The organism is Vibrio sp. HI00D65, assembly GCF_001635455.1.
Lineage (GTDB): Bacteria > Pseudomonadota > Gammaproteobacteria > Enterobacterales > Vibrionaceae > Vibrio.
On sequence record NZ_LWEH01000085.1, the window covers coordinates 1 to 57,671 of the forward strand.

General features: G+C 44.7%; 43 protein-coding genes, 4 tRNA genes, 5 pseudogenes and 1 other annotated feature (1 of these 53 running past the window's edge). Of the genes and pseudogenes, 21 read left to right on the forward strand and 31 right to left on the reverse strand.

Translation table 11 applies throughout. The annotated features are described in order from the left end of the window. Positions 1 to 268 precede the first annotated feature (268 nt). Positions 269 to 1,690: a hypothetical protein gene (locus tag A3712_RS07995; protein ID WP_063522997.1), complete on the forward strand. Its 1,422-nt coding sequence runs from the start codon at positions 269 to 271 to the stop codon at positions 1,688 to 1,690. Positions 1,691 to 1,774: 84 nt separating this feature from the next. Here the strand turns inward: A3712_RS07995 and A3712_RS08000 are convergent, their stop codons facing one another. From A3712_RS08000 to A3712_RS08015, 4 genes and pseudogenes are all read right to left on the reverse strand, one after another. After that, positions 1,775 to 3,658 carry a methyl-accepting chemotaxis protein gene (locus A3712_RS08000; RefSeq protein ID WP_063522998.1) on the reverse strand — a complete coding sequence of 628 codons (1,884 nt, stop codon included), beginning with the start codon at positions 3,656 to 3,658 and terminating at the stop codon, positions 1,775 to 1,777. Positions 3,659 to 3,969: 311 nt separating this feature from the next. Beyond that, positions 3,970 to 5,541, reverse strand: a complete 1,572-nt coding sequence (locus tag A3712_RS08005) for a BCCT family transporter (RefSeq protein WP_063522999.1) — start codon at positions 5,539 to 5,541, stop codon at positions 3,970 to 3,972. A 432-nt stretch (positions 5,542 to 5,973) separates the two neighbouring features. After that, a pseudogene (locus A3712_RS08010) lies at positions 5,974 to 6,834 on the reverse strand (TRAP transporter substrate-binding protein); the annotation flags it as partial. A gap of 503 nt (positions 6,835 to 7,337) precedes the next feature. Beyond that, the gene (locus tag A3712_RS08015) at positions 7,338 to 7,730 is read right to left on the reverse strand and encodes a hypothetical protein (RefSeq protein ID WP_004740184.1); all 393 of its coding nucleotides are present in this window, start codon (positions 7,728 to 7,730) and stop codon (positions 7,338 to 7,340) included. A 220-nt stretch (positions 7,731 to 7,950) separates the two neighbouring features. Here A3712_RS08015 and A3712_RS08020 point away from each other — a divergent pair, with 220 nt between their 5' ends. Beyond that, positions 7,951 to 8,751: a DUF2982 domain-containing protein gene (locus tag A3712_RS08020; RefSeq protein WP_063523000.1), complete on the forward strand. Its 801-nt coding sequence runs from the start codon at positions 7,951 to 7,953 to the stop codon at positions 8,749 to 8,751. A gap of 120 nt (positions 8,752 to 8,871) precedes the next feature. Here the strand turns inward: A3712_RS08020 and A3712_RS08025 are convergent, their stop codons facing one another. From A3712_RS08025 to A3712_RS27710, 9 genes are all read right to left on the reverse strand, one after another. Beyond that, entirely contained in the window at positions 8,872 to 9,525 is a 654-nt protein-coding gene (locus A3712_RS08025; protein WP_061032775.1) for an MBL fold metallo-hydrolase, read from the reverse strand. 100 nt (positions 9,526 to 9,625) lie between these two features. After that, positions 9,626 to 10,174, reverse strand: coding sequence for a YcbK family protein (locus tag A3712_RS08030; RefSeq protein WP_063523001.1), 549 nt, complete (start codon positions 10,172 to 10,174; stop codon positions 9,626 to 9,628). Positions 10,175 to 10,373: 199 nt separating this feature from the next. Continuing rightward, on the reverse strand, positions 10,374 to 11,912 hold the full coding sequence (locus A3712_RS08035) for a L,D-transpeptidase family protein (RefSeq protein WP_063523002.1): 1,539 nt from the start codon (positions 11,910 to 11,912) through the stop codon (positions 10,374 to 10,376). Between the two features lie 79 nt (positions 11,913 to 11,991). Further along, positions 11,992 to 13,077, reverse strand: a complete 1,086-nt coding sequence (locus A3712_RS08040; RefSeq protein WP_063523003.1) for a DUF1513 domain-containing protein — start codon at positions 13,075 to 13,077, stop codon at positions 11,992 to 11,994. Further along, positions 13,067 to 14,128 carry an imelysin family protein gene (locus A3712_RS08045; protein WP_063523004.1) on the reverse strand — a complete coding sequence of 354 codons (1,062 nt, stop codon included), beginning with the start codon at positions 14,126 to 14,128 and terminating at the stop codon, positions 13,067 to 13,069. Before A3712_RS08045 ends, A3712_RS08040 begins: the two co-directional genes overlap by 11 nt. 160 nt (positions 14,129 to 14,288) lie before the next feature. Beyond that, entirely contained in the window at positions 14,289 to 15,677 is a 1,389-nt protein-coding gene (locus A3712_RS08050) for a di-heme oxidoreductase family protein (protein ID WP_063523005.1), read from the reverse strand. Between the two features lie 112 nt (positions 15,678 to 15,789). Next, entirely contained in the window at positions 15,790 to 17,049 is a 1,260-nt protein-coding gene (locus A3712_RS08055) for an imelysin family protein (RefSeq protein WP_063523006.1), read from the reverse strand. 174 nt (positions 17,050 to 17,223) lie between these two features. Next, the gene (locus A3712_RS08060; RefSeq protein ID WP_008222023.1) at positions 17,224 to 17,820 is read right to left on the reverse strand and encodes a GTP cyclohydrolase II; all 597 of its coding nucleotides are present in this window, start codon (positions 17,818 to 17,820) and stop codon (positions 17,224 to 17,226) included. A gap of 249 nt (positions 17,821 to 18,069) precedes the next feature. Beyond that, a complete protein-coding gene (locus A3712_RS27710; protein WP_004740200.1) occupies positions 18,070 to 18,246 on the reverse strand; it encodes a hypothetical protein in 177 nt (58 codons plus the stop codon). A 294-nt stretch (positions 18,247 to 18,540) separates the two neighbouring features. Between A3712_RS27710 and A3712_RS08065 the strand changes: the two are divergent. Continuing rightward, positions 18,541 to 18,886, forward strand: a pseudogene (locus tag A3712_RS08065) (rhodanese-like domain-containing protein). A gap of 26 nt (positions 18,887 to 18,912) precedes the next feature. On the opposite strand, the pseudogene A3712_RS08070 reads toward A3712_RS08065, so the two are convergent. Together A3712_RS08070 and gyrA are read right to left on the reverse strand one after the other, a co-directional pair. Continuing rightward, a pseudogene (locus A3712_RS08070) lies at positions 18,913 to 19,508 on the reverse strand (tetratricopeptide repeat protein). Positions 19,509 to 19,707: 199 nt separating this feature from the next. After that, positions 19,708 to 22,350: a DNA topoisomerase (ATP-hydrolyzing) subunit A gene (gene gyrA, locus A3712_RS08075; RefSeq protein ID WP_063523007.1), complete on the reverse strand. Its 2,643-nt coding sequence runs from the start codon at positions 22,348 to 22,350 to the stop codon at positions 19,708 to 19,710. A 258-nt stretch (positions 22,351 to 22,608) separates the two neighbouring features. On the opposite strand from gyrA, the gene ubiG reads away from it, so the two are divergent. The 4 genes from ubiG to yfaE all read left to right on the forward strand — a co-directional run bounded on the left by ubiG (position 22,609) and on the right by yfaE (position 27,659). Continuing rightward, the gene (gene ubiG, locus A3712_RS08080; protein ID WP_063523008.1) at positions 22,609 to 23,352 is read left to right on the forward strand and encodes a bifunctional 2-polyprenyl-6-hydroxyphenol methylase/3-demethylubiquinol 3-O-methyltransferase UbiG; all 744 of its coding nucleotides are present in this window, start codon (positions 22,609 to 22,611) and stop codon (positions 23,350 to 23,352) included. Positions 23,353 to 23,861: 509 nt separating this feature from the next. Then, complete coding sequence (nrdA, locus tag A3712_RS08085; protein WP_063523009.1) at positions 23,862 to 26,144, forward strand: class 1a ribonucleoside-diphosphate reductase subunit alpha; 2,283 nt, start codon at positions 23,862 to 23,864, stop codon at positions 26,142 to 26,144. Positions 26,145 to 26,247: 103 nt separating this feature from the next. Next, positions 26,248 to 27,381 carry a class Ia ribonucleoside-diphosphate reductase subunit beta gene (nrdB, locus tag A3712_RS08090; protein WP_063523010.1) on the forward strand — a complete coding sequence of 378 codons (1,134 nt, stop codon included), beginning with the start codon at positions 26,248 to 26,250 and terminating at the stop codon, positions 27,379 to 27,381. Next, a complete protein-coding gene (gene yfaE, locus A3712_RS08095; protein ID WP_004740229.1) occupies positions 27,381 to 27,659 on the forward strand; it encodes a class I ribonucleotide reductase maintenance protein YfaE in 279 nt (92 codons plus the stop codon). The genes nrdB and yfaE overlap by 1 nt, the downstream gene beginning before the upstream one ends. Before the next feature lie 199 nt (positions 27,660 to 27,858). On the opposite strand, the pseudogene A3712_RS26635 reads toward yfaE, so the two are convergent. Beyond that, positions 27,859 to 28,230, reverse strand: a pseudogene (locus A3712_RS26635) (ferredoxin-type protein NapF); the annotation flags it as partial. A gap of 4 nt (positions 28,231 to 28,234) precedes the next feature. On the opposite strand from A3712_RS26635, the pseudogene A3712_RS08100 reads away from it, so the two are divergent. Next, positions 28,235 to 28,749: pseudogene (locus A3712_RS08100) on the forward strand (DmsC/YnfH family molybdoenzyme membrane anchor subunit); the annotation flags it as partial. Between the two features lie 147 nt (positions 28,750 to 28,896). Here the strand turns inward: A3712_RS08100 and A3712_RS08105 are convergent. Next, complete coding sequence (locus A3712_RS08105) at positions 28,897 to 30,135, reverse strand: CinA family nicotinamide mononucleotide deamidase-related protein (protein ID WP_063523011.1); 1,239 nt, start codon at positions 30,133 to 30,135, stop codon at positions 28,897 to 28,899. Between the two features lie 210 nt (positions 30,136 to 30,345). Between A3712_RS08105 and A3712_RS08110 the strand changes: the two genes are divergently transcribed. Both A3712_RS08110 and A3712_RS08115 read left to right on the forward strand, forming a co-directional pair. Then, complete coding sequence (locus A3712_RS08110) at positions 30,346 to 31,254, forward strand: DUF3943 domain-containing protein (RefSeq protein WP_063523012.1); 909 nt, start codon at positions 30,346 to 30,348, stop codon at positions 31,252 to 31,254. Positions 31,255 to 31,488: 234 nt separating this feature from the next. Continuing rightward, a complete protein-coding gene (locus A3712_RS08115; RefSeq protein WP_063523013.1) occupies positions 31,489 to 32,001 on the forward strand; it encodes a glycine cleavage system protein R in 513 nt (170 codons plus the stop codon). Positions 32,002 to 32,097: 96 nt separating this feature from the next. Here the strand turns inward: A3712_RS08115 and nspC are convergent, their stop codons facing one another. The 10 genes from nspC to uvrY all read right to left on the reverse strand — a co-directional run bounded on the left by nspC (position 32,098) and on the right by uvrY (position 42,444). Beyond that, on the reverse strand, positions 32,098 to 33,231 hold the full coding sequence (gene nspC, locus A3712_RS08120; RefSeq protein ID WP_063523014.1) for a carboxynorspermidine decarboxylase: 1,134 nt from the start codon (positions 33,229 to 33,231) through the stop codon (positions 32,098 to 32,100). A gap of 200 nt (positions 33,232 to 33,431) precedes the next feature. Continuing rightward, positions 33,432 to 34,682 (reverse strand): carboxynorspermidine synthase, encoded by a 1,251-nt coding sequence (locus tag A3712_RS08125; RefSeq protein ID WP_063523015.1) that lies wholly within the window; start codon positions 34,680 to 34,682, stop codon positions 33,432 to 33,434. Between the two features lie 8 nt (positions 34,683 to 34,690). Beyond that, positions 34,691 to 37,630: a pyridoxal phosphate-dependent class III aminotransferase gene (locus A3712_RS08130; protein WP_197465803.1), complete on the reverse strand. Its 2,940-nt coding sequence runs from the start codon at positions 37,628 to 37,630 to the stop codon at positions 34,691 to 34,693. Positions 37,631 to 38,626: 996 nt separating this feature from the next. Continuing rightward, positions 38,627 to 38,702: transfer RNA gene (locus A3712_RS28835), tRNA-Gly, on the reverse strand. A 30-nt stretch (positions 38,703 to 38,732) separates the two neighbouring features. Continuing rightward, positions 38,733 to 38,819: transfer RNA gene (locus A3712_RS08140), tRNA-Leu, on the reverse strand. A gap of 78 nt (positions 38,820 to 38,897) precedes the next feature. After that, positions 38,898 to 38,973 (reverse strand) — tRNA-Gly (locus A3712_RS28840). Positions 38,974 to 39,007: 34 nt separating this feature from the next. Then, positions 39,008 to 39,081: transfer RNA gene (locus tag A3712_RS08150), tRNA-Cys, on the reverse strand. A 266-nt stretch (positions 39,082 to 39,347) separates the two neighbouring features. Then, the gene (gene pgsA, locus A3712_RS08155) at positions 39,348 to 39,905 is read right to left on the reverse strand and encodes a CDP-diacylglycerol--glycerol-3-phosphate 3-phosphatidyltransferase (protein ID WP_004741263.1); all 558 of its coding nucleotides are present in this window, start codon (positions 39,903 to 39,905) and stop codon (positions 39,348 to 39,350) included. 46 nt (positions 39,906 to 39,951) lie between these two features. Then, positions 39,952 to 41,784, reverse strand: coding sequence for an excinuclease ABC subunit UvrC (uvrC, locus tag A3712_RS08160; protein ID WP_157618728.1), 1,833 nt, complete (start codon positions 41,782 to 41,784; stop codon positions 39,952 to 39,954). A 15-nt stretch (positions 41,785 to 41,799) separates the two neighbouring features. After that, complete coding sequence (uvrY, locus tag A3712_RS08165; RefSeq protein ID WP_004729778.1) at positions 41,800 to 42,444, reverse strand: UvrY/SirA/GacA family response regulator transcription factor; 645 nt, start codon at positions 42,442 to 42,444, stop codon at positions 41,800 to 41,802. A gap of 426 nt (positions 42,445 to 42,870) precedes the next feature. Here uvrY and A3712_RS08170 point away from each other — a divergent pair, with 426 nt between their 5' ends. Further along, positions 42,871 to 45,234 carry a DNA polymerase II gene (locus A3712_RS08170; protein WP_063523018.1) on the forward strand — a complete coding sequence of 788 codons (2,364 nt, stop codon included), beginning with the start codon at positions 42,871 to 42,873 and terminating at the stop codon, positions 45,232 to 45,234. 87 nt (positions 45,235 to 45,321) lie between these two features. Here A3712_RS08170 and A3712_RS08175 read toward each other — a convergent pair whose 3' ends face one another. After that, positions 45,322 to 46,089: a hypothetical protein gene (locus A3712_RS08175; protein ID WP_063523019.1), complete on the reverse strand. Its 768-nt coding sequence runs from the start codon at positions 46,087 to 46,089 to the stop codon at positions 45,322 to 45,324. Between the two features lie 137 nt (positions 46,090 to 46,226). Here A3712_RS08175 and efpL point away from each other — a divergent pair, with 137 nt between their 5' ends. The 3 genes from efpL to A3712_RS08190 all read left to right on the forward strand — a co-directional run bounded on the left by efpL (position 46,227) and on the right by A3712_RS08190 (position 47,766). Next, positions 46,227 to 46,796, forward strand: coding sequence for an elongation factor P-like protein EfpL (gene efpL / locus A3712_RS08180; protein WP_004741259.1), 570 nt, complete (start codon positions 46,227 to 46,229; stop codon positions 46,794 to 46,796). Between the two features lie 10 nt (positions 46,797 to 46,806). Next, positions 46,807 to 47,136 (forward strand): HI1450 family dsDNA-mimic protein, encoded by a 330-nt coding sequence (locus A3712_RS08185; RefSeq protein ID WP_004741258.1) that lies wholly within the window; start codon positions 46,807 to 46,809, stop codon positions 47,134 to 47,136. Between the two features lie 147 nt (positions 47,137 to 47,283). Further along, positions 47,284 to 47,766, forward strand: a complete 483-nt coding sequence (locus A3712_RS08190; protein WP_004741257.1) for an RNA methyltransferase — start codon at positions 47,284 to 47,286, stop codon at positions 47,764 to 47,766. Between the two features lie 217 nt (positions 47,767 to 47,983). Here A3712_RS08190 and rluB read toward each other — a convergent pair whose 3' ends face one another. From rluB to rnm, 3 genes are all read right to left on the reverse strand, one after another. Beyond that, positions 47,984 to 49,015, reverse strand: a complete 1,032-nt coding sequence (gene rluB / locus A3712_RS08195; RefSeq protein WP_063523020.1) for a 23S rRNA pseudouridine(2605) synthase RluB — start codon at positions 49,013 to 49,015, stop codon at positions 47,984 to 47,986. A gap of 160 nt (positions 49,016 to 49,175) precedes the next feature. Continuing rightward, positions 49,176 to 49,796, reverse strand: coding sequence for an L-threonylcarbamoyladenylate synthase (locus tag A3712_RS08200; RefSeq protein ID WP_063523021.1), 621 nt, complete (start codon positions 49,794 to 49,796; stop codon positions 49,176 to 49,178). A 55-nt stretch (positions 49,797 to 49,851) separates the two neighbouring features. Continuing rightward, positions 49,852 to 50,721, reverse strand: a complete 870-nt coding sequence (rnm, locus tag A3712_RS08205; RefSeq protein ID WP_063523022.1) for an RNase RNM — start codon at positions 50,719 to 50,721, stop codon at positions 49,852 to 49,854. Positions 50,722 to 50,841: 120 nt separating this feature from the next. Here rnm and A3712_RS08210 point away from each other — a divergent pair, with 120 nt between their 5' ends. The 7 genes from A3712_RS08210 to trpA all read left to right on the forward strand — a co-directional run. Then, positions 50,842 to 50,967 carry a Trp operon leader peptide gene (locus A3712_RS08210; RefSeq protein ID WP_063523023.1) on the forward strand — a complete coding sequence of 42 codons (126 nt, stop codon included), beginning with the start codon at positions 50,842 to 50,844 and terminating at the stop codon, positions 50,965 to 50,967. Further along, positions 50,914 to 51,028, forward strand: a sequence feature (Trp leader region). (Overlaps the previous gene by 54 nt.) 125 nt (positions 51,029 to 51,153) lie before the next feature. Continuing rightward, a complete protein-coding gene (locus A3712_RS08215) occupies positions 51,154 to 52,743 on the forward strand; it encodes an anthranilate synthase component 1 (protein WP_063523024.1) in 1,590 nt (529 codons plus the stop codon). A 2-nt stretch (positions 52,744 to 52,745) separates the two neighbouring features. Next, positions 52,746 to 53,372, forward strand: coding sequence for an aminodeoxychorismate/anthranilate synthase component II (locus tag A3712_RS08220; protein WP_063523025.1), 627 nt, complete (start codon positions 52,746 to 52,748; stop codon positions 53,370 to 53,372). Positions 53,373 to 53,381: 9 nt separating this feature from the next. Then, a complete protein-coding gene (gene trpD / locus A3712_RS08225; RefSeq protein WP_063523026.1) occupies positions 53,382 to 54,377 on the forward strand; it encodes an anthranilate phosphoribosyltransferase in 996 nt (331 codons plus the stop codon). Between the two features lie 25 nt (positions 54,378 to 54,402). Beyond that, positions 54,403 to 55,854 carry a bifunctional indole-3-glycerol-phosphate synthase TrpC/phosphoribosylanthranilate isomerase TrpF gene (gene trpCF / locus A3712_RS08230; RefSeq protein WP_063523027.1) on the forward strand — a complete coding sequence of 484 codons (1,452 nt, stop codon included), beginning with the start codon at positions 54,403 to 54,405 and terminating at the stop codon, positions 55,852 to 55,854. Positions 55,855 to 55,996: 142 nt separating this feature from the next. Continuing rightward, a complete protein-coding gene (gene trpB / locus A3712_RS08235; RefSeq protein ID WP_063523028.1) occupies positions 55,997 to 57,187 on the forward strand; it encodes a tryptophan synthase subunit beta in 1,191 nt (396 codons plus the stop codon). Continuing rightward, positions 57,187 to 57,671, forward strand: the 5' portion of a protein-coding gene (gene trpA, locus A3712_RS08240) for a tryptophan synthase subunit alpha (RefSeq protein ID WP_063523029.1). Its footprint extends 322 nt past the window's final position; only the first 485 of its 807 coding nucleotides appear in the window; it begins with the start codon at positions 57,187 to 57,189; the stop codon falls past the right edge of the window. Before trpB ends, trpA begins: the two co-directional genes overlap by 1 nt.

Sequence of the window (57,671 nt, forward strand, 5' to 3'; positions counted from 1 at the left end):
TTTGGACAAAGCTGTTGAAGTAGCGAAAAAATACTTCTAATCCAGACTTCAGTAGTGGGCCATTCTGTCGCCCACTACTCTCCCACCCGGTTTCCCCGCCCTAGCTTATCTCACCAAGCCAATCCATCGTCTAAACCAATCGCCCGAGCAAATCATTAATGCGTCATTTGTAATTAATATCAATACAGAACTTACAAAAGCTTACTCAGAGAAAATACCATTTCTTGTAACATGCGAGCTTTATTGCTTGCAGATAATTTGGTTCTCTATGATAAATAAACTCATTATTCCTACTCTTGTTGTTACAACAATGCTTACTGCGTGTGGTGGCGGAAGCGGTGGCGGTAACAACAGCAGTGCTTCAAAAAATGTCATTGACGCATCTAGCGCCAACTCAGTGGTTAGCTTGGGCAACAATTTCTCGCTGCAATTCAGCGTAAAGTCGATTAAAAATGGCGCAGACAAAAACGTGAACGTTGATATTACTCAGTACGGTAATAATCTAAAGTCAAGCGGCAGTTTTGCTCAAGTTCATGGTATCCCAGAGCGCAACTATAAGACTCAAAATGACGCAGACATTACGTTTAAAGTAACGGCAACAAACTCGTCTGGTAAAACGTATGATGTTGAAAATTTTAATATTTACTACGAGAACTTCAACTCAACTACAACACCAGAAAAACTTGCTGTTGCGAAAGTCGAAAACAACATCAAGAACATCGTTCTCTGGAAAAAAGCCGACACCGTAACCATCAACAAGCAATTCATCATCGATAGCACTGGCGACAAGTTTAATATCGACCAAATGAGACCGATGAACCTTTACGTACGCGTTGGTAACACCCTAAGTAACGCTATCCAATTTGTTCCAAGCTTCGCTAAAAACTCTTCAGAGACGTTCGCTCGTGTTCCAACAGGTGATTGTTCTGTTATTTCAGACACAACAGGCGACTTGCTTAACAATGGCATCAAGCAACGCAGTTGCGTGGAAGCTCATGGTTACAAGATCCCTTTACTGATTGAAGACAAAACACAGAATGACGGCACAGCTAAAGTTGCGCACGTTAAGAAGATCATGCAGTACTACCTTGATAACTTCCCAGCTGAAGTGACCAAGGCTATCTACGACAGCAAAGCTGCGATGGCGTTCTTTTACGATGAAGACTGGGCTGATGGACCGAATAGAGACGCAGGTGAATATTTAGATGAGAATTACCGCTTCCAAGATCTATTCGCGACTGAAACGACAGATACTACAGCAGGCGAAAACAAGCCGGACTTAGCAAATCAACGAGACGCTGCGTTTGAGGAGATCATTCACTTTGTACACGACTACGGTGTGATGAATTTGGCGGTACAATCACCTTCATCAAAGTGGGGAGTTATGCAAAAAGAACTCGATGAGCTGAATGAAAAAGCGATTCTTGCGGGCTCTTACTTTCCAAATGGAAAAGACTCTACAATCGTTGAAGCTGACCTAGACGCTGAGTCATACGATCAAGAATACCTAGCCTACTCTCTGTATGCTTACTACGACGTAAACTACAAAGGCTACAGCGCTCAAGAGCTAAATTCCGCGACATTCATAGAGCTTCAAAAGAACGACCCTGCGATGGTGAAGTTTATGGAGAAATACTTCCCTACTCGCGCCAACCTAAAAGCGAAGTTCTCTGGTTACCCGAACAACTAGTTCTCGGTGCATGAGCCTCCAACTAAGAGGCAAAAAAAGCCGAATGTGATCATCACATTCGGCTTTAAATTTACGCTTTAGTGCTTACAGCTTGAAGCGACTGATTTCGCTCTCTAGCTCGTGAGACAGTTCAGACAGCTGAGCTGCTTGCTCTGCCGCTTGGTGTGCTTCGTCTGCTAGCTCGTTAGATACGTCACGGATTCCCTCAGTGTTACGAGTTATCTCAGACGTTACAGAAGCTTGCTCTTCTGCCGCAGAAGCAATCTGTGTCGCCATGTCGCTAATACGTTCCACAGCAGCATGAATTTGCGTTAGGCTTGCAGCCGCTGAGTTTGCATCATCAACACTGGTTTCAGCCAAAGTACGGCTGTCATTCATGATGCTAACCGCTTTGCCTGTTGTACCTTGTAACAATTCGATAGTCTGTTGAATCTCTTGTGTTGAACCGTGTGTACGTTGGCTCAGAACACGAACTTCATCAGCAACAACCGCGAAGCCACGACCTTGCTCACCCGCACGTGCAGCTTCAATTGCAGCGTTTAGTGCAAGTAGATTCGTTTGTTCAGCGATACCTTGAATGTTCGACAAAATAGCGTTAATGCTGTTGCCGTGCTCTTCAAGTTCTAGGATCACGTTCGTTGCGATTTGAACTTCTTGAGCAAGGTTTTGAATGGAACTTTGAGTCTGTGTCACTTGATCAGTACCGTGCTCACACGCGCCAACAGCTTCAGATGAGTTCTGAGCTGTGTGGTCAGCATTACCCGCGATCTCTTGTGTTGCTGCAGCCATTTCGTTAACGGCTGTTGCGACCATATTGATTTCGTCTTGTTGCATCTGGATACGAGCGCTACGTTCTTCAGCCTGAGAAGCCGTTTGACGCGCTTGGTTAGCCAATGCAGCAGACACCTCACTTAGCTTGATCACCATTGTGTGCATGTTGCCCACAAAACGGTTGAAGTTTTGTGCAAGCTGTCCAATTTCATCGTCGCTCTTGGGTTCAAGACGCTGAGTAAGGTCACCTTCACCTGAAGCGATCTCTTCAAGTGCAGCAGAAACTCGGTTTAGGTCGCGGAATAGGAAGCTAACCAACCAAGAAACCAGTACGATCACAATAAGCGTAATCACTACAGCAGTCATAATAAGCTGAGTAAGCAGTGTTGAGTGGTTTGCTTCTTCAGTCGCTCGGTCCATCTGAACCGCGAAGATCCAGTTAGTGTTTGGTACTTTCGTGAAGTAAAGCAGCTTCTCAGCGCCACGTTCTTTAATGATCTCGATGCTACCAGTACGCACTGCGTTCTCGATGATAGGCATAGAAATGTCATTAGAAAGCTGGCTTACCGGCTTCAGGCTTAGTGATGAATCTGGGTGCGCTAGGAATGTGCCGTCAGACGCATCAATTAACATCGCGTGCGCATTGTCACCCACATCTAGGCTGATAACGTCATTAACCAATTGGTCGATAAGTACGTCCGCACCCACAACACCAACAAGCTGACCATTGTGACGAACGGGTTCTGCGATGGTTACGAGTAGTGCTTTAGTGATTGCATCTTGGTAAGCCGTAGTAATGATCTGCTTACCTGCTGCGTTTGCTTCTTGGTACCAAGGGCGTTGACGAGGATCGTAACCAACACGGTTACGTTCAGGGTGTGAACGGTACATGCCACCTTCTGGTGTACCTAAAAAGATATCGTCAAAACCACCCGCTACGCGAGCTTGCTTTAGGAAAGGAACAACATCGCTTTCTCGTGAAAAGTCATTAAATGCTGATGCGATATCCGTGCGAATACCAATCCAGTTTTTAATACCTTCAGATGCTGCTTCCGATACGCTTTCAGCTCGTAGGTATACGCCATTACGAGTCTGTTCAAATAGTTGGTTTGCTGATAGCCAGGTCAACGCTGTTGCCATAACTATAACAGCAGATAGGCTAGCACCTATTAACTTCTGTTTTAGTGTTAGTTTCATGTCAAAGTTTCACGAGTGGTGGGGAAATCCCGCGCATACTACCCAATATCAGTATTAAATTCGAGCGATTTCACAATTTAATATCGTAATATATTTTTATGTAAACCATAGTCTTATGGTTATGCCAATTAGTTGGCGTATCGCCAAGTTCAAGGCGCTATTAACGATATGGTTATTGCAATTTTTGTCGGCTTTAGCATGGTATAACAGGTATGAAAAATAGATGTAAAAAAGCAGGTGATTCTCTCACCTGCCTTTATTCAATGTTGACTTCAAACGCCTATTAGCGCGCCTGATTGTTGCAATAAGCGTTAGCGTTTTTCTGTACGCATACCCATTAGCAAGCTCACACACATCAGTAACAGAATGATGGTGAATGGCAGTGCCGTCGAGATAGCACCAGCTTGTAGAGCTTGTACGGCTTCAGTACCACCAACCCACAACAGCGCCACTGCAATCGCACCTTCAAGGAACGCCCAGAAAACACGCTGAGGAACCGGTGTATCCACTTTACCACCAGCGGTAATGCTGTCGATAACCAAAGAGCCTGAGTCAGACGATGTAATGAAGAATACTAGAACCAATACAACCGCAATGATTGATAGCAACGTACCAAACGGTAGCGCATCGAACATTTGGAACATCGCTAGAGATACGTCGGTTAAGCCTTCACTACCCAGAGTACCAATGTTATTTACGATTTGGTCAATCGCCATACCGCCAAATACTGACATCCAAATGATAGTTACAGTAGTTGGAACAATCAGAACCGCTGTGATGAACTCACGAACCGTACGACCTTTAGATACACGTGCGATGAACATACCTACGAATGGTGACCATGAAATCCACCATGCCCAGTAGAATACCGTCCAACCGTGCAACCATGCTTGGTCTTCACGACCGTGAGGGTTACTCAGTGGAATGATGTTCTCGATGTACGCCATTAAGGTTGTTGGGATAGAGCCCAGTGTCACTGCGTAACCGATTAGTGCGACCAAGATAAGCAGTAAAAAGGCTACCAGCATGTTGATATTACTGATAACTTTTACACCGCCATCGATACCACGAAGTACCGATACGACTGCGAGTAAAGTCACCACAGTAATCACGATAACTTGTAAGCCCAAACCAGCTTCAAGGCCAAATACGTGTTGAATACCACTTGCTGCTTGCTGTGCACCTAGACCTAGCGACGTCGCCAGACCAAATAGAGTCGCAAGTACCGCCAGAATATCAACAACGTGACCAGCCCAGCCCCATGCTCTATCACCTAGAATTGGGTAGAAAATAGAACGAATCGAAAGCGGTAGTCCCTTGTTGTAAGAGAAGAATGCTAACGAAAGAGCAACCACACCATAAATCGCCCAAGGGTGTAGACCCCAGTGATACATGGTTGCGCCTAGTGCTAATTTAGCTGCTTCTGGTGTGTTCGGTTCAACGCCAAGTGGTGTCTCAAACCAACCTGTGTAGTAAGCCGCTGGCTCTGCCACACTCCAGAACATCAAACCGATCCCCATACCCGCTGCAAATAGCATGGATAGCCAAGACATGAATGAGTAGTCTGCCGTTGCATCAACACCACCAAGGCGGATTTTACCAAACGGAGAAACGATCAAGCCTAAGCAGAAGATGACAAAAATATTGCCTGACCAGATGAAAAGCCAATCGAATGAATTGATAATTTGCCCTTTAACGCCATCCAGTGCAGCTTTCGCCGATGCGGTATCCGTAACCAGAACACCAATCAAAAACAGAGCAATCAAACCTGCACTAATGCCAAATACTGGGTTGTGTACGTCGAAACCCCATTTTTGGACGTTATCCTGACCAACAGTGTAATCGGTACTGTCAATACTGTATTTATCTATACCTTTAGTCATTATCCCTCTCTACGGAATACTACTAATATCCCTTACTTACCTGTGACCCAATCACAAACTCGACCCTACAATCCAAGTAGTACAAACTGTTGTCACATAAATTCAAATACTTGGATGTCTGAAGTTTAGCAGGTTAACTTGTTGTTTTCAGTAAACCTCAATCGGTTCGTTTGGTTTTCATCCAATATTCACGTAAATACTCAAACTACTGATGAAAAAAAAGCCGAACATGTCGGCCTTTTGTTTAATATTACTTTTAGCTCAAAGCATTTTTATGTTTAACCATTTGATTTTCTGTTCGTAAACCTAGCAATAAGCTTAGGCACATAAGCAATCATAATCACCTAGCCTGTGCAACATTTAGACTCATAGACTTGCTTTGAGTTGACTATTTACATTGAAGATAACCCAATGAAAACTCAATCCACAAGCCCAGTTCTTACCACTTTCGTGCGTTGCTTGTGTGTACATGTCGTAAGCCGCTGTGCGCATTGCAACACGAAAGATTTCTTGTAGATCTTCAGAAAGCTTGTTCACTAGAAATTGAAGCTCTGAACCGGGCTCGTGCCAACCTGTGTAGTAGTAAGGTGCAATTTTGTGGAAACCCATTCGTAGATCCAGTAAAGGACCTACCCACTCTAGTGCATCAATCGTGCGACGCTCTAGAGACGTGTATAGCTCACCAGGGGCAATGTTCGTTGGTTTAGCGCCTAGCTCTGCAAGGATTTCACCCGCAAAACCAGAGATTCGCATCTTCAGACCTTGTAGATCTTCAACACTGTTGATCTCTTTTTGAAACCAACCACCCATCTGAATATCCGTATTACCACCAGGGAACGACATCAAGTTATGCGGAGAATAAACCTGCTCCATCAACTCCATACCGCCACCGTGGTAGAACCATGCGTATTGCTCTGCTGGCGTCATACTGAAAGGCATCGAAGTGAAGTAAAGAGTGTTTGGAACTTTACCTTTCCAGTAGTAAGAGCCAGAGTGGCCCATGTTGTATTGACCAGACTTAACCATGTCAAAAACGCCCAGAGGACCATTGTGTTTGTTCGCTGAATCGATTCTGATTTACAGTCGACCATTCGACACTTTCTCAGCCATCGCCGCCATGCTCTTCTTAGCGTCACCGAAAACTGGGAAGTTTGGTCCCCACGTTTCAGCAAGTTTTAAACGTTAAACCTTATCCGCAGCTGTTGCACCAGTAGCGACCAAAGCTAAACAAGCTGCAGCAGTCACCGCTACGTTTTTAAAAACTCGTGTAAGGGAGTTAGAAATGAGACTCATATTCACGTCCTTTGTTGGGTTAACACTCTTTCTTTGAGTATTTTTATGATTCAACATAAGAGTGCACCGCGATGAGGCAACAAGATATCAGGGAGAGCACGCACGGATACCCCGCACAAAGATACGTATTAGACCAAAGAACTAAGTAGAACGACGTAGGAGATAAATGACTATCACCAGTTTTAAAGCACCAAGACTATTCACACGAAGAATGCAAATTGATAAATACTTAAGTATTTGCAATGAATCCGTATTAACACTTGTTTGCTATTTCGTGATGAAGCTCTATTCATCGCTTTAGTTTTGGGGGAAATTATAGGTATTTCTATTCGAGATTCGCCCTACTTTGGTGCTTACTGATAAGAGGCAAAGCCAGAGGTTAACCAAAATAAGCAAACAGGGAGTTTGGAGGGAACGTAGGAGTGAGCCTTATGCTACAGATACAAAAAAGCCTCGATAATCGAGGCTTAAAAACTTAACGAAGCGAATATCATCCCGTGGGATTAGATAGCTTTGTAGATAACCTTGTTACCTGCTAGCTGCTCTTTCGCTACTAGGTTTTCTTCAAGAAGTTTTTTCAATGCGCCTGTTGCCCATGAAGCTGCTTTCGCGTCTTCTTGACCAGCTGCTAGGCCGATACCTTTAGGGTTAATGCCTTCAGCATTGCTAACAACGATGTCTAGAACTTGTTGTTGCTTAGGAGTCAGTGCTACTGCAACTTCTTTAGTTGCTGCTACTGTTTTCTCTACCGCTGGTTTTGCTGCTACAGTTTTTTCTGCTACAACTTTCTCTGCGACAGGCTTCGCTTTTTTCGGCGTTGCCACTGCTTTAACTACAGCCGCTTTAGTGCGTTTCTGCAGTTTAGCCTGCACCTTACGCTTATGAGCAAGTCTCATTGAATATTTCTCCAGTTCACTGCTCTTTTCGCAGTGGTGAAAATTTGAAGCGCGATTTATACCAAAAAACAGGAGCTATTTGTAGAGTGAAGCGCCGAAAGTCGACGAAAAATACCGATATTGTCTACTAGCGTCTATTATTTAAACATCGACTTATCAATTCAGGGTCATATACACTGGTTATCCATCCAGACAAAAATATGAAAACTTGGTGTTGCCTATGGACACTCGTCATCTCACTAACTTCTCTTTGCCCTCGTTCAATCGAGCATACCGTATTCTAGCTGTTATTTTGAGCTTTATTTGCTTCATCATTGCACTCTATAGCGATAATCCAAAGTTACTGATCGTAGGTGCTTTTTGCATTATTACATTGCTTGGAACAGGCTATTATTTGATGCTACGCAGCCGAGTGATGTTCACTCTCACTCCGACACATTTTCAGCAGCACTTTTTTAAAGGCGGATGGGTTTTAAAATGGAGTAATATACAAAAAATCGGCTTGTGTACTTATGAACAAGATGGCTGGCATCAACCTCTTCCTTGGATCGGTATTAAAGTCAAAGATTACTCACCCTACTTAGATTCCATCTGCCCTAAAATCACCTGCGAATTACTGCTCAGCCAGCGCGCACTGTTATACTTAGGAGCCAAACAAGCGGGTAAGGAGTCGAACTTTGAAGACATGGTTCTCGACTCTTCGCATTACCACGCTCGCTGCACTGAAGCTGGCTGTGTAGAGCTGAGTAAATTTAAAGAATCAGAAAACACTGAAGAGCGCTATTTTAATGACAGCCAAACACAAGCTGCATCTGCCCCCTCTAAAACATCAAGTGACGAGAAAGCCGTCATCAAAGATTATTCAGGACTACAGGCGATGCTCGCCAACAGAATGAAATATCAAAGAGGTTTTCACGGCTACGATATTTTTATATCAACCAATGACTTAAATATTAGCGGGGAAGAGTTTGTAGGTTTAGCTCGGCGCTACCTAGCCGCTGCCGAGCGTATTTCTGATTAGCACCCAATAGGCTTAGAAAGTAAATCAGCACGCTAATCAACGATGAACCATAAAAAAAGCTTAGCTTTCAGAAGAAAAGCTAAGCTTCATTTTCAATCGTTCTGATGTTCTATGACAGACCTAGTACAAAGGCATCTCATCGGCTACGAATGGGTTTGATGCGCGCTCACGACCAAATGTTGATTCAGGGCCATGACCAGGAACGAAGGTTACATCGCTGCCTAATGGCCAAAGCTTGGTCTTGATCGATGTGATAAGCGTGTTGAAATCACCTTGTGGGAAGTCAGTACGACCAATGGCACCATTAAACAGCACATCACCAACAAACGCCAAACGAGCTTGCTCGCTAAACAGTACCACGTGGCCTGGTGTGTGGCCCGGAGTGTGAATCACATCGATAACTTGGTTACCAAACGTTACTTTGTCACCCTCTTCTAACCACGTGTTTGGTTCAAACGCTTTACACAGAGGGAAACCGAACATTTGGCTTTGATTCTCAAGGCCTTGTAGCCAGAAGTTGTCTGCCTTATGTGGGCCAACAATCTCAACATTCAACATCTCTGAAAGTGGCACCGTACCACCCACATGATCTAAGTGACCATGAGTCAGCACCAAGTTCACTACCTTAACACCCAGCTCTTCGATGATTGCAGCCAGCTGTTGAATGTCACCACCTGGATCAACAACAATGCCTTCCATAGTTTCATCACACCACACAATCGAGCAGTTTTGAGCGAAAGAGGTAACAGGTACAACTTGATACTTAAGAGACATATACAAACCTTAGAGGGCAAACTGAAATTTGGGCAAACTATGACATTGGATGTCTACTTTGACAAGTACCTACCGCTTTGCTCACCCACTGAGTCTTGCTCTACCAAGTTCGTACAGGGCCAGTATCAATGTGAATGAAGTTGCTGCGAGCATAGTAACCCACACCACCCGCTTGTAGGCTTCTCGCTACGTCTCTCAACTCTTTCAAGTCAACACCATCAATACGGAAATCGATCGCTTTACCAAGCATGTGGTAGCTCTTTTTAGCAACGCCGCTCGACTTAGAGCGTAACGCTTCGTTGGTTGCTGGAGAGCGGTAGCCAGATATGATCTGAACTTCTTTTTGAATGCCTAAGATATTTTGAATCTGAGTAATTTGATCAAAAAGGTTCTTATCCATTGGGTGTATTTCGTTACGGCGGAAGTCACGACATAGTTTGCTAAGGCGCGCCATCTCATCACCAATATAGTTGGTGCCATCGAAATAGCAGGACTCTAACCTTTCACCAGTATGGAGGTTGTTCATGCTAATCGTTCTTGGTTGATCAGGGTATGAAGCAAAAGCAATAGAAGGAGTAAGTGAGGCAACAACAGCAGTGCCACCAGCGTAAGTCAGGAACTGACGGCGTGAAAATAAACTTTGAGACATACAGCAAGAAAACCCAATTATATCGAACAAAAAACGCACGATACATAATGGGAATTGCTGCGTCAACGCACAAAAAACGTGCGAAACGTTAGTATTTGTAACCTTTGTACGGTTAGTTATTGATACTCATTATAATTTTATCAATAAAGAGTGGGTTGTCATTTTTTGGTCAAGATCACCATTTTATACATATCCGTCATTAGCCACCCTGTTTATCGTATTGATAAATGTCGCCACGGTACTGTATGCCCTCCTCTTCAAACAGCACGGTTTGGTAAATAATGTGTACCGGAATTCGTTTCTTGAGTCGGACCTTTGTATTGGGAGCAAGTTCATCATCCTGATTAGGTACTTTCTTTACCTTAGTCGCAAATAACAACTCCGCGAGTTCTTTGGCATGCTCAACACGAATGCAACCTGAGCTGTAGGCGCGGAAGTCATCGTTAAACAAGCTTTTACTCGGGGTGTCATGGAGATAGATGGCTCGCTTGTTGGGTGTATTGAACTTATACAAACCTAATGCGTTGCTAGAGCCTGCTTGTTGGCGCATTCGATAAGGAAACGAGTTGAAGTTGATCGTCTGCCAATCTATCTCGGTAGTATCGACGGTTTCCATCGAACGCCAACCATCGATCACTTGAAAATTGTGTGTTTCAAGGTAGCTCTCGTCGGCTTTTACTTTAGGCAAGATATCTTTAACCATGATTTTCCATGGCACGTTCCAAGTCGGATTTAAGATAACCGAATCAAGTTTTATCTCTAAGAGTGGTGTTTTTCTCGATTTTCTCCCAACCACAACTTTAGATTCAAAAACCTCTTCCCCATCTTCCCAATACTTCATATCAAAACTAGGTACATTCACCACAATCAGTGAGTCTCTATTTCTAGGCCATAAGCGGGCACGCTCGGCGTTCAATGCTAGGGAAGTAAGTCGATCATCAAAACCCATGTTGATCCACTTGATCGTGTCTGGTCCGATAATCCCATCCGCGGTAATCCCATGCATGCGCTGAAAAACTTTGGTCGCGATTTGCAAGTCTCGATCAAACCGAGGAGAGTCGACAGCGATCATAGAAGTATCAACACCCACCAATGCAATGCGCTCAACCAGCGTCGCTTTGTCTGAAAGCTTATCTCCCAAGCGTTTTAGGCCTTTCTGGCGGTAGCGTTTAATACCAAGTTCTGATGCCGTGTTTAAAACAGAATAGGTTGCTTTGAATTGGTCAAAATCGCCAACCGGCGGCGCGTAAGACAACACCATCTCTAATAAGTAATCATTGGCGACGCTGCTTTTAAGTCGCGTAACAATATGAGGTGAAGGCGCGGGCAATTTAGAGTGCAGCTGCCCAGAGAAATACCACTCCTTACCTATGATTGGCGCATTCTCAACGTAGCTCAGATAGTAGATGAAAGTGTCGGTGAGCAGTATGTCTAACTCTTGCCACTGCTGGCGAGATTGGTATTGGCGAATCTGTTTGAGCTGTCGTTCGAAAAGCGGTGCCATCTTTGCCTGTTCAATCAGCGATAACTGGAATTCAAACGCTTTAACAAGCTCCGGAGAGTCCCACAAGAATGGAAATGAGGTGTCTTGATAAATACTCTGGGTGAGTTCGGGGTAGATAATCATGAAAGAAAGCTCTGAATCTGCCGGAATAAACCGACTCTCCTCAGAACTCGTATAGCTCCATGTGTTCATGGAAACTAGCAGCAATAATCCACAGAAGTATTTAGCTAACATGCTCACTCCAACTTTTTCCATCCCATAAGTATGGCAAAGAAATTGGAGCCAGCATGTTATTTTTAGATGACGTTATGAATCAAATAGAACTCCAGTGGTTGTCCCACTGAATGGAGGATTGCTGTGTTGATTTCTCATAAGGTTTGCGTTGGCTAACCACACTCCCCGCCCCAGAACTTAATCTAAATTCGCCATCAAGAAGTACTGCACCGGAAGCATCAGACAATGCCGATAGCTCCACTAACTCTTTGGTTTGCTTAGACCAAATGCCGTAGCAATTGCCTCGTGGTGAGGTAGCGATAATCCAATCATCGGATGCTGCGATACTTGCAATGTAGTGATTAAATCGCGCCCATTGCTCTGGCTCTGCGTTCAAAGATTCGAACTCACCGCCTTTCGTATGCATTGCTAAAAGTGAAGGATATTCATCAGGTTCGCCACGATATTGCTGGCCACAAAGTACTGTCTCTGCCCCATCATGCGCTAAGTGTCGAATGCTTAACTTCTTATCCAGCAATTCAACCTGCTCAAGAAGCTCACCTTGCGATGAAACATAGCTCAAACTAGGCTGCATGGAATCCAAGTTTTTCGGTGTTCGACCATCAGTGTGTACACCGCCAACTCCGATAGCAAGATTACCATCGGGCATAATAATCACCTCGTGAGGGCCAATGCCAAAACCGGTGAATTCTTCGATCTTGCGGTATCCTTGCGCAACATCATAGACGCCAATTACGCCCTGGCTTGTGTCCGTTTTCCCTTCAGTCGCATACAGTAGAGTACCGTCTAACGAGTAAACGCCGTGACCGTAGAAGTGACGGTTGTTACCCTTCACTACCATTTTTATCTGCTCACCACTTTTGTAGTCAAACACCATAAAGTAGTCACCAGGGCGACGGGCAAACACCACAGCATGTGATGACGTTGGGCAAATGGCAACACCATGTCCACGCTCGGGGATCGGTAGCTGAGTCAGTGGCATGCCATATTCATCAGCGACAACTGCGGAATACTGGTCTCGACCATTAAGCGCGCAACCAATCAACTGAGGTTTTTTCGATGCGTTTTCACCTGAACGGCTTGCACATCCGAACGGAAGCACTGGGACAGCAGCACACCCAAGTGCTGCTTTCAATAAGTTTCTTCGTGTAGTATCAGTCACCATCGGTAGCATTAAATCCTATTACCACGCCCAGCTCTATCGCTACTTCTTCATGAATCAGGTACTTCAAACGTTCTAGCTTGTTGTACTGGGTAAGAACTTCTCGGTAACCTTCTTTGCTCTGCAGTAAACTGAACAAGCTCGAACCCGTTGGCCAAGTCTCTAAGGTCAGTGTGAACTGATCAGCAACACGATCAGCCAAATCATTAAGCCCTTTCTCTCTCAGCAAGCCATCAAGGCCGTTACCATCAGCTAGATACAATTTCTCTAGAGCTGCAACGTTCGCTTTTAGTTGAATCATAGAGGTTTGCGCTCGCCAGGATTCTGAAAAGTATGGGCGCGGATGACCAATTTTTGCCATCGGACGGCTTAACTTCTTCATGCTGTAATCAAGCTGATTCGTCAAAAGAGCAATGTATTCCGACTCCCAGCGCATCTCATCCAAAGCAAGCCATGGGTTTACTTGCCAAGCTGCAGAAATTGAAGCTGATTTCATTGCCAAGTTTTGTGCGATCGCTTGTGAAGACAAACAGCCCGATGCCTTATCTTTAAGCAATGGTGATTGCTGGTCATATAGCGCCCACTCCAAAGCACCCAAACCTTGAACTGTCACGCTTTGCTGTGCGATTTCGTCTTGCGTCCAAGCTTTATTCTGTTGCGTCAACTGACGCATTTTAAGGCCTGTGGTGTTCTTTTTGTCTGGCCAGAATTGAACATTCCAGCTCTCTTCTAACGCGGCTGTTGGACCACGCTCTTGCCCTTGTAGTGCCATCCAACTATTCATGGTCAGCTGCCACTGATTTTTAACGGTATCTAACTCAACGTTATTTGTTTCACAGTAACCTTGCATCAAGGCTTCTAATTCGCTCGATTGCTTAGCGAATAGTACTGCTGAATCAAACTCCTGTTGATACACACTACGACTAATATGACTTGTCGTGTCGGCTTGATAAGACACACCGTTAACCTCTGACGAAGCCACTTGCTCCCCTGATGATTGACAGCCTGCCATGGCTAAAACCGACAAAGGCATTAACAATAATTTTTGAGCCATGCTGTTACCTTACTTCCTAATTTTTCTTTTAATTATATGAGTTCATCAAATATGAAAACGACCGCTACGCTCGTATTTCTACAAGATCAGCGGCAGTCAGTCATTTATTCGCTACTTGCTTTACTCATCAAGCCTCTAGCTCAAATGAGTTCAAGTTAGCTTATAGTGAATCTAAGAACGCCAGCAGTGCTTCACGTTCGCTACGACTGAGTGACAACACTTTCTGTTTCGCCATCTCAGCTTCACCACCGTGCCAAAGCACCGCTTCCATCACGTTTCTTGCTCGACCATCATGCAGCAAGAAGCTGTGGCCATTCACTTCTTTGGTATAGCCTAAACCCCACAGGGGTGTGGTTCGCCACTCACGTCCATTCGCTAGATACTCTGGACGATTATCCGCTAGGCCTTCGCCCATATCATGCAGCAGCATATCGGTATAAGGGCTGATTAACTGGTCAGATAGTGCTGGCAAACCTTCGCGCTTGGCTGTACGAATTTCAGCTTGGTGGCAGCTTTGGCAACCAACCTCATTGAACAATTGTTTGCCTTGAATGACTGCCGGATCATCAACATTACGACGGATTGGAACCGCCAAATGTTGAGAATAGAACTCTACGAAGTCGAGAATGTTGTCACTTACTTCAGGCTCACCACCATTTGGGAAGTCATCACAAGTTGATTGGGCTGAGGTGCAGTTTTCGTTCGGAAATAAGCTGCTTGTTAAGCCTAAATCACCGTTAAATGCTGCCGCATTTTGCTGCATGAGATTTGGCTGACCAGCTTTCCAACCGAAACGTCCCAGTGCCATTTCGTTTGTGCGAACATCAAGAACGTAATTGGCTTTACCCGATACGCCTTGGTTATCCGCTGCTTGTTGCTTCGCGAAACCAAGAACCGTCTCTTGAGGAATACTCTCGAGTAGGCCCAAACCGATCATCGGTGGCGCAACACGAGCTGAGAATTCTGTTTTAGGGTGCATTTCACCGAAAGCAAGTTCAGTGATCTTTAAAGAAGGTTTACGCAGAGTAACAACCGTGCCGTCTTTAAAAGTAACAGGCACATTTGTGTAACTGATGTTCACCTTGCCCTCTGGTTTTACCCCTTGAAGTGCAAAATCTTGCAACTGACCGCCGTATGTAGGCTCTGGAATGCCACCATCGCGAATAAAGGCTTGTCGCTGCTCAGGTGTTTCTGCTGGGATACTAAGACGAACCAACATAGACACAGCGTTTTCATCGCTTTTTTCTGGCGCGTGGCCTCGCCCATCTTTGATGTGACAGTTTTGGCAACCATTGGTGTTAAATAACGGACCTAGACCATCTCGAGCGTCAGTTGATGATGGAGCGGGTACCCAAGGGTTTCTAAAGAAGCTGTTACCAACGCTGAAATCTAAGCGTTTGCTCATTGGCAAGTTAGCAGCAGGAAGAGAAAAAGCATTCGCCCCGTCCTTCTTTACGGTTGTTTTACCACCGGAGTAGGTTTCATGAGCGTGTAATGGAGATACGAAAAACAGTGCGGTTAAGAGTGAGGCTGATAGATACGACTTCATACATTGCCTTGCTGAATTTTTGATTTTAGTTTTTATAAAGAAGTGGCTTTTTTTCTTAGCAAACAATTAAGGGCTCAATCAGAGCCCTTACATTTGTTCCTGGCTCGGGTTCTTAGAACTCGTGGTCAGCCGTGTCTGGGTTTAGGCTATCGATGCCAATCACACCAGCAGCACGCTCAATTGCAGCTGTTTGAGATACTAGAGCAACAATTGTTTTGTTTACTAATGCATTACCTGCAGCGTTGTCAGCAGCGATTAGCTGGTCAAAGTGCTGGTTGTTTTTCTCAGCCGATGTTACTAGCTGGCCTACTTGTGCACGTGCTAGGTCAAACTGCTTTTGAATCTCTTTCGCCGCTTGCTCATCTTTTTGCTCAACTAGGTCAAATAGGCTTGGACCTGAAAGTAGAGTACCGTCTTCACGCTTGTATAGACCCGTGTAAACGTTGTAGATGCCTTGCTCATTGTAGTAGTGAGAGTGGTGCGTGTTATCAGAGAAGCAATCGTGCTCATCTTCAGTAGAGTTAGCTTCTAGAGCTACCTTCATACGCTCACCAGCAAGTTCACCTAGAGAAAGTGAACCCATGCCGAATAGCATTTTACGTAGACCATTTTCGCTAGGCTCAGAAAGAAGCTCTTGACGGTAGTTACCTTTCTCGCCTTTAGCCCACTGCTTTTCCATCCACTCTAGATCTTGAACTAGTAGCTCAGCAGATGCTTTTAGGTATGAACCACGACGGTCACAGTTACCGTTTGTACATTCAGCCCCAACAACGAAGTCAGTGTAAGCACGCTGACCAGCACCTGCGTTTGTGCCGTTTAGGTCTTGGCCCCAAAGTAGGAATTCAATCGCGTGGTAACCAGATGCAACGTTCGCTTCAGAACCACCGATCTCGTTAAGCTCGGCAATTAGTTTAGGCGTAATGTTCGTCGCGTCTACTGTCGTTTGACCGATTTGGAACGTTTTGTTTGCAACGATGTTAGCGCTTGCGCCCTCGTTACCCAGTTCGTATTGATAATCAGAAGAAACGTAATCAATCAGACCTTCATCTAGTGGCCATGCATTCAGTTGACCTTCCCAATCATCAACAACCACGTTGCCGAAGCGGAATACTTCTGACTGTTGGTATGGTACGCGAGATTCAAGCCAAGCCAGTTTTACTTTTTCGAAGTTGCCAGCAGAAGGAGAAGCTAAAAAGGTATCGATAGAAGAGTTCAACGCTTTTGCTGTGATTACTGAGTCAGCAAATACCGCGTGTGCAATATCTGCGTAATGTTCTACAACTTGATCTTGAGTTACTGCAGCGAAAGAAGAAGCAGAGGCAAAAATGAGTGACGAAGTTACGGCTTTTGTCACTAAAGATTTGATAGTCATGAAGCATCCTTGTTGAGCTTTAAATTATTATTTGTAGTAATAGTGCAAACCATTATCATTTACACTACGGATTCAAATAATACAAACTTACAATTTTATTGCAAGATAAATACAAAAAAACCTCACATATGTGAGGTCTTTAAATATTTTGTGTTAGGCGCAACAAGCAGCGGATTAGATATCCAGATTATGCTTGCCATGTGAAACTTTAGCTTTTAGGTAGCTTTCATTGCCAGATTTGATATGAGCAGAAGTATTCACCACTTCTTCAATCTCGATACCATAGGACTTAAGCTCATTAATCTTCTTAGGGTTGTTCGTCAACAAACGAATCTTCGGGATACCTAGCGCACGCAGCATCTCAGCCGCTTCAGTGAAATCACGCAAATCATCACCAAAGCCTAGATGGTTATTTGCTTCGTAGGTGTTCATACCTTCACTTTGAAGACGGTATGCATCGATCTTATTATATAAACCAATACCACGGCCTTCTTGGCGTAGATAAAGAATCACACCGCCAGTTTCACCCATGATTCTAATGGTTTCATCTAACTGCTCACCGCAATCACAGCGAGAAGAGTGGAAAACATCACCAGTAAGGCACTCAGAGTGCATACGAACAAGAGGGACATCTTGTGTTTTATCTGCTGATTTAAATATTACAGCAACATGCTCTTTATCTGTTTTCAATCCATGAAAAGAGAGTAATTCAGCATCAATACTGCTTGTTACCCCTACTTTGAAATCTATTCTGGCACGTACTTCCGCCATAGTTATACTCACTTGAAAATTCGATGTATTTAACAACACTACATTATATGTCTGGGCAATATTTTGTAGCTAGCTATCTAATGATAGACACTATGAGGCTGTTAACAATTTTTTTCAAGGTCGATGGTGACAAAATTGTTATATTATAACAACCATTCTTCCAGGTAAGAAAAAACCCCACATTGGAATGACCAACATGGGGTTATAAATGAACCAGTTGCGGCGAATCGTGCTCGTTTTACCGAACGATTAACTTACTTGAGTCTGTTTCCAAATAACAAGTTGAACCCAAGCATTTTCCAGCTCAGCTAACTCTTCTTGTGTCAGAGTTGAGATGCTCGATTTCGCACTGTATCTTTCTGCCCATTTATCTGATTGGACATGAGTATGGAACTCTTTTTTTAAATTTGAGATGACGTTATCCACAGACACATCCTTATATAACAGTGCGTTGCCTTTATAATTCTCTAATGTTACAAAATACAGTTCAATTGGTAAACAGTAATACACAATTTTTATGAGCGCTTTCTAACACTTTTTAATGATAAATATATAAATAATAGGCTCGTTAACAGCCAAAGTAATAAAGCACTGAGAAGCAATACTTCTTAAACACCGTGGCACCTAATTGGGAAGCGCAAGCTGAAAAGCGTGAAGCCAGCTACCAATACTAATTCCTCCCAATTTCACATTACCTTTAGCTAATTCAACGAGCCAAGAATGAAGCACTTACTTTCACATTCGGCATTATGCATCGCACTATTAAGTTCAGGACTTCACGCCTCAGAACGAGCTGAAACAGGGTGGGAAATGATAGGGGAAGCTGCGCTTGTCGTTGACGTAAGAACACCAGAAGAGTTCAAGCAAGGGAATCTAGATAATGCGATTAACTACCCTCTTTCTGAAGTTGCAATGCACTTTGCTAGCATAGACAAAGCTAAGCCTATCGTTTTTTATTGCCGTAGTGGTAACCGCTCAGGGCAAGCTTACCCAGTATTTGAAAGCTCAAGGGTTTACACAGATCCACAACGCTGGCGGTCTAATTGAGATGCAGGAAAATAAATAACTTAGAGGTTTGAGGTGATACCAAGCTTAATGTAGCATCTGCTTAGCTTGGTTGATCGAATGAATGATAGAGACACGATAATACCTTTCTGGTTAGAGTCGAGGATTTGAGTCCATGCGTCGAGCGCTTGTTGACAGCGCATGCTGATGAAGTGATCGGTCGCTATTAACATCAATGCCGTACGATCGTTGGGATCAAGATCCATAGATTGCTTTAGTAGTCTTTTCACATCATCACTCATCGCCTGTGAGCTCAGGTAATATAAGGCGCTCGCTTTAGCTGCGTAAAGCTCAGGAAGGCGCCTCTGGATCTAAACGAATCGCGTAGTCGTAACAGTTATAGGCTGCGTCGAACTCCCCTTTCTGCATATAGACTCCATCTAATTTAAATCACAGGCCTGATTGATTAGGGTCTTGCTTAAGGCTTTGTTGAAGTTCATTTTGGAAATCTGTTGCCGAATAACTAATGTCGTAATCAGAAGAGAGTGAGGAGTCACTTGCTTCATCTGCGACCAAACCAGAACGCTGGCTAGTATTGCAACAAGTGAGATAACAAGATTACTTTTGAGATTATTGGTATTTCTGTTTGATGCAACTACGATCACCACCAAGAACAAACTCATTAGCTGCAAAGCAATCAATAACTAGATATCCATTCTACTCTCCTTTTATCGACTTTTTTACTCTACCTTTTTCTCACTAAAACAATATTGATCGAGGTTTAGCTATTGGCTTTTAAATAAGTCACCGGCGAATTCTAAGTAATAAAAAACCGAGCACAACGGCTCGGTTTTTGTCTCAACTTCCTAGAGAAGTGAAAGATTACTCTGTGTCTTGCTCACTATCAGAAGCGTCTGATACTTGCTCTTCACTTGACTCAGAGGCCACTGGTGTTTCAGCGTTTGCTTCTTCAGCTTCGCCTTCAACTACCTCAGCTTCCTCTACTTCGTCGATACGTTGTAGACCTACAACATTCTCGTCGTCAGAAGTACGAATCAGTGTTACACCTTGAGTGTTACGACCAACTTGGCTCACTTCCGCAACGCGAGTACGTACTAGCGTACCTGCGTCGGTGATCATCATCATTTCATCGCCTTCTTCAACTTGAACCGCACCAACAACTGGGCCGTTGCGTTCAGAGACTTTGATAGATACTACACCTTGCGTTGCACGGCCTTTCGTTGGGTATTCTGCTAGCTCAGTACGCTTACCGTAACCGTTTTGAGTTACAGTTAGGATATCGCCTTCGTTAGAAGGAACAATCAGTGATACCACTTGATCGTCTTCTGGTATCTTCATACCACGAACACCAGAGGCAGTACGGCCCATTGCACGTACTTTGTCCTCGTTGAAGCGAACAACTTTGCCCGATTTAGAGAACAGCATGATGTCGCTGTCACCGTTAGTGATGTCAACGCCAATCAATGAATCGTCCTCACGTAGGTTAACTGCGATTAGGCCGTTAGCACGTACGTTTGCGAATTGATCCAGAGATGTCTTCTTAACAGTACCGTCACCGGTTGCCATGAAGATGAACTTGTCGTTAGAGAACTCAGAAACAGGCAGAATAGCTGTAATGCGTTCACCTTCTTCTAGAGGAAGAATGTTAACGATAGGCTTACCACGAGCAGTACGACTTGCTAATGGTAGTTGGTAAACTTTCAGACGGTATGTCTTACCACGCGTAGAGAAACATAGGATGTTGTCGTGAGTGTTAGCAACAAGCAGACGCTCAATGTAATCCTCATCTTTCATCTTAGTTGCACTCTTACCTTTACCACCTCGGCGCTGAGCTTCGTAGTCGCTTAAGATTTGGTACTTGACGTAACCTGCATTAGAAAGCGTTACTACAACGTCTTCTTGAGCGATTAGCTCTTCCATGTCAATATCGTGAACCGCTGCTGTGATTTCTGTACGACGCTCGTCGCCATAGATTTCACGTACCGCTTCAAGTTCTTCACGGATCACTTCCATCAAACGCTCAGTGCTTGCAAGAATGTGCATTAGCTCAGCGATTTCTTCTAGAAGTGCTTTGTATTCGTCTAGAATCTTCTCGTGCTCAAGGCCTGTTAGGCGGTGAAGACGAAGCTCTAGAATTGCTTGTGCTTGTGTTTCCGTTAGGAAGTATTGGCCATCGCGGATGCCGTATTGGTCTTCTAACCAATCAGGACGAGCTGCGTCAGTACCTGCACGCTCAAGCATTGAAGCCACGTTACCAAGATCCCAACCACGAGACACTAAGCCAATCTTAGCTTCTGCCGGTGTTGGAGCGTTCTTGATAAGTTCGATAACTTCATCAATGTTAGCAAGTGCTAGAGACAATGCTTCAAGGATGTGTGCACGGTCACGCGCTTTCTTCAGTTCGAAGATAGTACGACGTGTCACAACTTCGCGACGGTGGTCAACGAAGCACTTAAGCATGTCTTTTAGGTTAAACAACTGTGGTTGGCCATTGTTTAGAGCAACCATGTTGATACCGAAAGTCGTTTGCAGCTGAGTTTGTGCGTATAGGTTGTTCAGAACAACTTCACCCACAGCGTCGCGCTTACATTCAATAACAATACGCATACCATCTTTATCAGATTCGTCACGTAGAGCACTGATGCCTTCTACTTTCTTATCTTTAACCAGTTCAGCAATTTTCTCGATCAGACGAGCTTTGTTTACTTGGTAAGGGATCTCAGTAACGATAATGGTCTCTTTACCATTCTTGTCAGCTTCGATGTCCGCTTTTGAACGCATGTAAACTTTACCGCGGCCAGTCTTGTATGCATCTACGATGCCTTTACGACCACTAATAAGTGCTGCTGTCGGGAAGTCAGGACCAGGAATGTAGTCCATTAGCTCATCAATCGTGATCTCTTCGTTATTGATAAGTGCTAAACAGCCATCAACAACTTCACCTAGGTTATGAGGTGGGATGTTGGTAGCCATACCTACTGCGATACCAGAAGCACCGTTTACCAATAGGTTAGGAATTTTTGTCGGAAGAACTGCTGGGATTTGTTCAGTACCATCGTAGTTAGGTACGTAATCCACAGTTTCCTTATCAAGGTCAGCCAAAAGCTCGTGAGCAATTTTCGCCATACGAACTTCGGTATAACGCATTGCAGCCGCGGAGTCGCCATCGATAGAACCAAAGTTACCTTGGCCATCAACTAGCATGTAACGCAGTGAGAACGGTTGAGCCATACGAACAATTGTGTCGTATACAGCACTATCACCATGCGGGTGGTATTTACCGATTACATCACCTACTACACGAGCAGACTTTTTATATGGTTTGTTCCAATCATTACCTAGTACATTCATCGCGAACAAAACGCGGCGGTGTACTGGTTTTAGGCCATCACGCACATCTGGAAGGGCACGACCAACGATGACGGACATCGCATAGTCTAGGTATGAACCTCTAAGCTCATCTTCAATATTTACGGGCGTGATCTCTTTCGCTAGATCGCTCATAGAGCCATTTTCCCTCTATAGTCAGATCGTATATTTGAATACGTATAAGACCGAAAAATATAACACAAATTTACCTACGGAGGCATCACTTTCCCTATCCTTTTATCATCTTGTGACCCTTGTAGCCAATCAATTGATGAGAAATTGCACCTCAGCATCATATCTCGCTGAAACATGGTCACTTTACATCCAATAAATTCGCAAAATTGTAGATCTTCTGGTCAGCACGAAAAGGCAAGTTATAATGCCTGCAATTTCATGGATGCATTATTTAACTTGGAAATGCCGATTATGACTAAATCACAGAACGTAGACCCAGCAGAAATTAAGAAATTCGAAGACATGGCATCGCGCTGGTGGGATCTCGAAGGCGAGTTTAAGCCTCTGCACCAAATCAACCCACTTCGCCTAAATTACGTACTAGAAAAAACCGAAGGCTTGTTTGGTAAGAAAGTCCTCGATGTTGGCTGCGGCGGCGGTATTTTAGCGGAGAGTATGGCTGTTGAAGGTGCGGTAGTCACTGGCTTAGATATGGGCAAAGAACCACTAGAAGTAGCTCGTCTTCATGCTCTAGAAACCGGCACCAAGCTAGATTACATCCAAAGCACAATTGAAGACCATGCTGAGCAAAACCCACAAACTTACGATGTGGTGACATGTATGGAAATGCTGGAGCACGTCCCGGACCCACAATCTGTGATTACTGCGTGTTCAAAATTGGTAAAACCGGGTGGACACGTTTTCTTCTCTACGTTGAACCGCAATTTCAAATCTTACTTGTTCGCTATTGTTGGCGCAGAGAAACTGCTTAGAATTGTTCCTGAAGGTACTCACGAGCATGACAAGTTCATTCGCCCAGCTGAACTTATCAAGATGATAGACAACACCGCACTTCAGGAATTAGGCATCACTGGCCTGCACTATAATCCGTTAACTGACAGTTACCGTTTAGGGCAAAACGTTGATGTTAACTACATAGTTCACACTAAAAATTTCGCCTAACAAATATCAATAAATCACCCGCAAAATTTTTTAATAAAAAAGACTAATGAAAAGAGTTGCAATTAACATAACTTTGCGACTTTTTTCAGTCTAAATTTCGTGCGCCAGCTTCCATTTTGACCACCTAGATTTAAATTTAATCGCCGAAAATCCATCGCTCATTTTGCCCAAAGATCAAGGGATTTTTTTTTATCGACGTGCAAAAATAAAGCATCCTTAAAAGGCGAGTTTTATACAATCAAGTGACATCTAACCTCATCAGTTAGTGGTTACTTACAGTTTTTTTTCAATCCACCACTTATCCACAAGCAACCCCATTTCTTTGCCTTGAAAAATGTCAGTTGTAGCACTATCTTGTAACCCAACAAACAAATGACCCCCATATGTTGTGTTTGAACTACAATATATGGGTAGACCAAGTTCACAAAGCCGAAACGTAATTTACAAAAATTACACAGAAATAGACAAAAACACGGCCTTGTTCAGTTTTGTTAGGGAAATTAAGCAGAATGAACCAACAACTTACTGTTACTAAGCGTAACGGGCGCAAAGAAACGATCGATTTAGAGAAAATCCATCGCGTGATCACATGGGCAGCTGAAGGCTTGCACAATGTTTCTGTATCACAAGTAGAATTGAAAGCTCAAATTCAGTTTTACGATGGCATTACCACTACTGATATCCATGAGACAATCATCAAGTCAGCAGCGGATCTAATCTCTGAAGAGACTCCAGATTACCAATATCTTGCAGCACGTCTTGCAGTATTCCACCTACGTAAAAAAGCGTACGGCGAATACGAGCCGCCTGCTCTCTACGACCACGTTGAAAAACTGGTTGATATGGGTAAATATGATAGCCACCTAATGGAAGACTACACGAAGGCTGAGTTCGACGAACTTGACTCGTACATCGACCACAAGCGTGACTTAGATTTTTCTTACGCAGCGGTTAAACAGCTTGAAGGTAAATACTTCGTACAAAACCGTGTAACGAAAGAAATCTACGAGAGTGCTCAGTTCCTTTACATTCTAGTTGCCGCGTGTCTATTCGCTAAATACCCGAAATCGACTCGTCTTGACTACATCAAACGTTTCTACGACGCATCGTCTACGTTTAAGATTTCTCTACCTACACCGATCATGTCTGGTGTACGTACGCCTACTCGCCAATTCAGTTCTTGTGTACTGATCGAGTGTGGTGACAGCCTTGATTCTATCAACGCAACTGCAAGCTCAATTGTTCGTTACGTATCTCAACGTGCTGGTATCGGTATCAACGCAGGTCGTATCCGCGCACTTGGTTCTGAAATCCGTAATGGTGAAGCGTTCCACACAGGCTGTATCCCTTTCTACAAATACTTCCAAACAGCAGTAAAATGTTGTTCCCAAGGTGGTGTTCGTGGTGGTGCGGCAACGGTATTCTACCCACTATGGCACGGTGAAGTTCAGTCTCTACTAGTACTAAAGAACAACCGTGGTGTTGAAGAGAACCGTGTTCGTCACATGGATTACGGCGTACAGCTGAACAAGCTTATGTACGCTCGCCTAGTTCAAGGTGGCAACATCAGCTTGTTCTCACCTTCTGACGTACCTGGCCTATACGATGCGTTCTTCGAAAACCAAGAACGTTTTGAAGAACTTTACGTTAAGTACGAAAACGATCCGTCAATCAAGCGTGAAACAGTAAAAGCAGTAGAGCTATTCTCTCTATTGATGCAAGAGCGTGCTTCTACTGGTCGTATCTACATTCAGAATGTTGACCACTGTAATACACACAGCCCGTTTGACTCTGAAGTTGCTCCTGTTCGTCAATCGAACCTGTGTCTAGAAATTGCGCTGCCAACTAAGCCGCTTTCTAATGTAGAAGATGACGAAGGCGAAATTGCACTATGTACGCTTTCAGCATTTAACCTTGGAGCAATAAACGAACTGGATGACCTAGCAGAGCTTTCTGAACTGGTTGTTCGTGCTCTAGACGCACTTCTTGATTACCAAGACTACCCGCTTCCAGCAGCATACAAGTCGACAATGAACCGTCGTACTCTAGGTGTAGGTGTTATCAACTACGCGTACTACCTAGCGAAGAATGGTGTGAAGTATTCTGACGGCAGCGCAAATGGCCTGACTCACCGTACTTTTGAAGCGATTCAATACCACCTACTAAAAGCGTCTGTTGAACTAGCGAAAGAGCAAGGTCGTTGCCCATCTTTCCACGAGACTAACTACGCGAAAGGCCTACTGCCAATCGATACTTACAAGAAAGATATCGACTTAGTATGTGATGAACCTCTGCACTACGATTGGGATGCGCTACGCGAGGAGATCATGGAGCATGGTCTACGTAACTCTACGCTAACTGCGCTTATGCCTTCTGAGACTTCGTCTCAAATCTCGAACGCGACTAACGGTATCGAGCCACCACGTGGTTACGTATCGGTGAAAGCATCGAAAGACGGCATCCTGAAGCAAGTGGTTCCAGACTTCCTAAATCTTAAAGAGAACTACGAGCTACTTTGGAACATTGGTTCTAACGACGGTTACCTGCACCTAGTGGGTATCATGCAAAAATTCGTTGACCAAGCTATCTCTGCAAACACTAACTATGATCCAAGTGTTTACGATAGCGGTAAAGTACCAATGAAGAAGCTGCTTCAAGACCTACTGACTGCATACAAGTATGGTGTTAAGACGCTTTACTACCATAACACTCGTGATGGTGCTAAAGACGACCAAGGTGACGCTATAACAGTGCCGGAAGAAGATTGTGAAGGCGGCGGTTGTAAGATATAAACCGCAGTAAAAATATTAAGACCCCAGAGAAGTTATCTTCTCTGGGTCTAAAGCATTAACAAGGTTCGTTTTATGACGAGTCTTTAAAGGATTTGAGGCATTTATGGCTTACAGTACTTTTTCTCAGAATAAAAATGACCAACTAAAAGAACCAATGTTCTTGGGTCAGTCGGTTAACGTTGCACGTTACGACCAACAAAAATTCGAAATCTTCGAGAAGCTTATCGAGAAGCAACTTTCTTTCTTCTGGCGTCCAGAAGAAGTAGACGTGTCTAGCGACCGGATCGACTACAACAAGCTTCCTGAGCATGAAAAGCACATCTTCATCTCTAACTTGAAGTACCAAACACTGCTTGATTCTATCCAAGGCCGAAGCCCGAACGTTGCCCTACTTCCACTAGTATCACTACCGGAAGTTGAAACTTGGATTGAGACTTGGTCTTTCTCTGAAACGATTCACTCTCGTTCATACACGCACATCATCCGTAATATCGTGAATGATCCAGGCCTAGTATTCGACGACATCGTTGAAAACGAAGAGATCCTTAAGCGTGCTAAAGACATCGCGTTCTACTACGATGACCTTATCCGGCTAACTGCGGATTACCACCGCTACGGTGAAGGTAACCACAACATCAACGGCGAAGACGTTAAAATTTCACTTCATGACCTGAAGAAGAAGCTTTACCTATGTCTAATGTCGGTAAACGCACTAGAAGCAATTCGTTTCTACGTAAGCTTTGCATGTTCATTTGCATTCGCTGAGCGTGAGCTAATGGAAGGTAACGCGAAAATCATCAAGCTAATTGCTCGTGATGAAGCGCTTCACCTGACTGGTACTCAGCACATGATCAACTTGCTACGTAACGGTCAAGACGACTTCACATTCATGCAAATCGCAGAAGAGTGTAAGCAAGAGTGTTTCGACCTATTCAAGCAAGCGGCTGAACAAGAAAAAGAGTGGGCAGAATACCTATTCAAAGATGGTTCTATGATTGGTCTAAACAAAGACATTCTTTGCCAATACGTTGAATACATCACTAACATCCGTATGCAAGCGGTTGGTCTAGGTACTGCTTACCCTGAAGCAACATCGAACCCAATTCCATGGATCAACGCTTGGTTGTCTTCTGATAACGTACAAGTTGCTCCACAAGAAGCTGAAATTAGTTCTTACCTAGTTGGTCAGATCGACAACGAAGTGAAAGCTGACGACTTTGAAGGATTTGAGCTGTAATGCCAACAATCAAAATCAACAAGCTAACTTCAATTGAATCTAACCCGTCAAATACACTATTGGAAACAATGGAACAGGCAGGGTTAGAGCCAGAATACAACTGCCGTGATGGCCACTGTGGTGCTTGTCGCTGTACATTGGACTCTGGTGAGGTTGAGTACGTTGGTTTTGCAATGGCTTACACACAAGACAACGAAATTTTGCCTTGTATCTGCAAAGCGAAATCCGATCTGTCATTGAGTAATGTGATCCATCGAAACAAGCAAAAACGTGCTTAACTTGTTCGACTTGTTTCGAATCGCGTGAATTACACGGCAACTCGAAAGCTTCAAGAGATCCAGCGAAAAGGGTCCGCCTCCTCAAGGAGTGCAGACCCTTTTTTTTAATGCATGGTGATTTGAATACTATGCTTTCAATACTCACTCTACTGCTGATTACTAAGACTTCCTGTCGACAGCAACAACACTCAAACCTTTCTTAATGAGTGAGGCTCAGCGTCACTGAACCGATGTAACAAGCGCTTCTGCACTCTCCACAGCCATTACACTAATCTAAAGCGGAACTAGGCAGCTCACCAGCTTCAATCTTTATAGCGCCTGCTGAATAAGCAGTCTGACAGGCGTGACAATCCATTTGCATGTAGTTATTGCAGCTATCGGCAAAGTTAGGCTTTAAATCAATGTAAGGCGCTAGCGTTGGGTGAATCGCTCCAGCCGGACACGCTTCCTACATTTATTGCCCATTGAGCAGCGCACTACCCTCTTGTATCTCAATAACACTATTTGGGCACGCCTGCCCACAACCGTCACAAAGGCGCCCAGACAGCACCTCATCAACGGCTCGTCGTGGCCAAGATGCCCAGAAAGCACTAATGGTTGGCGCTATGGAACTAGGTGTTATCTTCATGTACGCGATGATCAACGTATACATGGTCAACATTGTACCAACATGGGAGAACATCTACATGCCACTTAGTTTCACTATGACCATGACTGTCGGTGGCTTGCAGCTGTCTCAGTTCATAATTTTATTTGCTAACGAAAGTCGTTTACGGTTGACCGTAACATCACAATACTGGCTGCAATTGCCATTGAGATCAGCTTGCTAGTGACAGTCGGTAAACTGAACCTAATCGGTGACATCCAAACGTTAGTAGCAAAGACCTCAGAGTTGGTTGATGGTTTAGGCAGCTATGTGATTCTTCAAGTTGCATTGCTAATGGCAAGCCTACTGATTTAGATTCTACCTATGCTCAAGAAAGCAAAAGTGAATCCAGTAAATCTAGGCCTAACACCGGTATTGTTCTTAGCGTCAAAGTTAATCGGTCGTGATTTGTTCTACAGCCTACATATGACAAGCGGTTTGTAAGCACAGACTCTTTATTTGGTTATCTAGAAGGCTAGATAAACTAAAGGCCAAACACCTATGTAGATGTTAGGCCTTTTTATTGGCTCTGTATTAACCTTAGTTCAAGGGGGCTTGGCTCAGTAGAACTTGGTTAGCGACAAAAGCGGCTTACTTGATGATCGCTGAAGGGATAAACATATCCTTCACGCGTTTTACTGACGAGTAATCACCAAACATAGGTTTATTGTCTAGATGTCTTCTTAGCATGTCCGCAGCGACCGTTTTGATGATGGTGCGTGCATCTTCGCGCTTGTGTTGGCGGTAAAACTCCAGCACTTGTCCCCACTCACCCGCTTCGCTCGATAAAGCAACACTAAAGGTATTGCCCTCCAACTTACCCGTGACTAAGGCCAACTCAGTGCCGCACTTTTCTCTTGTCGCGCCAGCCAGAGCAAACGTTGAGGCTAGTGGATCGTTCTTATCAAGCTCACTCTCTTTTGGCTCCGCCATTACCCAAGAGTGACCGAAGCAATCTTCAACTTGTTCATTCGATTGTAGCCAAGCCGAAAGTGCACCTTTGGTTGATACTTCCGATACCGACAAGGTTTTCTTTCTTTCAGCCATAATATGACCGATATGGTCGATCATAGGCTCATCAACACTGACAACATTGCTCTCTAACAGCTTGTACACCATCTGTAGTAGCTTAACGCGAGTTTCTAAATCCCACTTAGGACCAAACAGCTTCACTTCAATAAACGGCAGATAAGAGCGGTAGCCCAGTTCGTAACCTTCAGGCAGTTTCAATTGGTCCAAAACATCAGAAATACCAGACTCGGATAAACCAAAGGTAAACAAACGGCTGCATTCAGACGCGACAACTTGAGGATAAGTGCGAGCAAGGTCAGGGATAATTTCAAAGATCACCATGCGCTTAAACTCACTCGGCACGCCCGGCGTGAAGTAGAAAGTCGCATCGTTAATCTTCAGCTTAAAGCCACAGGCAGTGCCAACAGGGTTATCGACGATTTCCGAGTTTGGGGGTAACAAAGCCTGCTTAAGGTTGCTGTCTGGCATCGGCATGCCACGTCCAGAAAACATCTCTTCCATACGCTTTACCCACTCAGGAAACATGACTAATTTCTGCTCTGACGCCGCCGCTGCTGCGGCCGCGCTCATATCATCGGTAGTCGGGCCCAATCCACCATTCACGATAACCACATCGTAGTTAAAGCTCAGCATCAACAACTCTTCGACTAAGGCATTCATTTGGTCACCAATAGTGGAGCGTTTTGCCAAAGCAAAACCGTGCTGGTAAAACTCAGCTGACATCCAAGCCGCGTTCGTGTCTACAATGTCTCCGTGAAGAACTTCTTCACCTGTGCTTAACATTGCGATTTTCGTCATATTTCTATCCCTTGTAGTCATAAAAAGACGCTGCATTATCTACAAACTGGTCTATGTTTGAGTTTGAGCTATTTTGATTTTTAACAAATATTAATAACGTTAAATCTAAGGTTTTCTTAGGAAAAGCGATAAATTATTAGTTCACTAAATCAGGCATTTAATAGATAATTGTGACCCTGATCAATTCGAAACTTTCTCGTGGAGACCCTTGTGGCCAAATCATCGTTACTAGCAAAGGTTACTGCTGCGTTTTCAATACTAATGTCAGTTAACACGGTTGCAAGCCAATACGACTTCGACCAGCCAATCAACCTTTCTTATTCGGATGAATGTGCTCAAGATTACTGTGTAAATGATAGCTTGTACACCTACAAGCCTAGTACCAATTACGCACTGAGCGAATCTAGCGAAGAGTATGATTTCTCAATCCAACAACCAAAGCACCTTTTGGTCAGTGAACAGAAAGATTGGGATTACCTAATGAGTCAAACCTACACCATTCTTGGCTTAAGTGTGGCGACCGTTGGTTTAATGACCTTCTTACCCGAAAGTATCACTAAATGGGACGACGACCAACGTGACTTAAGTAAGCTAGGTCAAAAGTGGAAAGATAACGTATCTGAAGGCCCAGTCTGGGACCGTGACGAACACTTCCTAAACTATGTGATGCACCCGTATTTTGGTGGTGTTTACTACACAGCTGCACGTCACGCAGGTTACAACGAGTTTGAATCTTTCATGTACTCTTGGACGATGTCGACCTTCTTCTGGGAATACGGTGTAGAAGCATTTGCTGAAGTGCCTTCGTGGCAAGACCTTTTCATCACGCCTTTCTTCGGTGCGGTTGTGGGTGAACTAATGCTAGAAACTGAGCAAGACATCATTGCTTCAGGTGGTGAAGTAATGGGTTCTCAAACCATGGGTGACGTTTCTCTATTCTTCCTTAACCCTGTTGGTCATATCCACTACTGGGTTAGCGATGCATGGGGCGGTGACGCAGAAGTTAACCTGAACACTAACCCTTGGTGGGATAACCAAGATGCCGCGAAATTCGCTTACGATGCTGGCGCACCATACGATTCTCAGTTTGTTGGTATGAACTTTAAAGTAACCTTCTAATACAACGACCTGATTACTTTGCGGTAATAACTAAAACTTATCTAAAAGCGGCTTTTAAGCCGCTTTTTTTGTGCCCTACTCTTCATTCTCTTTTTTTGCGACGCAGCTTAGTTTCAAAAATTGACACAAGTCAAACATTGTTCGATGTAAACTTCTACACTGAAATTAAAGAATTTTATCGCTTAATATCAAACATTTAATTGGCAATGATTAATTGAAACTTTGGGGGCTGATATGAACACTACATTTATCGTAAACTTTATCGGAAAAGCGTCACCTGCGACGATCAAGCAACTCGCTGCGGTGACTCATGAAAACGACGGCAAGTGGCTCATCAGTAAAGTAAATTTTATTGAAGACCAAGTAGCAGGTGTACTAAAGGTTCAGCTCCCAGCCATCAATGAATCAATTGTTAAAGAGGCATTCAGCGCTAACCCAGACCTGATTGTCCAGTTCGTTGATTCAGACCATGCACATAATGTACAAGATACCGTTCATCACCTGAGACTCGATTCTAACGATCGCGCCGGTATCGTCAATGAAGTGACACATTTACTCGATAGACAAGGTATCAATATTCTCGATATGGATTGCCAGCGCGTATTTATTGCTGGTGGCGGCGGCGTTAGCTCAAGCCTATTCACTTCTAAAATCGCAGTAAAGTTGCCAATCGAAGTGCAAATCGATGACGTTATCAATGAACTAGAAACCTTAAGTGAAGATACTAGAGTGATGATTGAGAGCTAATCAATAGCCGTGAGTGGTTACTATTACTATTCACGACTCCCTAACAATAAAAAGAGCAGCACCTGGCTGCTCTTCTTTTCTAAACCTGCGACTCAATTACTTAACTGACCATTGTGACAATGAACGCTTAAAGTCTTGATAGCCAAACTCATTCAGCTTTTGTACTTCGCCATTGCTGCGCTCACAGTAGATTGATGGCATCTTCAGGCCGTTGAACCAGTTGAGCTTCACCATGGTGTAACCTGCGCTGTCCAACAAATGAAGTTTTTGACCGATCTGCAGTGGCTCATCAAAGCTCGCCTCGCAGAACTGATCACCCGCCAAACATGAACATGAACCAATCACATAATCATGACTACCGTTTTCAGACGCTTCTAATACCGATGCAGGTTCATTGTAGATAAGCGTATCAAGGCGGTGTGCTTCGGTTGCCGAGTCCACAATCGCCGTTTTCTTCACGTTCTCAACAATATCAACCACAGTCACGACTAAATCCGTTGTTTTGGTGATGATGGCTTCTCCCGGCTCGAGGTACATTTGCACGCCGTGCTTTTCAGAGAAGGCTTTTAGCGCAAGGCCAAGCTTCTCAATATCGTAGCCCGGCCACGTGAAGAATACGCCACCGCCCATGCTCACCCAGTCTAACTTATCTAGGTGCTTACCAAACTGCTCAGAGATTGAATCAAGCAGACCGATGAAGGCATCAACGTCTTTATTCTCACAGTTCATGTGGAACATAACACCGTCAATATCTTCAAAAACCTCAGGCTGGATATGAGCCGCTTGAACGCCTAAACGAGAAAACTGGCGCGCTGGGTTTGCCAGATCTTGCCCTGCGTAGCTCACGCCAGGGTTAAGACGTAAGCCCAATGACGTCTTGCCTTCAACGATATGACGGTAAACGGCCAGTTGGCTTTGTGAGTTGAAGATCATCTTGTCGCAGATGTTAGCCACTTCTCTCACGTCTTCTTCGCTGTAACCCACACTGTATGCGTGCGTCTCACCGCCAAACGTTTCGTGACCAAGCTTTACTTCGTATGGACCAGAGCTTGTCGTGCCGTCCAAATAAGGCTTGATGATGTCAAACACACCCCATGTAGAAAAGCACTTAAGTGCCAATACTAACTTCACACCTGAAATCTCTTTCAGCTGCTTCGCTTTCTCTAAGTTCGCAATCAACTTATCTTCGTTGATCATGAAGTAAGGCGTTTTTAGTTCGTTGTTTTGCATGTTAATACCTTGCGGCCTTCGAGCTAACGAAGGCACATGATAATCGAACAAAGCCGACGCTGATGCACCAGCTTATCATTATAGGTTGTTGTCATTCCGAGCCAATCCGCAGAACTTTACCCTTGTAGCTAGGACATCGCGCGGAGTTTACGAATATAAATGAGCACGATGGACAACGCAACGAGGGCAAAGAGCCAGAATTACTTCAAAGTATGGATTAGAGGTAGACCTTGCCCCGGCTCTAGCTCTTGAACATGCCAATCTAGACCAATTTCTGGCATGGTTGCTAGGAACGGGTCTGGGTTCAGCTGTTCCATGTTGAATACACCTTTATCAGCCCATTCGCCACGGAAGAACTGAAGTGCAGCGGTAATTGCAGGAACACCTGTAGTGTAAGAGATCGCTTGGTGCTCTACGTCTGCATAAGCCACTTCGTGGTCGGCATTATTGTAAATAAATACACTGCGCTCTTTACCATCTTTCTTACCTTGAACCCAGGTACCGATACACGTTAAACCTGTGTAACCTGGAGCAAGAGATGTTGGGTCTGGTAGCAATGCTTTTAGCACGTGCAGAGGCTGAACTACTGTGCCGTCGTGCAGTGTTAGCGGCTCTGGGCTAAGAAGGCCGATGTCACGCATACAGTTGAAGTAGTTTAGGTACTTATCACCAAATCCCATCCAGAACTCGATACGCTTAGCTGGGATGAACTCTTTCATTGAACGAACTTCATCGTGCGCCATTGAGTACACTTTGTGAGTGCCACAGTTAGGGAAATCAAACTCAAGCATACGAGAGTGACAAGGTACTTGCTTCCACTCTTCATTTTCCCAGTAGAAAGAGTCACCTTGGATCTCAAGCATGTTGGTTTCTGGGTCAAAGTTTGTCGCAAACTTCTTACCGTGGTCACCTGCGTTTACATCCATTACGTCGATCGTGTCGACCTCATCGAATAGGTGCTTAACCGCGTGCGCTGCAAATACTGAAACCACACCTGGATCGAAGCCCGCACCAAGAATACCTGTGATGCCAGCTTCAGCGAACTTCTCACGGTAACCCCACTGCCAATCGTAAGCTTGTGGCACTTGTTGGCCTTCAGAACATAGGTCAACCGCTACCGATGTATCTAGGTAAGAAACTTTTGCTTGGTAACACGCTTCCATGATCGCCATGTTTACCCAAGGAGGACCAGCGTTGATGACTAGATCTGGTTTCACTTCGTTAATCAGAGCAACAAGTGCATCAGCATCGTCAGCGTTTACTGCGCGAGCTTCTAGTTTCTTAGTTGAATCTTTAAAGTTGTTCTTACCTTTGATTGATTCGATGATTTTTTCACACTTCGCGATGGTACGAGAAGCGATTGTGATATCACCCAGTACTTCGTTATTTTGTGCTGCTTTGTGTGCAACAACCCAACCAACGCCGCCTGCACCAATTTGTAGAATAGCCATAGTATTAATTATCCTTGTTGTTCTGCTAGCTCTGTCGCTAGAGTTTGGATTTTGTTAATTAGAGATTTGAAATCTGAAGTCTTTAAGCACGGATTCAAGATGGTGAATTTAAGGGCGCTTTTGCCATCTACGACCGTTTCACCAAGTACTGCAACGCCACGGGTCAAGGCTTCCAGTCTTAGTGTTTGATTCAGTTTGTCTAAATCAAGCTCACCGTCTGCTGACGGCTTAGATCGGAACAGCACTGTTGATAGTGATGGCTCCGCAAGCAGCTCCAAGTCAGCTTGGTTTTGAATCAGGTCTGCCACTACTAGCGTTTGCTCAAGAAGATGATCATACATGTCGCCTAATTGCTTTGGCCCTACACTCTGCATCGTCATGAAGACTTTCAATGCATCAAAACGCTTGGTGGTCGCGATAGACTTGTCGACTAAGTTCGGCAGTTCATCGTGTTCACGGTTTAAATAATCTGCGTGATGCAGAAGGTACTTAAAGTTCGCTTTGTCTTTCAACAACACCGCGCCACAGCTAATTGTTTGGTAGAAAAGCTTATGGAAATCGACGCTCACTGAATCTGCTTTTTCGATGCCTTGTAAACGAGCTTTATGGCTGCTCAAGATAAGCGCTCCACCGTAAGCACTGTCGACATGGAACCAAAGGCCTTGTTGGCTTGCGATATCTGCAATGGCATCAAGATCATCGATAGCACCATGATCGGTTGTACCTGCCGTACCAACTACAGCGAAAGGAATCAGCCCTTGCTCTTTTAACGCTTTCACTTCTGCATCCAACAAATCAGGTTTGATGGTTCCTTTTGCGCTTGTCTCAACACAGCACACTGCGCTCTCGCCTAAGCCAAGTAGTGACGCAGATTTTTGAACCGTGAAGTGAGATTTGTTTGAACACAAGATGCGAAGCTTGCTTGCATACTCCGGTAAACCTAGCTTTTGAATTGAGTGACCATTGTGCTTATCAGCAACCCAGTCTCTCGCGAGCAATAAGCCCATTAGGTTACTTTGCGTGCCACCACTGGTGAAAACACCGTCAGCTTGCTCACCAAGTTGGTACTTATCACACATCCAATCGACCACGCGCTGTTCAACATACGTAGCTGCCGATGCTTGGTCCCATGAGTCCATTGATTGATTCAGAGCTCCGATGATTAATTCCGCTGCTACTGATGCCATAAGAGGAGGCGTATGAAGGTGTGCAATACAGTCAGGGTGTTGCACAAAGATAGAGTTAACCGCGACTAGGTCAGCGGTACTGTCTACAACATCCACCAAAGTGTGCTGGTGGTTATCGAGATCAACAGCATTGATAGACGCTTCTAGCACTTTTGGATCAAGTCCTGAATAAGGGGCTTCAACCTTCTCAAAAACCGCTTTCATCGCCTGAGTGGTTTGGTTCATCACATTGGCAAACTCGTCACTACCACGAGGGCCAGTGTGAATGAAATGCTTATTCCATTCTTGGTTTGGCAGTTCACCAGAAGCTTGCTCTTCTTGAACACCGCCACCAGCCGCAACGATGGCTTCTTCCATTACACTTAGAGCAAAATCAATCTGCTCGAAAGAGATGATCATCGGTGGCAGGAAGCGAATCACCGAGCCGTCACGACCGCCTTTCTCAACCATTAAACCGCGCTCTAGTGCTGCACGTTGAATCGCCAGTGTGAGTTCACCATCCGATTTCGGTTCACCAAATTTATTAAGTTCGCCGTTTGGTTGCTTGATCTCAGCGCCAAGCATCAGGCCTTTACCGCGCACTTCAGCAATACAGTTCACGCGAGATTGGATTTTTTCTAGACCTTGACGTAGATATTGACCGGCAATCTTTGCATGCTCTACCAAGCCGTCACGCTCGATGATTTCTAACGCTTTAGCGCCAGACACCATTGCCAGTTGGTTCCCACGGAAAGTACCCGTGTGCTCGCCAGCTTTCCAAGTGTCGATACTCTTATCAAACACAAGCAATGACATTGGAAGTCCACCACCGATCGCTTTAGACAGACACAAGATATCAGGGTTAACGCCCGACTCTTCAAACGCGAATCGATGACCAGTTTTACCGACACCACACTGAATTTCATCAAAAATCAGTAGGATACCGTGTTCGTCACAGATGCGACGCAAGCCTTGTAGCCAAGACGCAGGAGCTGGAATCACACCGCCCTCACCCTGTACGGGCTCAACGATCATTGCAGCTGGCTTCATGATGCCAGACTCATCATCGTTCAACATGCGTTCGATGTAACGAATACTTGCGTTAGCCCCTGCTTCTCCGCCAATGCCAAACGGGCAGCGTAGGTTGTATGGGAAAGGCATAAAGTGCACGTCAGACATCAAACCGCTGCGACGTTCTTTTGTACCTAGGTTACCCATCATGCCCATGGTTCCATTGGTCATGCCATGGTAAGCACCACGGAAAGCAAACATGGTATTGCGACCTGTAGTTTGTTTGGCTAGCTTAATCGCCGCTTCAACAGCATCTGCACCGGATGGACCACAGAATTGAATCACTGAGTTGTTTGAAAACTCTTGGGGAAGAAAGGCTTTCACTCGCTTGATAAACGTCTCTTTTGCTTGAGTCGTGATATCAAGAGTTTGGTATGGCAAACCAGAATCGAGTTGGTCTTTGAGTGCTTGGTTAATCTCTGGGTGGTTATAACCCAAAGAAAGTGTACCCGCACCAGCTAAGCAATCTAAAAATAGTTGTCCACGAGTATCTTCAACCAAGGCACCGCATGCTCGCTTGATAGCAATTGGTAGACGTCTTGGGTATGAGCGAACATCTGATTCGTGCTGCTCTTGCTCAAGCAAAATAGCATCAGGTGTTAGGTCATAGGTTCCCTCTACGATAGGAACCATAGTTGAAAATGAATTTGCGATAGTGTTGATATCGACTTCAAAGGCGGTAGTCATAAAAATTCCCTTGAATATGTTCATACTCACCTCCAGCAAACGCAAATACACACCAGCCCTCTCGATTAACAAGAGTTCTTAATGAAATACGCATATTGTCTAGAAATGAGATATAGCTGTGCGCCCGCATAAGTCAAACGACGAATACGAAATTAAGCTGCCTTAAGACAGTGAGAAATTGTTAGCGAGAGCTCAAGGTTCAGTAATACTACTGTTTTGAAGAATTGGACATTTTTGCAGGATCGGGCAGCTATGAGGAGCTTGTCCCTTTGGAAATGCAGAGCTGATTAGCAATGTTGTAGTTAGTATTTTCAATGTTGGGTTTCCCATTAGCATGGCGAACTGCGCCATAAGTATCCCGTCTATCAGCTAAAGGACTAGCCGATACCTACCCTACGTAATGTCCCAATCAGCAAGAATGGTCATTACGCGTATCCCCCAGAAAGCAATCGCGGCTCTTTTTGAACATCGGCCGTTCCGAGATTGCGCGGAAAAGTAACATAAAGTGAAACGAACTATCAATAGTTTTTAATAACCGCTTAATTAATACGCGCAGTGAGTGAGGGGTTGCTTAAAATATCACCAACATAGAACAGAAGAGCGAGATCCTTTCGTCCCTCACACCCGGGGATGACGTCGAGGATATAAAAACGCTGTTAGAAAGCTTTTAGGCTATAAGCCTCTTTAGGTAGATGATGAAAAACTAAATACACAAAAGGCTTTAAAGCCGCAACCGCCTACGTCATTCCCTAGCGCGAGGAACGAGTTCATAGGGAATCTCGCTTTTAAAAGCTAAGTGATAGAAATGAAGTTTGAGTATGGGTTCGAACAAGAAGAATGCTGATGTGGAAACGCTGAAGACAGAAACTAAAAAGCCGAACATTTCTGTTCGGGCTTCTCAATTAGGAACGACCCGGCCCGCTAGGACACGAGGTCAACTCGTCACCTGATGTCTCAAATTACTTTAGTATGTTTCAGATGCAAAAAAGGCTCGTCATTTCTGACGAGCCTTTTTCAATTTGGAGCGACACACGAGGTTCGAACTCGTGACCTCAACCTTGGCAAGGTTGCGCTCTACCAGCTGAGCTAGTGTCGCATTTGCTTTATCGAGATAAAGACTTGTAGATGGTGCCCCGGGCCGGACTTGAACCGGCACAACGCGAACGTCGAGGGATTTTAAATCCCTTGTGTCTACCAATTCCACCACCAGGGCACGCAATTCTTTATTGCGGTGCCGATTACTGAAAAGTAAAACACCATCTTATGTTGACGCCAATCAACATACAAAATTTGGAGCGACACACGAGGTTCGAACTCGTGACCTCAACCTTGGCAAGGTTGCGCTCTACCAGCTGAGCTAGTGTCGCATATCATTATTCTTCTTTTAAACAAAAGAGATAATGGAGGCGCCTCCCGGAGTCGAACCGAGGTCCACGGATTTGCAATCCGCTGCATAGCCACTCTGCCAAGGCGCCTTAGTAACTCCAATCGAATCGCTCATAGCCATCCTCATGGGTACGGGATGCATTCTACGGATTCGAGCGGATGAGTCAATAATATTTTTGTATTTTTAATTCGTTTGAATAGATTTCATACTAAACAGGCTAAATAGCTGACTTTATGTGCAAAACACGCCGTGTATCGGCTATTCAAAAGAGATCTATATCACATTAGATATCCAGTATTGATTATTTGACCTTAGGTTAAAGATCAAAAAAGCGAGCCTTAGCTCGCTTCTTCATCAATGGTGTTTTTCGTCTAACAAATCGTCTTTGGCAGCCATTAAGTATTGTGCCATTGACCAGTAGGTTAGAATCGTTGCAACGTAGAGCGCGATATAGCCAACCCAAATCATCCAATCGTCATAGCGCCAGATAAGCACCCACAACGCGAACATCTGAGAAACCGTCTTAACTTTACCGACCCAAGAAACCGCTACGCTTGCACGCTTACCGATTTCAGCCATCCACTCACGAAGTGCAGAGATGATGATCTCGCGAGCTATCATGGTCACAGCTGGGATAGTGACCCAAATTGAGTGGTAATGCTCGGTAATCAAAATAAGAGCCGTCGCCACCAGTACTTTGTCTGCGACTGGGTCAATAAAGGCACCAAAACGAGACGTTTGCCCTAGCTTACGAGCAAGCATGCCATCTAACCAGTCAGTAAAACCCGCTACCCAAAAAACCATCGCAGCAGCAAAAGGAGCCCATTGGTAAGGTAGGTAAAAAACAACAACGAATACTGGGATCAAAAATAGTCTCAGTAAGGACAAAATGTTAGGTATATTCAAACGCATATTATTGGGCTCTTATTAATTGCGCTTTAATGGTGCGGGATTTTTACTATTGTTTCAATGCTTGATAAATGTTTTCTGCCAAAGAATGACTAATGCCCGGCACTTTGGCTATTTCTTCAACAGTTGCACGCTTGAGTTCTTGTAAGCCACCCATGTATTTCAGCAAAGCTTGGCGACGCTTCGGTCCTATCCCTTCAATTCCTTCCAAGGCACTAGTTCGACGCGTTTTACCGCGCTTCGCTCTATGCCCTGCAATCGCATGATTATGGCTCTCATCACGAATATGCTGAATAAGGTGCAAGGCTGGTGCATCACTTGGCAAATTAAACTCTTCCCCTTCAAGGGTAATGAGAGTTTCTAAACCAGGTTTACGCGTCACGCCTTTGGCAATACCCATCATTCTCGGTCTGAACGGCCAATCTCCCCAATATTGAGAGATAATCTCATGAGCGCGATTAAGCTGACCTTTACCACCATCGATAAAGATAATGTCTGGGATCTTATCAACATCAAGCTGCCTCGAATAACGCCTCTCAAGCGCCTGAGCCATTGCTGCATAGTCATCACCACCGGTAATGCCTGTGATGTTGTAACGACGATACTCAGGCTTAACAGGGCCTTCTTGGTTGAACACCACACAAGATGCGATGGTGCTTTCACCCATGGTATGACTGATATCGAAACATTCCATGCGCTTAATCGCATCCATCGACAGCACTTCTTGAAGCTCTTTGAAACGCTGATTAATCGTCATCTTGTGGTTAATCTTAGTGGTAATCGCCGTTAACGCATTGGTATTCGATAGCTTAAGGTAGCGGCCACGAACGCCAGAAGGGTTAGTATTAAAATGGATCTTACGACCCGCCACTTCACATAAAGCGTCCTGAATAGGAGTGACATCTTCCATCAAATCCGCATTCAGAATCAAACGAGTTGGAATGGTTCTCGCCTCATTATGGGCTAAGTAATACTGGCTTAAGAAGCTATAGAAAACCTCTTCACGCACTGTATTGTTTGGGATCTTTGGAAAATGACTTCGACTACCCAAGACTTTACCTTGGCGAATCATCAAAATATGAATACACGCCACACCATTTTCTTGTGCAAAGCCAAGCACATCCATATCTTCCATGGAATCGTCAGATACATATTGCTGTTCTTGCACGCGTCGAATCGCTTGGATCTGGTCACGGAAGGTCGCAGCTTGCTCAAAACGAAGCTCACGGCTTGCTGTATCCATCTTCTCGATGAGCGTTTCGAGCACTAACTTATCTTTTCCTTGCAGGAATAAACGAACATAGTCGACCAGTTCGCTGTACTCTTCATCAGAAATGATTGAGCTGACACATGGCGCAGCACAACGGCCAATCTGATACATCAAGCAAGGACGAGTTCTGTTGGCATAAACCGTGTCTTCACATTGGCGAGCAGGGAAAATCTTTTGGATTAGGTGTAGCGTCTCACGCACAGCGCCGGAGTCAGGGTAAGGACCAAAGTATTCACCTTTTTTCTTTTTAGCTCCACGATGCATAGATAAACGAGGATGCTTGTGACCACTAATAAAAATATAAGGGTACGACTTATCATCACGCAGGAGCACGTTGTATTTTGGCAGATACTGCTTGATGTAGTTGTGCTCAAGGATAAGAGCTTCGGTTTCCGTGTGCGTTACAGTGACATCAATCTTGTCGATGTTGCTGACTAGAGCGCGTGTTTTTTCACTGTCGACTTTTTTACGGAAATAACTAGAAAGGCGTTTTTTGAGGTTCTTTGCTTTACCGACGTAAATAACGACAGCCTCAGCGTTATACATTCTATAAACGCCGGGCTGCTCGGTTACTGTCTTGAGGAATGAGACTGAGTCAAACAAGTTGGTCACTATACGATCTCAGTGTTAAAGGGTCTCAGTATCTAACATTCCATGTCTAATCGCTAAGTGTGTTAGCTCTACATCACCACTGATATCCAGTTTGCTGAACAAACGGTAGCGGTAACTATTAACTGTCTTAGGACTTAGATTGAGTTGTTCTGAAATATCCGTCACTTTCTGACCTTTGGTAATCATCATCATGATTTGAAGTTCACGTTCAGATAAGTCTGCGAATGGATTTTCAGACGCAGGCGAGAATTGGCTCAAAGCCATCTGCTGCGCAATTTCTGGTGAAATGTATCGTTGGCCGCTGTTGACCACACGAATTGCATTGACCATTTCATCCGGACCTGCCCCTTTAGTAAGGTAACCAGCAGCTCCAGCTTGCATCACTTTAGTTGGAAACGGATTTTCCGTATGGACAGTTAAAACGATGATTTTAACATCAGGGTTGAAACGCAAGATTTTCTTGGTAGCTTCTAAGCCACCAATACCAGGCATATTCATATCCATCAAAATAACGTCAGTATTGTTAGTACGACACCATTTTGCAGCATCTTCACCGCTTTCAGCTTCCCCTGCTACGTTCATTCCACGGACGTCTTCAATAATACGTCGTATCCCTGTGCGAACCAGCTCGTGATCATCTACAAGGAAAACATTTATCAAACTTGTATCTCCACACTATTAATTGGCTCTGCAACCACTGTGTCGTTTCATCTGTTTGAAACAATCGGATAAAGGAACAGTGGATCGCAGCATTGAGTACATCTTAACTTAATTACTAAAGAAAAGCTCTGTTGAATATGTGCTGAAACACTAACTTTAGCAAGTACTTATTTATAAAAAGGTACGCTAAAAACACAAGCTTTCACTAAAAATCAGATAGTTAAAACAACACCCAATAAAATTACATAAGATAAAGATATTTTCAATACCATTAAATGGCCATTCTCGACAATTTCACTTTTTTGCTTACAGAGTCCCGTTATTTACTGCTACTAACGAGTATTTAATGACTATCTTTGCAGCCTATTGTGCGTAATCTGGCGCTAGATGGTAGTATTCACTCCCCCGTATCAATAGGTTATTACATTGGATATTCAGCAAGGCTTTGTACTTACAAGACAGGCGAGAGATTTTTCAGGGCGCACACAGATCGACTTGTGGTTAAGCACACCGGAAGGCCCTACTCTTCTGACTATTCAAAACGAAAAGCCAGTGTTTTTTGTTGCTCAATCTGATGTACCCGCTTGCGAGTCGATTGCAGCCAAAGAGTCCATTGAATGCCAGTTTAAACCTCTTGAGCTCGCGACTTTCGAGCAAACCCCTCTCGCGGCTTGTTATACAACACTATCGAGAAGCAGCTTTGGATTAGCACAAGCCTTCAACAACGAAGAAATCCAGACATTTGAGAGCGATATTCGCCTTGCGGATCGATTCCTAATGGAACGTTTTATCAAGGGAAGTATCGAGTTTACTGGCACGGCTGTGCAAAAGAATCAGCATCGTCGAGTCTCCAATGCCAAGTGCAGAGCAGGCAATTACTTACCAACATTATCGATGGTTTCTCTGGATATTGAATGTTCAGAGAAAGGCGTGCTCTACTCCATTGGATTAGACAGTCCAATGGATAGCCGAGTGATTATGATTGGCGAGCCACAACAAGCAGAAACCAATATCCAATGGGTCGCGAATGAAAAAGCCCTGCTTGAAGCGATGATCGCATGGTTCTCTGAATTTGACCCAGACATCATCATTGGCTGGAACGTCATCGACTTCGACTTCAGGCTCTTGCACAAACGGGCGGAATGGAATGAAGTTAAGCTCAATATTGGTCGAGATAATCAACCTAGCTTCTTCCGTAGCTCTGCACAAAGCCAACAAGGCTTCATAAGCATTCCCGGGCGTGTCGTTTTGGATGGTATCGATATGTTGAAGACAGCCACCTATCACTTTCGTTCCTGGTCGCTTGAGTCGGTTTCACGGGAACTGCTTGGTGAAGGTAAAGATATCCATAACGTCCATGATCGCATGGATGAAATTAATCGAATGTTCAAGTTCGATAAGCCTTCATTGGCTAAGTACAACCTGCAAGACTGTGTGTTGGTAAATCGAATCTTCGAACACACCCACCTACTCGATTTTGTTATTGAGCGCTCTCGCTTGACCGGAGTTGAGCTAGACCGTGTTGGCGGCTCTGTTGCAGCCTTTACCAATTTATATTTACCTCAGATACACAGAGCAGGCTATGTTGCCCCTAACCTAGAGCCAGAGAACTGGATTGCTAGCCCCGGTGGCTACGTGATGGACTCCATCCCTAATCTTTATGACTCGGTACTAGTGCTCGACTTCAAGAGCCTATACCCGTCCATCATTCGTTCATTTTTGATTGACCCTATGGGGCTAATCGAAGGGTTGAAATTAGAAATCGGCCCAGCAGAAGACCAAGCCGTCGATGGTTTTCGCGGTGGGCAATTTCACCGCACCAAACACTTCTTACCAGAGATGATCGAAAACCTTTGGGCAGCACGTGACGTTGCAAAGAAGAACAACGAAAAAGCCTTCTCTCAAGCCATAAAGATCATCATGAACTCTTTCTATGGCGTGTTAGGTTCATCTGGTTGCCGCTTCTTTGATACTCGGTTGGCGTCATCAATCACTATGCGTGGCCATGAGATCATGAAGCAAACCAAAGTTCTGATCGAAGACAAGGGCTACCAAGTGATTTATGGGGATACCGACTCGACTTTCGTTTCCCTCAATGGCAGTTATGACCAAGAACAAGCCGACGAGATTGGCCATCAACTGGTGGCTTATATCAACGACTGGTGGACTAATCACCTTAAAGAGGCCTATAACCTGACTTCAATTCTTGAATTAGAATACGAGACCCACTATCGCAAATTCCTGATGCCAACCATTCGTGGTTCGGAAACCGGTTCGAAGAAGCGCTACGCAGGCTTAATCAATCATGGTGACCAAGAGAAGATCATTTTCAAAGGGCTTGAAAGTGCACGAACAGACTGGACACCACTGGCGCAACAGTTCCAACAAACCTTGTATGAAATGGTATTCCACGACCAAGATCCGACCGACTACGTCAGGCAGTTTGTTGATGAAACTTCAGCAGGTAACCATGACGATTTACTGGTTTACCAGAAGCGTTTGCGTCGCAAGCTGCATGAGTATCAAAAGAACATTCCACCACAAGTTCGAGCAGCCAGAATGGCAGATGAGGTCAATGCTAAACTAGGACGCCCACTTCAATACCAAAACAAAGGACGTATTGAATACTTGATTACCTTGAATGGCCCAGAGCCTATAGAGTATTTGAAGAGTGCTATCGATTATCAGCATTACATCGATAAACAGATTAAGCCGGTAGCTGAAGCGATTTTGCCTTTTATTGGATTAGATTTTGAGAGAGTTAGCGGGCAGCAATTAGGTTTATTCTAAGATTATTGTCTGAGTTTAATCAGAACAAAAAAAGCAGAGGAATATTCAATTCGCTCTGCTTTTTTTATATCTGTGTAGTATGAATCTCTACCCTATTCGAAATTCAGTTTTCTGATACTGCTTAACCAGCCATTCCCCAAACCCATCCAGAATGCCTATCACTGAACGTTTCGGAATCGGTCGACCTGAAAGTAAAATACCCAACCTTTGAATTTCAACTTCTCTATCCGGATGGAATTTCAAGAACTGTTGACCACATTCGACAGGGTTATCGAACCAAGACTTGTCACGGTACATCACCAAAGAGTAACTCGCTCGTAGCAGTTTCTTAGCGATGATCACTTGCGCTGCGACTTGCTGCTCAGGTGTTGCTGCTCGTGCAATTTTGTTTCGATATACCGCTAACCAGTTCTCGACGTCCATGTTCCAATGCTTGGCAATTTCCCAACTGGTTTCGAAATCACCATAACAATCTGATAGATCTTCACCGTATACACACACCGACAGGTGCTTGAGCATAAAGCCCCATGTGAAGATGTTATCGAAGTCGACAACATCACTCACCAAAGTGGTTTTTATTGCCACCTGAGTAACTTGAGGAAAGCTCTTTTGGAAACGCCATTTGATGGTGTTTAACAATGTGGTTCGCTGATCCGGAAACGGACGGTGTGTCACCACAACCACATCAAGATTTGAGCGACCAGATACGGCTTGCTTGCGAGCAACACTGCCATAAATATAGACACTGTGAAGATTAGAACCTAATCCACCTTTTAAGAAGGTAATCAGATCGTTAACCACAGGTTGGAATTCAGGTTGAAAAGGCTGTGTAGGGTCAATAACAGGTAACTGCATAGGTCGTTTCGGCAAATAAAATCATGATTTAACAGTGACTCTATGATCGCTTAGGTGACTTTATGATTCAAGCTATTCCTATTTATAGCATCTCCGAGATATAATCAGCGGATAGACCCACTAAGGACAAACACAAAATGCCTAGAGCAAGTGAAATTAAAAAAGGTTTTGCTATCACTGTAGAAAGCAAAACAGTCATTGTTAAAGATATCGAAGTAACAACACCAGGTGGCCGCGGCGGTCAAAAAATTTACCGTTTCCGTGGTAACGACGTAGCAACTGGCGTGAAAACTGAAGTTCGCCACAAGGCTGACGAAATCGTTGAAACTATCGACGTAACTAAGCGTGCAGTAATGTTCTCTTACGTTGATGGCAACGAGTACATCTTCATGGACAATGAAGATTACACACAATTCATCTTCAACGGTGAAACTATCGAAGACGAACTACTGTTCATCAACGAAGACACCCAAGGCATGTACGCTATCCTTATCGACGGCAACGCTGCAACACTTGAGCTACCAACATCTGTTGAGCTAGTTATCGAAGAGACTGACCCTTCAATCAAAGGTGCATCAGCGTCTGCTCGTACTAAGCCTGCTCGTCTTTCTACAGGTCTTACTATCCAAGTACCTGAATACATCGCGACTGGCGACAAAGTAGTAGTAAACACTGCTGAACGTAAATACATGAACCGCGCAAGCTAAGATATTTATTATGACCGAAGCTAACGACCTAATGTCTTATGACGACGCAATTGATACTGCATACGACATCTTCCTAGAGATGGCACCCGATAACCTTGAACCTGCAGATGTGATTCTATTCACGGCTCAGTTTGAAGACCGTGGCGCTGCAGAGCTTGTTGAAACAGGTGATGATTGGGTTGAGCATGTTGGCTTTGAAGTCGACAAAGAAATCTACGCAGAAGTGCGCATTGGTCTTGTGAATGAAGCTGATGACGTTCTAGACGACGTATTTGCTCGTATGCTAATCAGCCGTGACCCAGAGCATAAGTTCTGTCACATGCTGTGGAAGCGCGACTAATTCGACTGCTGACGCTCAACTTCATGAGTACACAAGCACTCATGTAAACGAGTTAAAAATCTAGCCGAGCCACTTGCTCGGCTATTTTTATCACGCTACGTACCTTCATGAGAGCGCTCTTTCATTATCAACTTTATATTCACTGATATGACCAAAGCAAAAACAGATACACAATCTAAAGGCTATGCCTGCATTGGCCTAGTTAACCCAAAGACGCCTGAGAACGTAGGCTCTGTAATGCGAGCGGCTGGCTGCTACGGCGCTAACTCTGTGTTCTATACAGGCACACGCTACGATCATGCGCGAAAATTCCATACCGATACCAAAGAGAAGCACTTAGAGCTGCCACTGATTGGCGTTGAAGAGCTGAAAGACATTATTCCAGTCGGCTGCGTGCCTGTGGCCGTTGATCTCATTGAAGGTGCGAAGCCTCTACCTGATTACAAACACCCACCGCGCGCGTTTTATATTTTTGGTCCTGAAGATGGCACGCTAAAGAAAGAGATCACTGATTTCTGCCGAGACACGATTTACGTTCCAACCAATGGCTGCATGAACCTCGCAGCATCTGTGAACGTTGTGCTTTACGATCGCTTGGCGAAGGGTGACAACTTTTCGAATCATAAGTAGAAGATACGAGATACGAACAGATTATAGATGCGCGTAAACGAGATAAGAGATGCGAAGAGCACGCTTACTGCGTTTATGGAAGCATGCTTTCGATACTCGATTACTCGCATCCCGCATCTTCTTTTGGCTTAGATGTAAAAAAACCTGCTCAATGAGCAGGTTTTTTAGTATTCAGTGCTTTAAGACAATGAAGCTTTAAGCTTGAGAACTTACATCATTACTGACGAGTTCTTGGCTTAGCTGGTTTAGCCGGACGACCGTTGTTTGTCTTTTGCTTGCTTTTGTTCGCTTGAGGCTTGCCTTTTGCTGCTGGAGCACTGCGACCTGAATCAGGTGTTGTAGTACCACGAGTAGCTGGCTTCTTACGTTTAGCTTGATTGCTACGGCCTTTTGGCGCATTTGCGCGCTCTTCGTGACGCTTAACAGCACGACGAATTTTCTGGCTACGAGAACGCTCACGCTTACGAGAAGTGTTTGAAGGATCAAGATCCAACAGTGTCTCTTTCTCAGGCTTAAGTTCTACAAGCTCACGCAGGTAGTTTACTTCTTGAAGATCTAGCTCTTTCCAACCGCCACGAGGCAGTTTCTTATCAAGGTAGATATCACCGTAACGTACACGTTTCAGGCGGCTTACTGTTGTTTCTTGTGATTCCCAAAGACGACGAACCTCACGGTTACGACCTTCGTTAATCGCTACGTAGAAAGTATGGTTCATACCTTCACCACCAGCGTAAACCACATCTTCGAAACGAGCCATGCCGTCTTCTAGTTCAACACCGCGCACAAGGTTCTTAACCTTCTGCTCAGTAACTTCACCAAATACACGTACTAGGTATTCACGCTCAACCTGACGGCTTGGGTGCATTAGACGGTTTGCAAGTTCACCATCGGTAGTGAAAAGCAAAAGACCAGACGTGTTCGCATCAAGACGACCAACCGAAATCCAACGAGAACCACGGATCTTAGGTAGACGATCGAAAACTGTGCGGCGACCTTCAGGATCATGACGAGTACATAGCTCACCTTCAGGCTTGTAGTAAGCAAGTACACGACAAACCACTTCTTCAGACGCTTTGCCTGAAACAGTATGGCCATCGATACGGATCACTGAGTTCTCGTCTTCAAGACGCTCGCCCAGTTTCGCAACTTGCCCGTTAACACTTACACGGCCAGATTTGATTAAACCTTCTAGTTCACGACGAGAACCGTGACCAGCTCGCGCTAAAACCTTCTGTAATTTTTCGCTCATTTACTCTTTTCTACCTAATTGTCGTCTTCACAGACGTCGAATGAATTTTTCGCGACCAAATCGCGGTCGCGTATTATCGCAAATTACCTACCAAAAAGCACTTGTTATTTACTTATGATAGGTGCTCTGTATCGTTACAGACTGTTAACCAGTAATGCGATTATTCAAACGGCGCTGGATCACCGGAACCACAGCGTAGAATGACAGCATCATCGTCGCTGAAGTCAATCACTGTGGTTGGTTGTTCGCCTAAGTAGCCACCATTCAAAATAACATCAACAGCGTGTTCTAGGCTGTCGCGAATTTCTTCTGGATCCGACTCTGTTGTCTCATTACCCGGTAAGATAAGAGACGTAGACATCAATGGCTCACCCATCGCCTCTAACAGGTCTAGAGCGATCTTGTTGTCTGGTACACGAATACCAATGGTTTTACGTTTCGCGTTCATCAAACGCTTTGGCACTTCTTTGGTCGCTTTAAAAATAAACGTATAAGCACCTGGCGTATGAGCCTTAAGCAAACGAAAAGCAACGTTATCTACGCGTGCATACAGTGACAGTTCAGACAAGTCACGGCATAACAGAGTGAAGTTATGCTTATCGTCGATACGACGAATCTTACAAATACGTTCTAGTGCTTGTTTGTTCTCAAGCTGACAACCCAGCGCATAGCCTGAGTCGGTTGGATAAACCACTACACCGCCGTTACGAACAATCGCAACCGCTTGGTTGATTAAACGTGCTTGTGGGTTATCTGGGTGTACATAAAAAAACTGGCTCATTGTTGATCCTCGTTATCGAATCTCTCGACTCTATCATCAGAAGGAGCTGCTTCACCTAGATACTGTCATCGTTATCCGACGGTGAAACTGTTTGAAACTCCCAATCTTTCCATACTTCTTCGACCCCAGAAGGTAGCCAGAGATTACGTCCAAGTTCCATCCAAGGAGATGGATAATGGAAGTCACTGCCTTGGGAGGCTAATAGTTTGTATTGTATAGCATAATCGGCAAGAGTGCGTCTTTCTTGTTGTGCTTGTTGCGGTTGCGCCACTTCCATCGCATCACCTTTTGCTTCTACAAACGCAGTCAATAGGCGCTTAACCCACTTAGCGGTAAAGCCATATCGGCCTGGGTGCGCTAATACCGCTTGTCCACCAGCGGCGTGAATTGCCGTGACAGCATCACTCATTGAGCACCAAGTTGGCGGCACATAACCTGGGTTATTACGTGTTAGGAACTTCTTGAATACTTGCTGCATGGTTTTCGCGTAGCCGTTATCAACCAACCATTTAGCAAAGTGAGCGCGGGTGATCGGTGCATCGCCAGCAATCAGCTTCACCTCTTCTAGCACTCCTTCACGCGTTGCTTTTTCAAGGCGCTGAGCAATCAGTTCTGCACGGCCAATACGGTGCTGCTTCTGCTGTTCAATGAGAGCTTTCAGCTCGGGAGACTCAGGGTCAACGTTTAAGCCAACAATATGGATATCTTTGTTTTGCCATACTGTGGAGATTTCGATGCCGTTAATCAGCTGAATTGGAAGATTGTTATCCACAATATAGTTGCGCGCTTCAGCAAGCCCATCAGTCGTATCATGATCTGTAATCGCTAGCGCTTCGATGTTAAAGCTCAGCGCTCGGTCAATTAGCTCAGGTGGAGTAAGTCGGCCATCTGAGGCTGTTGTATGACTATGTAGATCAATTCTCATATATTCTTTTTCATTGTTTTCAATTTTTATCGTTATATTTGTGTCAACACACTTGACCCGCAAGTAGAAAACTAGTTAACTAGTACACAAATACGAAGTATCACATTTGATAGGTTCACCATGTTACAAGAATTTAACCAAGACCATAAAGATAAAGTTTTAGAACTTTCTTCAGTAGAAGCAAGTTCAAAGCTTAATTGGTGGCGCACTTGGACAAGTTCTTGGTGGGCTAACGTATACTTCTAATTAAACAGTTTGTTTATAAAAAAGTTATCACTAAGCCCGCTTCCATAGCGGGCTTTTTAATTTGTCGAACATCTCACATTCAACTGACTAACAAATCATCGAATTGACCATATTCTAGATTGGGTGAAAGGTATCTTTATGCGACTATGTACGGCAGGAAATTTAAAGAATCATAAAGGAGGTCTTGTGAACAAGGCCATTGAAATCAAAAAGCTGGGAACCATTGAGGTCATCAATACTTCAGTTCCTTACTCGCAAGATCCAACCAGTGTTTTCCATACTTTGTGTGAAAACAAAACGGACAGTTTGCTGTTGGAATCTGCTGAGATTGAATCTAAACAGAACCTGACAAGCCTACTCCTTATCGACTCTGCTGTTCGCATCGTATGCCGCGAACATGAAGTAACCTTTCAAGCCCTGACGAAAAACGGTCAAGCGCTTATCGAACACCTAACTCAAAACGTGAAAGAAGAGATCAAATCTGACCTTACTGATAACGTTTTGACGCTCACTTTTGTTGAGCCAAGCAACGAACTGGACGAAGACTCCCGCTTAAGAGAAGCCTCTTCTTTCGATGCACTGCGTTTGGTTCAGCACAGCTTTGAGCAAGATGCTAATAATAAGCATGCATTGTTTATGGCTGGTCTATTCGCTTACGACATCGTAGCGAACTTTGAACCACTAGGTGATGCAGAGGCAACCAATAACTGCCCTGACTTTGTTTTCTACGTCGCTGAAACCCTGCTTCGCTTCGACCACCAAGAAAACCAAGGCCTGCTTCACGCAAGCTTATTTGCTCAAGACGACAGCATCAAAGCACAATTAACAGAGCGTTTAGCTGAAATTCAAACGCAATGTCAGTCACTGAAAGCGATCACGGAAGTGACGCCATTAGACAACGTAGAAGCAGTACCAAGCGTTTCTGATGAAGATTTCTGCCAAACCGTTCGTGACTTAAAAGAGTACGTAGTAAAAGGCGATGTGTTCCAAGTCGTACCATCACGCCGCTTCACACTCCCTTGCCCAGCTCCACTAGCCGCTTACAAAGAACTTAAACAAAATAACCCAAGCCCTTACATGTTCTACATGCAAGATGAGCTATTTACGCTGTTTGGTGCATCTCCAGAAAGCGCGCTGAAATACGAAACTGAAACCAACCAAATTGAGATCTACCCAATTGCTGGTACTCGTCGTCGCGGTAAGCGTCCTGGCGGTCAAATCGATTTCGACCTAGACAGCCGTATCGAGCTTGAGCTGCGTACCGACAAGAAAGAGAACGCAGAACACATGATGCTTGTCGACCTAGCGCGTAACGACGTTGCACGCATTGCCGAAGCTGGCACTCGCCACGTAGCCGACTTACTAAAAGTCGACCGCTACAGTCATGTGATGCACTTGGTTTCTCGTGTGGTTGGTCAACTGCGTGAAGATTTAGACGCACTGCATGCTTACCAAGCTTGTATGAACATGGGCACGCTAACAGGCGCGCCAAAAATCCGCGCAATGCAGCTTATCCGCGATGTAGAAAAAACGCGTCGTGGTAGCTATGGCGGTGCGGTAGGTTACCTAACAGGTGAAGGCACGTTAGATACTTGTATCGTAATTCGCTCAGCTTACGTTGAAGATGGTGTTGCACAAGTACAAGCTGGTGCTGGCGTGGTGTTCGATTCAGACCCACAAGCAGAAGCGGATGAAACTCGTGGCAAAGCTCAAGCGGTTATCTCAGCGATTCAAGCTGCACACACTAAAAACATCTCTAACAAGAAGGAGTCGTAATCATGGCTGATATTGTATTCATCGATAACTTCGACTCGTTCACTTACAACCTTGTAGACCAATTCCGCTCATTGGGTCACAACGTAAAGATTTACCGTAACAACATCTCTGCACAGGTAGTGGAAACGGCAATCAACGAACTAGACAACCCTGTTGCCCTGCTTTCACCAGGTCCTGGCGCTCCAGCAGACGCGGGCTGCATGCCTGAGCTGATTCAGCTACTAAAAGGCAAAGTACCAATGATTGGTATCTGCTTAGGTCATCAAGCGATCGTTGAGGCTTATGGCGGCACCGTTGCAGGCGCAGGCGAAATCATTCATGGTAAGGTGTCGATGATGGAACACCAAAATCATGCGACTTACCAAGGCTTACCTTCTCCACTGGCTATTGCTCGATACCACTCTCTGGTTGCTACGCATGTATCTGATAGCCTAACAGTAACGGCTGAAGTCGATGGTCTGGTCATGTCTGTGGTTCAAGAACAAGACAAAGTATGTGGATTCCAATTTCACCCAGAATCAATTATGACAACCTACGGTGCAACGCTTCTAGCGAACGCTATCGAATGGGCTCTTGAGAAACCTCTCTGCCTTGAGAAGAAGGCCACTCTTGATACAAAGACTAACTAGGAAACGATCATGGAACAGATTAATAAACTTTACGAACAGCAGTCTCTTACTCAAGAAGAAAGCCAACAGTTATTCGACGTTATCATCAAGGGTGAACTAGACCCAATCCTGATGGCTTCTGCACTGACTGCACTGAAAATCAAAGGCGAGACGCCAGAAGAAATCGCTGGTGCGGCGAAAGCACTGCTTGCCAATGCAAACCCGTTCCCACGCCCTGATTACGATTTTGCAGACATCGTTGGTACCGGTGGCGACGGTCACAACACCATTAATATCTCTACGACATCTGCATTTGTTGCCGCGGCATGTGGTTTAAAAGTCGCGAAACACGGTAACCGCAGTGTATCGAGCAAATCAGGCTCTTCTGACCTACTGGATTCGTTTGGCATCAACCTAGCGATGACGGCAGAAGATACTCGTACAGCCGTGGACGAACTTGGCGTAGCGTTCCTATTTGCTCCGCAATACCACGGTGGTGTTCGCCACGCGATGCCTGTTCGTCAAACCATGAAAACGCGCACCATCTTCAACATCCTTGGCCCACTGATTAACCCAGCTCGTCCTAACATCGAGCTAATGGGTGTTTACAGCAAAGAGCTAGTACGCCCTATAGCGGAAACCATGCTGCAAATGGGTTTGAAGCGCGCTGCGGTTGTGCACGGTAGCGGCCTTGATGAAGTGGCTATTCACGGTAAAACCATGGTTGCAGAAATCAAAGATGGTGCGATTCACGAATACACCGTGACACCGGCTGACTTTGGTTTGAATACTCACCCTCTTGAAGCTATCAAAGGTGGCGAGCCAGAAGAAAACAAGGCCATCACAACCAATATCCTGACGGGTAAAGGTACTGAAGCACAAGTTGGTGCAGTGGCTGTGAACGTTGCTCTGCTAATGCGTCTATTTGGTCACGAAGACCTAAAAGCCAACGCACAACAAGCCATTGATGCGATGAACTCTGGCAAAGCGTACGAGCTTTTACAAAAGCTTGCCGTGCACGCCTAACAAACGACGAATTGAGACCAAGAACATGACACAGACTACCGAGAAACTGTCGACCCACGTTTCAGTTAAAGAAGCTGAAATGGCGGAAGTATTAGCTAAAATCGTTCGTGATAAATACCAGTGGGTTGAAGCGCGTAAGCAAGCTCAGCCTCTTGACGAATTCAAAGCCGCATTAGCCAACTCAGATCGCAGTTTTTACGAGGCACTGAGTGGCGAACAAACGGTTTTTATTACTGAGTGTAAAAAGGCATCACCGTCGAAAGGTTTGATCCGTAACGACTTTGACTTGGACTACATTGCATCGGTTTATAACAACCACGCTAACGCAATTTCAGTGCTGACCGACGAAAAGTACTTCCAAGGTGACTTTGAGTTTTTACCTAAGGTTCGCAGCATCGCTAAGCAGCCAATCCTGTGTAAAGACTTCATGCTTGATACCTACCAAGTTTATCTCGCTCGTCACTATTCAGCAGATGCGATTTTGTTGATGCTATCTGTGTTGAATGACGAAGAGTACCAAGCACTTGCTGAGGTTGCTCATTCACTGAATATGGGTGTGCTTACAGAAGTTAGCAACCAAGAAGAGCTGCACCGTGCAGTGGCTTTAAACGCTAAGGTTATCGGTATTAACAACCGTAACCTGCGTGACCTGTCGACGGATTTGAATCGTACAAAAGAGCTGGCCCCACAACTTCGTGAGCTAGCACCTAACGCAATCGTGATTTCAGAATCCGGCATCTACACACACCAACAAGTGCGTGACCTTTCAACATTTGCCGATGGCTTCCTAATTGGAAGCTCTCTTATGGCAGAAAAGAACCTCGAACTGGCCGTTCGTAAAGTAACGCTGGGTGAAAACAAGGTATGTGGCTTAACTCACTCTGACGATGCCGCCAAAGCATACCAAGCAGGCGCGGTATTTGGTGGTCTGATTTTCGTTGAAGCATCTAAACGTCATGTGGATATTGAAGCGGCTCGTTTAACGATGAGCGGTGCACCTTTGAACTATGTCGGCGTGTTCCAAAATCATAGTGTTGCGGAGGTAGCTCACACAATTTCAGAGCTCGGTTTGTTTGCTGTACAACTGCACGGTGATGAGTCTCAAGCGTACGTTGATGAACTTAAGCAATCACTGCCTGAAAGCGTTGAGATTTGGAAAGCTTACGGTGTTGCTTCTGGTGTTGCTTCCGGTGAAAAAAGCGAGTTACCGGAATTACTGGAAAGCAACGTGACTCGTCATCTGCTAGATACTAAAGTGGGTTCTCAAACAGGCGGTACTGGCCGAGCATTCGATTGGAGCCTGATTAACAACCAAAGTGCGATCATGTTGGCAGGCGGTCTAAACCCAGAAAATGCTAACCAAGCGGCTAAGTTGGGCTGCTTAGGATTAGATCTAAACTCTGGTGTTGAATCGGATCCAGGTAAAAAAGACGCAGACAAACTGCGACGAGCTTTTGCGGCGATTCGTAATTACTAGTCTGGCTTCTAGAAGCGAAAACCAGAACTAGAGCTAGAAAGCGGAAACTAAAACATATTTATGAGCTTTGCCTTTGCGAAGCTCAAACAAGACTAAATGACTTGGGGTGAAGACACTCCAATAGAATTGAAGGAATAACACAATGGCTAAACTCGATGCCTACTTCGGTGAATACGGTGGTCAATACGTACCGCAGATCCTAGTGCCAGCACTAGACCAACTTGAACAAGCATTTATCGATGCACAAGCCGATCCTGAATTTCGCAGTGAATTCATGACGCTACTTCAAGAGTACGCAGGTCGTCCAACAGCGCTAACGCTGACTCGCAACCTAACTAAAGGTACAAAGACCAAACTTTACCTAAAACGTGAAGACCTACTTCACGGCGGTGCACACAAAACTAACCAGGTACTTGGCCAAGCTCTACTTGCTAAGCGCATGGGCAAAAATGAGATCATCGCTGAAACAGGTGCGGGCCAACACGGTGTGGCGACGGCTCTTGCTTGTGCTCTATTAGGCCTTAAGTGTCGCGTTTACATGGGTGCTAAAGACGTTGAGCGTCAAAGCCCGAACGTATTCCGTATGAAGCTAATGGGCGCAGAAGTTATCCCGGTTCATTCTGGTTCAGCAACACTGAAAGATGCGTGTAACGAAGCACTGCGTGACTGGTCTGCAACCTACGAAGACGCTCACTACCTATTAGGTACTGCGGCAGGTCCTCACCCATTCCCAACTATCGTTCGTGACTTCCAACGTATGATTGGTGAAGAGACCAAGAACCAAATTCTTGCACGTGAAGGTCGCCTTCCGGATGCAGTTATCGCTTGTGTGGGTGGCGGTTCTAACGCTATCGGCATGTTCGCTGATTTCATCGAAGAAGAAAGCGTTCGCCTAATCGGTGTTGAACCAGCAGGTAAAGGTATTGATACCGACCAACACGGTGCGCCACTAAAACACGGCAAGACTGGCATCTTCTTCGGTATGAAAGCACCACTAATGCAAGATGAGAATGGTCAAGTAGAAGAGTCTTACTCTGTGTCTGCAGGTCTAGACTTCCCTTCAGTTGGCCCACAGCACGCTCACCTAAATGCCATTGGCCGTGCGGAATACGACAACGTAACCGATGATGAAGCACTAGAAGCGTTCCAAGCCATTGCTCGCAACGAAGGTATTATCCCTGCTCTAGAATCATCTCACGCCGTTGCACACGCGTTGAAAATGGCTCAAGCGGAACCTGAGAAAGAGCAACTGCTGGTGGTTAACCTATCTGGCCGTGGTGATAAAGACATCTTCACTGTACATGACATTCTTGAAGCGAAAGGAGAACTATAATGGATCGCTATCAATCACTCTTCACTCGCTTAGCTGAAAAGAATCAGGGCGCATTTGTACCATTCGTAACGGTTGGCGATCCTAACGCTGAACAGTCTCTTAAGATCATGGAAACTTTGGTTGAAGCAGGTGCTGACGCCCTTGAACTTGGTATCCCATTCTCAGATCCACTGGCTGATGGCCCAACAATCCAAGGTGCGAACATTCGTGCGTTAGATTCTAAAGTAACGCCTGATGTGTGTTTTGATCTTATTGGTCAAATCCGCGCGAAATACCCAGAGCTACCAATCGGCCTACTGATGTACGCTAACTTGGTTTACGCACGTGGTATTGAGAACTTCTACGAGCGTTGTGCCAATGCAGGTATTGATTCGGTACTGATTGCAGACGTACCAACCAACGAAAGTTGTGAGTTTGTTGCGGCAGCGAAGAAGTTTGGTGTTCACCCAATCTTTATTGCTCCGCCAACAGCGAGTAATGAGAC

Coding starts and splice junctions, on each gene's coding strand:
- A3712_RS07995 (WP_063522997.1), top strand. CDS start 269: ATGATAAATAAACTCATTATTCCTACTCTTGTTGTTACAACAATGCTT.
- A3712_RS08000 (WP_063522998.1), bottom strand. CDS start 3,658: ATGAAACTAACACTAAAACAGAAGTTAATAGGTGCTAGCCTATCTGCT.
- A3712_RS08005 (WP_063522999.1), bottom strand. CDS start 5,541: ATGACTAAAGGTATAGATAAATACAGTATTGACAGTACCGATTACACT.
- A3712_RS08015 (WP_004740184.1), bottom strand. CDS start 7,730: ATGAGACTTGCTCATAAGCGTAAGGTGCAGGCTAAACTGCAGAAACGC.
- A3712_RS08020 (WP_063523000.1), top strand. CDS start 7,951: ATGGACACTCGTCATCTCACTAACTTCTCTTTGCCCTCGTTCAATCGA.
- A3712_RS08025 (WP_061032775.1), bottom strand. CDS start 9,525: ATGTCTCTTAAGTATCAAGTTGTACCTGTTACCTCTTTCGCTCAAAAC.
- A3712_RS08030 (WP_063523001.1), bottom strand. CDS start 10,174: ATGTCTCAAAGTTTATTTTCACGCCGTCAGTTCCTGACTTACGCTGGT.
- A3712_RS08035 (WP_063523002.1), bottom strand. CDS start 11,912: ATGTTAGCTAAATACTTCTGTGGATTATTGCTGCTAGTTTCCATGAAC.
- A3712_RS08040 (WP_063523003.1), bottom strand. CDS start 13,077: ATGGTGACTGATACTACACGAAGAAACTTATTGAAAGCAGCACTTGGG.
- A3712_RS08045 (WP_063523004.1), bottom strand. CDS start 14,128: ATGGCTCAAAAATTATTGTTAATGCCTTTGTCGGTTTTAGCCATGGCA.
- A3712_RS08050 (WP_063523005.1), bottom strand. CDS start 15,677: ATGAAGTCGTATCTATCAGCCTCACTCTTAACCGCACTGTTTTTCGTA.
- A3712_RS08055 (WP_063523006.1), bottom strand. CDS start 17,049: ATGACTATCAAATCTTTAGTGACAAAAGCCGTAACTTCGTCACTCATT.
- A3712_RS08060 (WP_008222023.1), bottom strand. CDS start 17,820: ATGGCGGAAGTACGTGCCAGAATAGATTTCAAAGTAGGGGTAACAAGC.
- gyrA (WP_063523007.1), bottom strand. CDS start 22,350: ATGAGCGATCTAGCGAAAGAGATCACGCCCGTAAATATTGAAGATGAG.
- ubiG (WP_063523008.1), top strand. CDS start 22,609: ATGGATGCATTATTTAACTTGGAAATGCCGATTATGACTAAATCACAG.
- nrdA (WP_063523009.1), top strand. CDS start 23,862: ATGAACCAACAACTTACTGTTACTAAGCGTAACGGGCGCAAAGAAACG.
- nrdB (WP_063523010.1), top strand. CDS start 26,248: ATGGCTTACAGTACTTTTTCTCAGAATAAAAATGACCAACTAAAAGAA.
- yfaE (WP_004740229.1), top strand. CDS start 27,381: ATGCCAACAATCAAAATCAACAAGCTAACTTCAATTGAATCTAACCCG.
- A3712_RS08105 (WP_063523011.1), bottom strand. CDS start 30,135: ATGACGAAAATCGCAATGTTAAGCACAGGTGAAGAAGTTCTTCACGGA.
- A3712_RS08115 (WP_063523013.1), top strand. CDS start 31,489: ATGAACACTACATTTATCGTAAACTTTATCGGAAAAGCGTCACCTGCG.
- nspC (WP_063523014.1), bottom strand. CDS start 33,231: ATGCAAAACAACGAACTAAAAACGCCTTACTTCATGATCAACGAAGAT.
- A3712_RS08125 (WP_063523015.1), bottom strand. CDS start 34,682: ATGGCTATTCTACAAATTGGTGCAGGCGGCGTTGGTTGGGTTGTTGCA.
- A3712_RS08130 (WP_197465803.1), bottom strand. CDS start 37,630: ATGAACATATTCAAGGGAATTTTTATGACTACCGCCTTTGAAGTCGAT.
- pgsA (WP_004741263.1), bottom strand. CDS start 39,905: ATGCGTTTGAATATACCTAACATTTTGTCCTTACTGAGACTATTTTTG.
- A3712_RS08175 (WP_063523019.1), bottom strand. CDS start 46,089: ATGCAGTTACCTGTTATTGACCCTACACAGCCTTTTCAACCTGAATTC.
- efpL (WP_004741259.1), top strand. CDS start 46,227: ATGCCTAGAGCAAGTGAAATTAAAAAAGGTTTTGCTATCACTGTAGAA.
- A3712_RS08185 (WP_004741258.1), top strand. CDS start 46,807: ATGACCGAAGCTAACGACCTAATGTCTTATGACGACGCAATTGATACT.
- A3712_RS08190 (WP_004741257.1), top strand. CDS start 47,284: ATGACCAAAGCAAAAACAGATACACAATCTAAAGGCTATGCCTGCATT.
- rluB (WP_063523020.1), bottom strand. CDS start 49,015: ATGAGCGAAAAATTACAGAAGGTTTTAGCGCGAGCTGGTCACGGTTCT.
- A3712_RS08200 (WP_063523021.1), bottom strand. CDS start 49,796: ATGAGCCAGTTTTTTTATGTACACCCAGATAACCCACAAGCACGTTTA.
- rnm (WP_063523022.1), bottom strand. CDS start 50,721: ATGAGAATTGATCTACATAGTCATACAACAGCCTCAGATGGCCGACTT.
- A3712_RS08210 (WP_063523023.1), top strand. CDS start 50,842: ATGTTACAAGAATTTAACCAAGACCATAAAGATAAAGTTTTAGAACTT.
- A3712_RS08220 (WP_063523025.1), top strand. CDS start 52,746: ATGGCTGATATTGTATTCATCGATAACTTCGACTCGTTCACTTACAAC.
- trpD (WP_063523026.1), top strand. CDS start 53,382: ATGGAACAGATTAATAAACTTTACGAACAGCAGTCTCTTACTCAAGAA.
- trpCF (WP_063523027.1), top strand. CDS start 54,403: ATGACACAGACTACCGAGAAACTGTCGACCCACGTTTCAGTTAAAGAA.
- trpB (WP_063523028.1), top strand. CDS start 55,997: ATGGCTAAACTCGATGCCTACTTCGGTGAATACGGTGGTCAATACGTA.